This is a genomic window from Pseudoalteromonas sp. NZS71, assembly GCF_015864715.1.
In the GTDB taxonomy this organism is placed as follows: domain Bacteria; phylum Pseudomonadota; class Gammaproteobacteria; order Enterobacterales; family Alteromonadaceae; genus Pseudoalteromonas; species Pseudoalteromonas arctica.
This window is the reverse complement of the sequence record NZ_JADYWS010000008.1, coordinates 1-57671: the sequence shown is the minus strand read 5'-3', so window position 1 is coordinate 57671 and position 57671 is coordinate 1. Positions and strand designations below refer to the sequence as shown.

Sequence of the window (57671 nt, the reverse complement as noted above, 5' to 3'; positions counted from 1 at the left end):
ACGGGGAAGGGTGTTAAACGTGAGATTGCTGTTTGGTCTTGGCAAGATACAAGACCTGACCCTCTGTATTCATATTCATGTGATTAATTTAATCCGATTTAGGTCCCTGATGGTACGCCTAATGGCACCGGTTTTTCTCTTCGCTTTTTTAGGTCATTGAAGTAACTTTCTAAGCCTGTAAGGTCACTTTCCAGTTCATCAAAATCCGGGAAACTAACTCCAAACGCAATAGCAGTGTCATGAACATGCTTGCAGCATTTTGCATAAGCATCGCTAATGATTTTGTTGTCATTAGCATCAATGGTATCAATATATTTTAAATTCTGAGTTTTTACCCCATAACTAAAACGCTCAACGACACCTTTTAATAACCATTCTTCAACTAACCTTTCCCACGTTTTACGCATTTGATCATAAAAAGATTTGGCAGATAAAATATATTGCTGTTGATCTGGGTTATTAAATTGATTTTTAAGTTCAGGTAATTGGGTCTTCAGCTTTTTAATCCTCTTATTAGTATTAAATGCTTCCCAAGGTGGTTCAACCATAGGGTATCCAGCTAACTTTCCATGCCTTCGAATTGCACTAATACTAATAGGAAACTGATGTTGATTTGCCACATCTTCAAGCATTTTTAAGAATGGTAGATCGTGGGTTAATACAACTACTTGTCTATTCTTGCTCTCTTCAACAATACGATTTGCAAATTTTTCACGCCATAGATGATCAAGCGAATTTACGGGATCATCAAACACGATCGCAGACTTACGGTTATCTACTATTAGCTCAGCCATAAAGCCAGCTAGTGCAATACACTTTTGCTCGCCTTCACTGGCAATTTCAGGGATTTTTGCTTCGCTATTGGCTAATTTAATCTCTAGCATAGATTGACCAGCTTTACCGCTAGTTGCAGTTTGGACTTCAAGGTGTTTGAAATTGAGTTTTTTGAGTTCCTGAACAAAGGTTTCTTGTAGTTTGCCAACACTACCTTGTTTTGCTATCTCGTTTACCTTTCTAGTAATAGAAGAAATTTTGGCACTTAGGCCTAAATTTTCTAACAAGTGCAATTGCTTTAAACGTTTAATTTCGTTTTGTATTAAAGCTTTATTTGTCGTTATTTGGCTGCGGTTTTCTATATCAGATATTTTATTTATCAGTAAAGTTATTGTGGTTTGTTTAGCTGCGTCATCTTTTACTTCTTGTTCTTTTTTCTTAAAGTTTTCACTTTGTAGTTTCAACCAAGTTAAGCCATTAAGCACTAACTCTTTAAACTGGAAAATAGCAGGTTTACCAATTATACCATTGACCCTTTTTTGAATATCAGCATTAAGGTTTCTTAAGCTATCCGCAACTTCTTTTTTGGAGCCTTCAATCCAACTTAAAACTCCTTCATGCGCTGTTAAGTCAAAGTTTAACCTCCCTAAGCAGTTAACTGCTTGATCGAAATTTTTCTTAGCTGCATCTGCTTCACTTTGTGTTTTGTCTTTTAAGTAATCATTAAACTTCTGTAATTGTTTGGCGGTTGTCTCTGTTATCGGCTGTAAACAAGTAGGGCAGCTTTCTCCAGCCACAGGTGGAAATGATTGACCTTGCCCGTTATGCTTAATAAACTCTTCAACATGTTGCCACATTGATTTCCATACTTGCGAACCAATACCTTCAACTGGCAATCCACCTAAAGCTTGATGTCTAGCGACCTCTGCCGCTGTTTCGGTTGTCTTATAAGTATCAAATAGCTTAGAAATAGTTAAAACAGCTTCATTACTTGTGGACTTTAATAGCCTACCAAAGTGATTTATTAGAGGATCAAGTCGCTGATATTGCTCTTTAAATTTTTTACGTAGGTCTTCAGGCGAACTCCCCTGCAATTCTGCCAACTCTTTTCTCAATTGGGTTAGGCTATCTACTTCAACTTGTGATGCACAATTTTGCTCTAACTCTTCAACAGTAGTGTCTTTATTGATTTTTTGAAGAAATATTGCACTTCGAGAACCTGCCGGAAGTTGAGGGAAAGTAGTCTGTTCTCCTAGTGCTCGAACGCTAGTAATACTAGCCTTAGCTACGTGATTACAGACTAGAATTAGCTCGTCCAACACTTTTAGAGCCGCAGGCTTATATTCAACATTACCTTTTTTAGCTAGATAATGATTAGCCGATTTACTATCAAAAACTCGAATTGATTTCAGCTCAGGTGATGATGCCTGATTTTTAACCCAAACATCTGCTTTGGGCTGTTTATCGCTTATCTGAATGTTAATTTCTGAGCTTGGTATTCCTTTCGTATTTTCATAAACATTAGAAATTACTTCAGGAGCATCACCTCTAGTTAAACATGCATTTTTTAACACTTTGGCATAACTGGATTTGCCTGAGCCATTATTGCCATAAACAACAATCAAGTTAGTTTGTGCGTCAAATGCTAAATTTTGGTTTTGCACCAGTGATGCAACATTAGAAGTGTTGGAGATACCTAGCAAACGTACAGGCTCGCTTTCAACGTTATACCCAACATCTGATACAAGAGCTGTTTTAGTTGCAAAGAGAGCGTCTGGAGAGTTAATTAAATGCTCTGTTTTAGCTAACTCTAATAACACATTTCTGTGCTGTCCAGTCAAAGTTCCATTGTCTAAAATATCTTTAACTGCTGCTCGCCACCACAAAGGTTTACCTTTAGCGTTAACCCACTCAATTACATTTTTTATCGACATTCCTTATCCTTTATAAAATCAATAATCCTTAAAAAAGAATATCAATAAATACTGAAGACTAATAGTAATATAATTTTCAAAAGCAGGAGATTAAAGTAGTCACCCATTAGAAACTCTGGTCAAGGAGCTAGTTGTGTTTTCTTGATCTTTTTATTCAAAAACCAAGTGTTCTTATTATTTAAACTCAATTTAAATATGACTACGGACCTAGTAATGACGTTGATTGGTGTGAATATGCACCATGGCTTGAATAATACAATCGGCAGGGGCAGGTCTTTCTTTTTGCCTTTTGTGATTAAGGAAAAATGCAAAACCTTCCTCTAGTAACCCCATTTAATAAAGGGCAATGTTATTGCCCTTTTTTATGCGCTCAAACTAGTCGTTCTAAACTATAGCGCGACTAAGCTTTGCTCTAGCATTGCCTTTATTTGTTTTACTATTTTAGCTTCTGTTTCAGGTTCGAATTGTTGAATACGTGGGGTATGAATATGCCCTGTAGGTATACTTGAATTAAGCGCATCGCGCAGGCGAATACTTCGGTACGATATTTCGTTAGACAGGTAACCACCGCCGCCGCCATTTACCGCAATACTATTTTTTAGCTCGCCGTACGAACCCGCTTTATAGGTTTTTTCAAGCGTGGTGACTTCATGATTGTCGATAACTTTATAAGGGCCTTTAGCTTTTTGCATGTAATTTACTGGCAAGCTAAATTTTACAAACTCGTTGCCCGGGAGTGGTCGGCCATTAAGCTTTGGTATTACTGGGCTTGTTTGCGTTCCACCATACACAATATTGGCATTATCGGGGGCGGTTACACTGCGACGTTTGCCCGGGAAGTGCTCTAAATCAAATTCTGTTCTGCCCATACTTACGGTTACTACCATGTCTACATTATTAAGTGCGTAGTAGGAGGCAAGTAGCGACTCTATTATTCCTTGATCAAAATCTTCGTAGCGTACAGGCACCATAACGGTATTAATTTCTGCGCTGATGCCGTTGTAATTAATAACTTGGCCGTCGAGTAATAACGCTGCAACACCTGAGGGATTACTTTGGTTTATGTTTTTATCGAGTAAAAAAGGGTCAAAGCCTGTTAGTAATATTTTTTTAGTACTGCCTGATGAAAAAGCAAGGTCGGTACGGCCTCTGCTGCCGTCTTCAAGCATTGTTAGTAAAGTATTTAGTTGAGCCTGTGTAATTGAAAATTTAGATGATGTTGTACGTATTACTTTGCTTGAAAGCAGGCGTGCCCAGTAAAGCTCTCGGTCGTCGTAGTTATTAGTTTTTATTATGCGTTGTTTGGCGTTTTCCCACAGTTCAAAGCTAAAGCTTTGTACTAAGATTTTTGCACTTTTAAAGTCGTTTAATTCTTTAAATTGCTGTTCAAAATTTGATACTTGTGGGGTAAATGCATTTAAAACATTTGGCATTGCTGATTGTGCTTTGTTGATACGCTGTTCTTCAACAGTTAAAGGATTACTTAAAGCAGCGAATGAAGAGGCAATTAAGCTGGTCGCTAATAATACTTTGATCATAATACTCCTAAGATAAAGCTATTGTTTTATGTGTAATTTACTATCCTACTATTGCTAACTTAGGGCAACCAATTAACGTTGAATCGACTGATATTTGTTTTTGCCGTGCATTAGTATTGTTTAACGGCCAATTAGTATCATCGGCTAATAAAAATCCCTGAGTCAAAAATTGATCTTTATAGGTACTACTTTAAGCTCTAATAAAAGTAAAAAGCCGTTGCAGTAATGCAGCGGCTTTTCATTATAGTTTTATGTGCTTTGGCAATACGAGCATAAGGCTCTATACCCCTTTAAAAACCTCGCTTTAATCATCAGGCCCTTTTAAGGTAAACACTAAATGTTTACGCATATCTTTTAAAATAACGCCTTTTTTAAGCATTGCGCCGCTTAAGCGTTTTTGCCACTTTAATAAATCTGGCTCTGCGGCGGCTAAGGCCTGCTCGTTTTCAAACTGAAAGCACAGCAGTAGTGTACTTGGAAATAAGTGATATTCCACATCAAACCAGCATTGCAGCATGCCTGGGAGCTCAGCGCGGCCTTGTTCTTCTAATTTTTCAGCTGTATTAAGCACAAGTGCTTGCTGCTTTATTTGCACTGCAGAGAGTTTTTTCATTAATAAAATCCAAGTTAGCGGCTAAAAAATGCAGCCGGAATGCGGGCATTATACGCAAGCTTGTAGGCAGGCAACAACTTTGAAAGGGAGTTAATGTTTAATAGAGTGTATCAGCTTAGAATTTAGGAGTGCATGTCGGAAGGCGCCCTAGGGTTTTGCCAGGTTGCTTGCAACAACTAAGGAGTAGCTGTCGCAAGCGGTCTTTAGAGCCTCACCGTATTACGATTAATACTTATAAGAGGTATTAATAGGGGAGGTTTATTTGGATCGGCGTTTGTCTAGCACATAACGTACGGCCATTCTTGCAACACCCGCACCAATACCTGAGACTACTGCCCATGTAACGGCCTCTTTAAGATCTGTTTCTTCGCTTGGTCTATCTTTTGGGGCTGGTTCGTTGGTAACCTTTTCCCACGATTTTTGTAAAGTTTTCCTTGTTAACATACCTGCTGATGCAGCGGCCAGACCTATACCTATCGTCGTAATTAGCTGTTTATTACTCATATTACCCTCGATTATTTAGTTGTAGCGTGAGTTATTAATATGTAACTCTTTAAGTAAGAACAGTAGTACCAGCAATTTACATACCGATAGGTTGAGGAGCTTTTAAATTAGGGCGTTTTGTATTTGTGCAAATTAGTCGTTTAAAACCACGCTCACACCACGCTTACACACAAGATAAATAACCAATGTAGAGCGTGCACAACTCTACTTGAAATATTTTTTTAGATATTAACCCTGTAATTTAACTTACCTTCTAGCCGGCTTATCGCACTCATTGTTGTACAGATAGTAAACACTTTTATCCTATGCTTTAATATTAAAAACAAGGGAGGGCGTTATGAGTAAAAATAGATTTTTATTTAATAAATACGTTGCGGTAATGGCTGTGTCGGGCACTTTGGCTGCACCGCTACCAGTGCTGAGCAACGATAAGGGGCCGCTAGTTGAGCAGCTTTGTGCTAGTTGCCATAGTTTAACTAATCTTGAGCGCAGTGCGGGTTATAGCCAGCAGGACTGGCAAACATTAATAAGCTATATGGTTGATACGGGCGCAGATACTGCGCTTAATAAAGATATAAGCGCTTATTTAGCTGAGCATTATCCTGTTAATACCAAGCGCGAATCTAAGGTTGTTGCGGGCGATTTAAAGCTTAGCTTTAAATACTGGCAAGTGCCTACGCTTGGGCAGCGCGCTCGCGATCCGGTACAAGGTAAAAACGGACTTATTTGGTGGGTTGGCCAGTGGGGTAATATTTTAGGCAGGTTAGACCCTAAAACCGGCGATATGAAAGAGTACACACTGCCAAGTGGTACCTATGCGCACAGTGTGTCGCTTGATAAAAATCAAACTCCTTGGTTTTTAGGGAATAAAAATGGCACGGTTGGATATTTAGATTTAAAAACCGAAAAATTTAAAGTGTATAAAATGCCCGATAAAAACGCCCGCGACCCGCATACCGGTGTATTTGATGAAGCCGGTATATTTTGGTTTACCCTGCAACACAGTAATATGATTGGCAAGCTAGACCCTACAACTGGCGATATTAAACTCGCTACTTTACCCACTAAAGGCTCACGGCCATATGGTATTAAGCTTGATTCCAACGGCACGCCGTGGGTTTCGTGTAATGGTAGTAACTGTTTGGTTAAAGTTGATAAAAGCTCTATGGAGCTTAGCGAAATTAAACTCCCGGGTGCTAAAACGCATGCAAGGCGACTTGCCATTACGCCTGGCGATATGGTTTTTTATGTTAACTCTGGTATGGGTAAACTTGGCCGCTATAACCCAAAAACCAAGAAGATCACGCAGTGGGATAATCCCAGCGGTGAAAACAGCCACCCGTATGCAATTGAATATGCCGATAACGCCATTTGGTTTAACGAGTCAGCCAAACGCCCTGAAACCTTAGTAAGGTTCGACCTTAATACCGAAACCATGCAAAGCTGGCAAATTCCGAGTAAAGAGGGGGTTTACTCAGGTTTAATTAGGCATATGCGCATGGGGAATAATGGGCTGATTATTCACCAAACAGCGACTAACCAATTAGCTGAAATTACATGGTCTAAGTAATAATTTTAATTAATATATTTATATTAAAAATGGCATACCGCTTGTTAGTAAGTTTGTTTATGTAGATAGGAGTTTTTTACAAAATTTAGCAATTTTTACTCTAATAATAAGAGTGTTAGTACTGGTTTTTATTTTATATTATTGATTTTAAATGATAATTTATTTGGTTTGAGTTTTGCTTGGTCGTAAGTGTATTTTCTTAAATAAATAAAGGAGTTATTATGAGTACCGTTATTACTGGGTTATTCGAAAGTGCATCACAAGCAACACTCGCAATTTATAGATTAGAAGCTTTAGGTATTAATGAAGCTGATATTAGTATTGTAGCCAACGACTCATACGCAAAGGAAGATTTTGCTGTAGACGAAGGTACTAAAGCTTCTGAAGGTGGCCTTATTGGCGCGGCTTCGGGTGGTATTCTTGCTGCAATTATTGGCGGATTCACTGCCGTAGGGACTGTAGCAACAGGTGGTACTGGCTTATTAGTTGCCGGACCATTAGTCGCTGCATTTGCTGCTGGTGGCGCAGGCGCTGCAGTAGGTGGTACTTTAGGTGCCGCAATTGGTGCGTTTATCCCCGAGCACGAAATTAAGTATTATGAAGATGCCATTGAAAAAGGCTCTATATTAATTGGTATTAAGTACGATAGTGACAACAAAAACGCTATTGAAGAAATACTTAACAATGCAGGCGCAAGTAACGTATCTACAGCGTAATGCTAGCTAGCTAATGAATTAAAAAGGTGAAACTTTGTTTCACCTTTTTTTGTGCTCGCCTTTTAGTGCCAAGCAATAATACTTAATCAATTTGAGGGATTAAATCTTACGCTAACTGCGTTAAAAACTTCTGATATAGAACAACTAAATAACGTAATTTTTGTCATTAAATGGACCCATTTATAAGCGGGTTGGTTTTAAACATACTTTGATTATAAAAATAAATACCCCTTATAGATATAACGCGTGAAGAGTATCTTAGAAGACTTATTTAGATTGGCGCTTCTTTATTTCATAACGTACGGCCATTCAACCAACACCAACCCTCGAGACTACCGCCTAAGTAATAACAGCCTCTTTAAGATCCTCTTTTTCACTTGGGTTGTCTTTTTTGGTAGGGACGTTGGTAATCTTTTCTCAAGAGCTTTGTAAAGTTGCCATTTTCTTTGTAAATATGCCTCGGTTTTTACTTAATCTTTGAGTAAAAGTTAGCTCATTAATTAAATGGATGTTTAGTTAAAATGACCTCTAATCAATAGATTACGACTAGAAAAACATAAATTTACGTTTACACATAGGACTGGTATAGACATTGAAACTACTTATTTAATAGTCGCTTAATTTAGCGATATTGTTTTATTAATTTGATACTAAATCAGGAGATGATGATGAATTGTTTGCAGTTTGATTCAAAAGCTAAAAGAAGTTTAAACCGCGTTTTAAAACCTGCTTTTGCAATATTATTTGCCAGCGTGTTACTACAAAATAGTGCACTGGCTAATGTAAACGTTGAAATGCACCAAGTTACTAAGTCGGGCCAGGGGCAATTACTAGGCACTATTACACTAACAGAAAATGATCACGGCGTTGTTTTTTCACCAAACTTAAAAGGTTTAACGCCGGGGCAGCACGGCTTTCATGTTCATCAATTTGCTAGTTGTGAACCCAAGAAAAAAGGCGATAAGGTAGTGCCAGGTGGTGGTGCTGGTGGGCATTTCGATCCAAAAGCTAGCGAGCATCATGATGCTCCTTGGGCCAACGGCCATTTAGGCGATTTACCGGCGTTGTATGTAAATGAAAGTGGCCAAGCTAAATCGCCTGTTTTAGCGCCAAGGCTCACGCTTGAAAAACTTAAACAACATGCTGTGATGATCCACGAAGGAAGTGATAACTATGCAGATGAGCCAAAGCCATTAGGTGGCGGTGGTAGCCGTGTTGCTTGTGGCGTAATTAAGTAAATATAAGGAGAAAGTTATGCCATATAAAAACCGTGACGAACTACCTGAGTCGGTAAAAAGTAACTTACCTAAACATGCTCAAGACATATATCAAGAGGCGTTTAATAGTGCATGGGATACCTACAAGGACCCGAGCGATAGAAAAAACGACGACGACCGCGAAACCACTGCGCACAAAGTGGCTTGGTCTGCGGTTAAAAACAGTTATAGCAAAAATGACAATGGAAATTGGGTAAAGTCGAGTAATTAGTTTTGATCAAACTAACAACAAGGCTGAAGTATTAAAAAGCCGCTACAGCTTATTGTAGTGGCTTTTTTATAGAGCCCAGTGATTAATCGTTTTTCTATTTACCTTTTTAAACAATACTTTACGGCATGTTTGAGTAAAATTGAGAAGCAAAACCATAAGTACTGCTTTAAACACGAATGTGAGTTTAGTTTAAATTTACGTTATTATTTGTTTGTATTAGCCAAGCCCGAGAACACTTTGAATTATTTAGCTCATCTTTATTTAGCGCAGCCCACAGCCGATTCTCACTTTGGGAACTTATTGGGCGACTTTGGTGGTAAAAGGCATGTAGAGTACTTACCAAATACGGTTAAAAACGGGCTCGATAACCACTATTTAGTCGATAAATTTACCGACTCCCACCGCGCAGTTAAACACGCTAAACAGTACTTTTCACCTGAGCGTAAACGTTTTGCTGGTGTGGCTATTGATGTGGTGTTTGATCATTTTTTAATTGTGCATTGGCAGCGATTTAGCAAGCAACCTTTAAGTGATTTTAAGTACACCAGCTATCAGCTTTTGAATAATCGCATACCTGTTATGCCGCCGCGCATGCAGCATGTTGTAACAAGTATGACTAAAAACGATTGGTTTAAAGAGTACGAAACCGTTGAGGGAATAGGAGTAGCACTTGATAATATTGCTAACCGCATCCGTTTTACTAATAACTTTGCGGGGGCGGCTGATGATATAACGCGTAACTACGACGAATTAGAAGCCGTGTTTTTAGCGTTCTTCCCGGAGCTAATTAAGCATGTAAGTGAGTTTGACCTTGAAAGCACCCCAAAAAATGACATAAAGCGCATTATTTAAAGTTTTCATCAATTGTTAACCTTTTGTGATAATTTAAGGTGAAAAAAACGCTACTCTAATACAAATTAATTTTTGAGTGTTTTTAATGAATCGCAATTACTTGGTTATTGTGAGCTTTGCTGTTTTAGCGGCATTTCAATCTGGTGCTGTATTGGCTTTCGACTTTGACTTAAAGTCGGTACGAACCACTATTTCAAACCCTAACACTAGTCACGCGTTAATATACGACGACTTGGCTGGGAGTAATCAAAAAACACTGTTTTCGTTAGAGCCCATAAACAATCAACGTGTGGGTGTGTTTTTTGATATTAACGACATTGAAATTGGTTATTCAGCCGATATTTTCGAAGATGATGTTGAAACAAAAACACAAGATATACTGCTTTCGTATAGAAAATTTAAAAATTCTAAAATCACATTTAACTATCAAACGCTTGAAGGGCTGCAAAGCACGGCTAGCAATTTAAGCGGCAATCAAACGGATCAAATTTTCTCGCAAAATATACGTTCAACCAAGTTTGAGCTATCTGGCCAACACAACTTCTATACCTTCAATAATAAAGAGTCTTTGTTTGAGCATTTTTTTCTTAATAGGCCAAAGCTAAGCAGCAAATTTGATTTGTCGTTAAGTGTTGTTGGTGCTTGGTCTTTCAAGCATGTATCTCTTGAGAATAAAGATAATATTGTGTTTCAGGCTGATTTTTTAAATTCATCTGCACCACAGGTCACTAAGTTAATTTCTAATTCGTATGGGGCGAGTATTGGCTCGCTTTTATCATTTTCGTTACCGCATAATGTTCACGTATTTGCTGAATACAAAGTAGGTAAGGGAAATATTCGAAATACAGACCCTGGACTGGGGTTAAAAGATTCGGGCGGCGAAAAAGTTGAAGCATACGGCGGTGGAATTTCTTGGACTTCCGACAATAAAAAACTTATGGTTGTACTACGTGCGTGGGAGCAAACAGGCCGGCATATAGATACTTCTTTTGGTGATTTGTCAGTAATTAAGTTTTTTTAGTATTGAGCACCGAAATAGTGAATTTACCAGGAATATTATGAGTAAGAATAACGATGTACCTCAGGCTTATGTTAAGCAAGAGGAAGGTTATAGAATAAAAGCCTTAAGATTATACCCTTGGGTATGCGGGCGTTGTGCTCGTGAGTTTGAATACTCAAATTTACGTGAGTTAACGGTGCACCATGTTGATCATAACCACAGTAATAATCCTGAAGACGGTAGTAACTGGGAGTTATTGTGTATTTATTGCCACGATAATGAGCACAATAAATACCACGAGCATATTATGTATGGCGGGTCGACTACAGATCGCAAAGTGGAGGCTGCGACGCATTCTCCATTTGCCGATTTAAAAGCGATGCTTAATAAATCAAAGTAATATTAGTTAAATTAAGAGCTTAAACCTAAAATTTTATTAATTTAAATGGCTTTTGAGGATGAACGGTTATAAACCGAAGCAACCTCAAAAATTAACTTTAAATTGGTTTTATTAAAGCTCTTTAGCTGTTTTGTCTTTTATGTCAAACCAGTTTGAATCGGCTGAAGTAATAAAGCCAGGTACGTCTTTTAGCCATTGTTTTTGAACCGATTTATCAAGATTTAAATAAAGTTTGTTTTCAACAATTTTGAAAGCCTCTGGATCTACGTCAAACTTTTTCTCCATTGATACACCAAACGCACAAAAGCCACCAAATTGTGGTGCGTATTTTTCTGGGTTAGCTCTAAATAAGTCGCGGTGCTTAGCTGAGCTGAACTTATAAATGGCATTTTTATGCGTTGCAGTATATTCAGAACTGCCTGTTACCGCCTTGTTTTGGGTAAAGTAAGCAACGGTATCGTAACCACTAATTGCAATGTCGTTAACGTCGGCATTTGCGTCTATGTCTGCTGCAAAGCTTAGTGAACTTGCAAGGACTGATGCTGCAAAAAAAGCTGATTTAGTGAGTGTCGAAAATTTCATGTGTATCTCCAAAGGGTAATTTAATTAGTGTGTTTGTTTAAAACTCAACTGTACTTTATCGTTATTGTTTGGTTAATATGCGTCTATTAGTCTGTATTTTCATACCAATAATCCAAAGAGGCGTTTATGGACGTACTTTCGAGTGTACTGAGTCATTTTTCACTTAATGCCAATGTGTTTTTTAGTGGGAATATGTGCGGTACGAGTGACTTTAGTGACGATCAAGGTGTTGGGCATTTACATTTATTACGCTCAGGTACGTTAAAAGTGCGCAGTAATAGTGGCTTTGAAGTTGTTTTATCTACGCCTTCGGTTATATTTTTTCCTCACTCTACAGGGCACTGTTTATTTTCGGATAAGGGTGACGGTGCTGATTTAGTGTGTGCACAAATTAGCTATCAAAGTGGAGGGCATAGCCCTTTATTGCAGGCGCTGCCTTTTTGCTTAAATTACGAATTAACGGGTGATGGATTATTAGCGCAGAGCGCTTTTTGGATTTTTGATGAGGCATTTAAAGACGCCAGCGGTAAGCATTTAATGATAGATCGCTTATGCGATGTATTTTTAATTAGTGTTTTGCGCAAGGTATTAGAAGAGGGTGCCATTAAAACCGGGATGATGGCAGGGCTTACTCATCCTCAATTGGCTAAGGTATTAATAAAAATACACCAAACCCCAGAGCAAAGCTGGTCGCTTAGCGCTATGGCTGAGGAATGTGGTATGTCGCGCTCTAAATTTGCCGATACCTTTAAGCGAGTAATTGAGCAAACACCGGCTGACTATTTGGCTGATTGGCGTTTATCGGTTGCTAAAAAGCTTATTTTAAAAAATCAAAATATGGATTTAGTAGCTAATCAGGTTGGGTACGAAAATGGCTCTGCACTTGCCCGTGTATTTAGAAAAAAAACAGGGCAAGCGCCAAAAGAGTGGTTATTGAGTCAGCAGTAAGCTTTATTTTTTGTGTGCTAACTACTATTCGTTTTTAATTAAGTAATTTGAATTGAGCGACCAAAAGTTGTTTTCGAGCTTTTGTAGAGGTCGTTTTTTAGAGCCTGGCGATGCTTTATGTAATATCAAATTAATAAGATCAGAACTTACTGCAGGATCACTATGAAAGTAATCATGACCAATTAAGCTGCCAGATTTAGGTACTTTAATTAGGCTTACGTTACCTACAGAAGTGAATATGTCTTGCTCGTTTATGTTTACATCTTTGGTGTTTAGCCGACCAAAGCTCAAGCTGTTTGTTAGCCACTGTGAAATACCCAATGCGCTATCTTCTTGAGAGGTGTAAATGGTAATTTGTCCAAATGCAGGCCCAAATTGCTCTGCCATTAGTCTTTGTTTAATAATACCAAAATCGAGATCAGGGGCTGCTAAAATTAAGTTTTCGATACGCAGGTCTTCGCGGGGATTTCCGCCACTGGCTCTGTTCTCAATTATAAGCTCTCTAAGTGTTGTGGTTACTACATCGGTGCCACGGCTATGCGCAATAATATGAATGTTTTCTATTTCAGGATTTTTGAAAAGCAGTCGCAAAGTTTCTTTTAAATGAAAAATAGTAAATTGACCAGACTCTTTATCTTCAAAATAGCCGGTTAATCCTGTGGCAGCAGCAGGCCAAGAGTAAACAATAGGTACGCCTTGTCGGTTTAAAAAATGCCAAATACCGGCAAGGGTAAATACTGATTCGTTAAAGGTATTATTAAAGCCATGCACAAACAAAATAACGTCTTTATTATTACTGTTTTTTAAACGCTGATTAATGTTTTTGTTTAACTGGGTTTCGTGAAAAATCTTTCGTTCTAAAATACCTTCGTCAATTTGGAGTTTGTTTTTTACGCGTCTAAATTTATAAGGCGATAAAGGAAAGCGACCTAATTCATCGGCTTTTTCCATTACGTAAGTCAAATTTGCGGAGCGATTTTTAAGACTACTTTGCTTTAATAACTCACTCCACTGCAAAGATTTATCGCCAAAATTTACTTTTGCTACACCGTACGCAATTGATGGCGAGCGACTTGCGTTATACATAACCCCCTCTTTTTCAGAAACTGCTCGGTCTGTAACATAGAGTAATTCCATACTTGTAGTATGTAGGTTTTTAGGTACTTGGGCTTCTGAATAAGGCGTACTTACATATAAATTGGGTGTAGGCATTAAAGCTGGGTTTGAAGTACAAGCAGATAGCAAAATAATGAGCAAAGGGGCGAAAATATAGGATTTACCGTGAGGGTGAAAAAGCATGCTTATTCCTTATTTTCGGTTTGTAAATTATTTTAAAGAGGTTAAGTATAAAATTAGCATATAAAAAGTAACATATTTATTACCTTTTACACATCACATACTAATTTTATAATTTATTGTTGCGTTAACGAGGATTCAAAATAAAAATACCCGAGCTTATAAGTAGAGAAAGCTGCGGGCATTGTTTTTTGGGAGGCTTATAAAGCTAAATCTTAATCGCCTCAGTAGGCGTTGTTGATAATCCACTAAAATACTTCATTACTAATTGGCCTTGGCTGTTTTTTTCTATTACTAAGTAATTGTTTGAATTAGGGTAGTAAAAGCTATTTTTAGACATGGTAATAAGTTTTGTTTTATCGCCACCAGTGCGCTTTGAATACAAAACGTCATTTTCAAAAATTAGGCTGCGTAAGGTGTTTTCATCAATACGGTAATCACCCAATACGGGCGCTAATTGCTGCTCTGTTACCTCTGCTTTTTTAAACTCGGGTAGTGCAATACCTAGTGCTCTGGCTGTGAATTTTTCGTTGATAAAAATAGGGTTTATGTGGTTTGAATTAGCCAGTACTGCAACATATAGCTTTTGCTCTGGAATATAGCGTGCATGTGCTAAAAAGCCATTTATTCCGCCAGTGTGTTTAATTACGGTGTATTCATTCAAGGGCTTAATAATTAATCCGTAACCATAGGATGAAAAGCTGCCGTCGTTGAGTTTAAAAGGGCTGACCATCTTCTCATAACCTGCTTTACTAATAAGCTTGCCAGACGATAACGCACTAAACCAAATGTTTAAGTCGGTTGGAGTAGATATAAGCGCACCTGCGGCATATGGCCAATCCATATTAATGTAGCTGGTGTTGATAAATCCTTGCTCTGTTTGCTCATAGCCAGATGCGCGATGGGTAACAAGTTCTTGCCCTTCATAACTACTCTGGTTCATTTTTAGCTTTTTAAATATGTGTTGTTCAATAAAGTCTTTGTAAGACTGGCCACTTGCTACTTCAATTATTTTACCAAGCAGTGAATAACCGGTATTTGAATAAGCCATCGCTTCGCCGGGTTTAAACACCATTGGGTGTTTGGCAAATCGCGCTAGTGCATCGTCAACGCTGGTGGGGACTTGTATTTCTTTATCAAAGAGATCGTCGTCATCTGTGTAGTTGGCGATGCCTGAGGTGTGGGTTAATAAGTTTTCGATTGTGACGAGGTTGCCCTCTGTTGGAAAGCTTGCAACATACTTATGAATATCATCGGTAACCGCTAGCTTACCTTGCTCTTGCAACATCATAATTGCAGCTGCAGTAAATTGTTTTGAAATAGAACCTAAACGCAAAACGCTTTGCTCATTAAGTGCAATGTTATGCTCAAGGTTGGCAAGCCCGCGCGTTCCTTTAAAAAGTACTTTGCCATTTTTACTTATAATTACCGATACCCCAGGCTCGTTTTCAGTAAGGTTATCGTTAAGAATTTCCTGATATTGCGAGGCTGTCGGATTTGCTTTTACAAGGCAGGGTGTTAATAGCGAGAGGGCTAACAAACAGCTAGCGTAAAATGGCTTAATCATATTCATCCTTTTTAGTTTTTATACCAAACCTGTAGATAGGCTTAGCGATCCCTGTGCTTCATTTAAGCGGTTATTTACTTTAATTTATAAGTATTATTTTTAGTTTATAGCCAGTTAATATTGCACAGCTAAAAAGTAAACTCAACGCTTCGCTTTAGTTACCCATATACATTCAAACTTTTTGTTAAATCAATAAACGCGCATAACCTTGGTGGCATATGCCGCTTAGTTAAATAGTTTAAGTAATTAGGCACTCCTCCCATTTTATATATATTAAGTAGCTACGATGATTTCAGCCGCTTGGATAAAAACAAGGTTGTTACATCAGCTACTTTAATTAGTGACAGTTTATCTGCATGGCTCCATGAAATTTTTGAGCCAACACTTTCACAACAAATAACACCTAGTGGCTTGTTATCAATAAAGTAGATGTAATCAAGCAAGGAGTAAATGTTTGATGGTTCAAAATAAACTTTGGTGAAGTTTTTAGTGATTTCGTGGTTTCTCGCATCTGATGCGTCTAATACTTTATGATCTAAAATATAGTCAAAGTATGCAGGAAAGTCTTCAGCTTTTAAAACTGCATTACTTACTATTTCATTTTTTTCATCAAGGCAAATTAAGCTATTAATGGCAGTATAGTCGTGATTAAACAACCAGAGACTGACTCTGTCGGCATTTGGAATTAACTTTTTTAGCTCATTGCATATCTGTTTTAGCTTACGTTCACTCGTAATGTTTGGGTTACTAACTTTAACGGCTAAATTTTTGAGATTTGAGTTTTTTGGATTATAGACATTGAGCAAGCTATTTAAATGCTCTTTATTAAATGGCTTCGTTAAATAGCCATCCATACCAATATCTAAATAGTGTTCAATATCTTGTTTCATGGTGTTGGCTGTCATGGCAATAATTGGCGTTGTTTTACCTGTTTGTTGCGCTCTAATTATTTTAGTGGCTTGCACTCCATCCATCACTGGCATTTGAATGTCCATAAAAATCAAATCAACATGGTTGGCAAAAAAGTAATCAACGCATTCTTTGCCATTTTCGGTAAATATTACTTTCGCATTATGGGCTTGTAGCATTTTACTTACGACAACTTGATTTACTTTATTGTCTTCGGCAACCAAAATAGTACACCCTTGTAAATCGGTTATTTCTTTATTTGGTTTTAATAATTCATCGAGTTCTGATGTTTCAAAGCTTTGTTGGTAAGTAAATACAGAACCTTTATCTTCTTTACTCGTGAAGTTGATTTTGCCATTCATTAAATCACTTAGCTTGGTGCAAATGGAGAGGCCAAGGCCCGTGCCCCCGTACTTTCTAGATGTAGATGAATCAGCCTGATGAAACTCTTTAAATAAATTTTGCTGTGCAGCTTTACTAATACCAATACCTGTATCGATTATTTCAAATACAATATTTTGCGTGTTTAAGGAGTTCTCTTTTACAGTGATTTTAAACTCTACCTGGCCTTGTTGTGTAAATTTAATCGCATTTGAGCATAAGTTATTTAAAATTTGTGAAATTCTGACAGGATCGCCTTTTAAGGTTGTAGCGATATTTTTATCTATAGATGGAATAAATTTTATTCCTTTATCTGTGGCTTGTTTCATTAGTGGATTAATTACATTGTTAATGACTTCGCTCAGGTTAAAGTTAATATTCTCAATATTTAATTTACCCGCTTCAATTTTTGAAAAGTCTAAAATGTCATTTACAATATTTGAGAGTATATTCGCGGAGCTTAAAATACTTTTTAAGGCGTTATCTTTTTCTATATTTGAAGTCTCTGCCAGTCCAAACTCAGCTAAATTTAAAATGCCGTGCAGCGGAGTTCTTAGCTCGTGCGACATATTTGCTAAAAATCGACCTTTTAGAGTGTTAGCTGTATCAGCTTCTTTTTTTAGTTCTTCAAGATTTTTATTATGTATTTGTTGTTGTTTTAATGCAGTGGCCAGCTTTCTGTTGTTTAACCTGAGCTCAAGTTGTGCGATAACTTCTTTGCCAAGTATTTTCAGTGCGTTAATTTGTGTTTGAGTTAGCTTTTTTGGCTGGTCGCTGATAACACATAATGTACCAATTGTGCTGCCACTAGGTGTAACTAGCGGTGTGCCCGCATAAAACCGAATGTTTGGATCGCTGGTTACTAGAGGGTTATCATAAAAACGTTCATCAAGTAGAGCGTTTTGTATTTCAAATACTTGGTCTTGCAGTATTGTATGAGAGCAAAATGCGATATCTCTTTCGGTGGAGTCTACATCGATACCATACTTTGATTTAAACCACTGCCTTTGTGGATCAACTAAGCTTATAAGTGATATGGGGGCTTCACAAATATCAGAAGCAAGTTGAGTTAAATCATCAAATACTTTTTCGGCTTCAGTATCTAATATTTCATACTCATACAGGGCTTTTAATCTAGATTCTTCGTCTACTGGTATTTGTGCTTTTATCATAGTATTGCTCAATATTTATATAGATTCACTATAAGAGTAATTTAGTGATAATGACAACTTTAACATGTAAATCAGGCTAATAAATAGATTCTGTATTTTGTTACTCTCTTATTATTTTTTTGAAGTGTTTTTTATAAAACCAGCGAAAGTAAAAAGGATCTTTCCATACTGAACACTCTCAGTAATTAACATCGGAATTAATAGGGATTAAACCAGTCTATAGTTTTACATCATCTGTAAATTTTGAAACTCAGCAGCTCTGCTGGTGGGCAAATTCTGCAACCTTGTGAATCATAAATTTCTAAAAGCATGTGATGGCTCGAAAAGGCTGATATTTTCCTTGGCATAAGTGATATTCACTAATGAAGCATCACGAAATGCTTACAATTAAATCACGTTTTAACTGTATATTTTACTTAGTTAAAACTTAATTTGAACACCCGCTCAAGTTGTGCTTTAATCATGTCTCAATTATTGAGGAACTTTACATGATTAAATTTTATTTTCACCATACTCCTAACCCAATGAAGGTTGCACTCTTTTTAGAAGAAACAGGCTTACCGTTTGAACTTGTTCCTCTTGATACTTTAAAAGGTGAGCAACATACACCTGAATTTAAAGCAATTAATCCAAACGCTAAGGCGCCAGCAATTGTTGATGGTGAAACTCGTGTGTTCGATTCGAATGCTATTTTAATGTACCTTTCTGAAAAATATGGAAAGCTAGAAGGCAAGGGCGATGACCGCGCTGAAATGCTGTCATGGTTAATGTTTATCGCATCTGGTTTAGGTCCGTATTCAGGGCAAAGTGTACACTTTAGACACATGGCGCCAGAAGGGCTTGATTACGCGGTTAATCGCTATTTACGTGAAGCGCAGCGCCATTACGAAGTACTTGATACTCACCTTGAAGGTCGTGACTTTATTGTGGGTGATACGTATACCATTGCTGATGTATCTGCATGGGGCTGGATTGATAAAGCACCGGTTGTATTAGGTGAAGAGGGCTTAGCACCGTATCCAAATCTTAAGCGTTGGTTTGAAAGCATTGATAGCCGCCCAGCGGTTGCACGTGCACGCGTAATTGGTACTGATGTAGCCTTTAAAAAAGAGTTTGATGAAGACGCTAAAAAAGCGTTTTTCCCTTCAAATTACCCTAAAGTATAAAAAGTACTTAATTCTAAACAGCAGATCAGCTAGCTGATCTGCTGTTTAGTATTTCATGGCTGTGTTAGCACCTCTTTATTTTCATCTGCCACGAATAAATTAACTTCCTCTGTGTGCTGGCTTACGCTATTTCTTTTTAGGGCGATGTATAGGTCTGAGTGAATATATATACCTTCTTTTCCCGACTTCATTCCTGCAATTTCAAACCACGAAAGTAGTTGGCGTTTTCTACCTGCAAGTTCAAGCCTTATATCGCGCTTTTTAAATATAACATCTAGATCGGCAAGCATTGCCATTACGCTTAAATCTAAGTGAGTAAAGCAGGGCACAGCGTCAATTATTACACAGTGGGTGTCGTCTTTTTGCCTTGCGTATTGCTCAAGTAATCTGCGTTTAAAGTAGCTGGCATTAAAGTAAGTTAAAGGTGAATTAAAGCGATAGATAAACACGCCTTGCACTGCTTTTGCTTTATCTGTGGCGTCTAAACTTCTTACTACACCGTTAACATCTACGCCGAGTATATTGTCAGTTGGGCGCATAACAGTGCGAATAAATTGAAATAACCCCAGTAATACAGCAAGTGTGATCCCTGGTATAACGCCAATAAATAACACCGCAAGTAAGGTGGCTGAGGCGAGATAAAATGCCTGTTTATCTTTTCGTTTTAATTGCCAAACCGCTTTTAAATCGAGTAAATGAACAGAGGCAATAATGAGTACAACACCTAGCGCTGCGCTTGGAATAAATTCAAGTGGCGCAGTTAAAAATACGGCTATGACCGCAATAATGGCCGCTGCTATTATTGATACTAACTGCGTTTTACCACCCGTTGCATCGTTAACAGCGGTGCGTGAGTCGGCGCCACTGACTGCAAAACCTTGCGAAAGAGCTGACGCTATATTGGCAATACCTAGCGCTCTAAATTCTTTATCGGCGTCTATGTCGTAGCCATTTTTAGCGGCAAAGCTGCGCGCAGTTAGCATCATACTAACAAAACTCACGATGGCTAAGTTAAGTGCGGGTACCACTAGCTCACGAATAATCCCTAAATCAAAAACAGGGGTATTAAAAACGGGAAGCCCGCCAGTTACGGTACCAATAGTTTTTATATCAAGTTGTTTTAAATCAAAAATCCATACCAAAAGCGCACCAAAAGCTATGGCGAACATAGACGCAGGCCACGTGGGTCTTATGCGCTTCATGGCAAAGTAAACCGCTAGTGTGAACAAGGCCATTAGTAAGGTGGGAACATGTGTTTGCGCTAAGTATGTGGGTACACCACCTAGGCGTTCAAGTAAGTAGCGCTCATCAAAGGTAAAACCGAATACTTTAGAAAATTGACCAACAATAATAGTGATGGCTACGCCGTTTAATAAGCCCATTAAAATAGGTTTAGATAAAAAGTCGGCTAATACACCTAACTTAAATTTACTGGCTATAAAGCACCAAAAGCCGGTCATAGCGGTCATGGTGACAACAAGTTGCCAATGCTTAAAGCTGTCACCTGCAGCAAGAGGTGTTACTACTGCTGCAATAACGGCGCAGGTTGCGGCATCAGGGCCGACTATTAATTGTTTAGAAGTGCCAAAAAGAGCATATAGCATCATTGGCAGTATGCAAGAATATAACCCTACGGCGGCGTTAACACCGGTTAGTTGTGCGTAAGCAATAGCAACAGGTAAAGCTACGGCAGCTACCGATAGCGCCGCTCTTACATCATCAGCAAACCATTGTCGCTCGTAGTGCAGCAATGTATCTAAACCCGGCATAAAATTATATAAACGCGACAGCACTTCAGTATCCTTGCTAATAGTTACAACGTTTTGATAGTAAATTTAATATTCAAATAAGTATAGCTAGGAGGGCGGTTATTTTAATAAATTGCAGGTGATAATTAATCAAGGTATTAAATTTATAATTTGGTAGAAAATTGAATTATAAAAGTTAATTCACCTGAGGTGTCTTTTAGTCAGCCTATGTGCATAGTATTAATGTACTGATATTGAACACCTCAGGAAATCACTAAATCTAGTTTTTAAATTTTTTAAGATTATTTAGCACCACATGCTGGATATAACTCAAGTACTTCTGTTACTACTTGTCCAAATAAAGCTTGTTCTTGCTGTGTTAAGTCTATAGCAGGAATAAATGGCATTGTGTCTGTTAATTCCGAGGTAATGATTTGATAAAAGGTCATCGCTGTAAGGACATTGCCAGCATAGGATGCGTGATTACCGTCGGCACTATGAAGGTTTATACTAGGCATTATTTCTAATACTCGATTCCATACAAAGCCAACAGGCGCTATGCAGCTAGGTTGTTTTTTACTGATTGATAAATGGAGGTCGTAAACCTGCTTTGCTTCTGCGGGATCTCCTTTTTGAGGATGCTCTGGAAATAAAATTGGTGTAATTTTATGCTCTTTTGCGTTCGAGATTAATCGCTCCGTTGCACTTGTAGGGTAGTCAGTCGAACCTGATTGTGAGTACTTTTGTCCTTGAAAAATAGCATGACTCCAGTTATCACTTTTTAATTTATCGACATTCGTATCTACTGCGACTATTTCATCTAAAAATCGGCCACTGACAGTCATCGTTTTAACTGAAGTATTAGGTAGTTGAGCTGTAATAATCGTGTTTAACAACCCCCCTAACTGTGAACTATGGCTATTACCATAGATAATTATTTTGTATTCATTTAAGGGGCTGTTATTAATGATTGCTGTTGTTTTTATTATTTCAGTATTTACAGCCACTTTTGTTTTACTTCCCCCAGATCCGCATGCTGTTAATAATAGTAATGATAATGTGATTGATATTGTTGTTATATATTTTAGAGACATTGTTAATCCTTTTTCGTACCAATTATGAGTACGGTTTTAGAATACTAGACACTTTATAACCAGGCTGCAAGGTTGCTTGGTTTTTGGTGGGATTTTTATGGTGCTTAGTTTGTGCGCTAAAGGTGAAGTGCAGGAGGTTGATATTGTTTACGCGGTATCTAAATTTTAGTTTGGAGTACTATTCAGTGATAATTTTATTGCTTTAAATAAATATTCAGTTATAAAAATTGTGCTGTGTTTTAACACAAGTGTCACTTTTTTATAGACGTAAAAAAGCCTGCATAAAAGCAGGCTTTAGTTTCTAGGGCGTGTTTGCCTTTGTGGATTGAAATTTGTTCAATCTAGGGGCGATTAAATCGCGGCGCGAGGTTTGTAACCTAGTGGGCTCGATAACTGCTCCTGCGTTATTCTAATGGCTTACATCCCTGTAAGAATAAGTAAAAACCGAGCAACAAAGAGTTAATCGTCCCTAGAAAGAACCCAAAGGGCAGCGCATGTTTGGTCTTTATGCTGCGTTATCGCCTATTTATGGGGAATAACCACACTACATAGGCTCTGCCTTGCCTAAAAAACAAACATACTGCTGCAAATTCAACCACCAAAGAACAACACGCCCTAGGGAAAATTAAAATTTAGCGCGAATACCAAAGCTGTAACGGCGATCCGCTTCAGTGTACTTCCAAGCACCACCTAGTTCAGATAGGTAGATTGAAGGCTCACCCGTTAAGTTGGTCGCATTACCTACTAGCGTAATGTTTTCGTTAATATCCCAGCTTGCAGAGAAATCTAACTGGCCTCTGTCGTCACGGTAGTTATTACCGTAAACAGTGCCTTCTGCTGAAATACTGCCGTCTGAGTTAATATTTTCTACGCGTTTTTCGTTTTCTGTATCTAAGAAACTGTCACGGTAGTTATAAGCGATACGAGTAGAGAACCCTTCGTATTCCCAAAATACTTGTAAGTTGTACGTATTTTTAGAAATATCTAATAATGGGTTGCCGTTTGGTTGTTCGCTGTCTGCATACGTGTAGTTTGCATTAACACCTAAGCCAGAAAATGCACCCGGTAAGCTTGTGAAGAACTGTTGGTAACCAACTTCAAAACCTTGTACTGAGCCGTTTTCACCGTTTACATTTTTAACTGTATCAATACCCGTTAGTCCTGCGTCACGCAAGCCTGCAACATGGTTAAAGCCATCTATATCTACAGGGTAGTCAGTCGCATCTGAGTAAACTAGGTTGTCTTGAGATACACCTGCAACGTCAAGCTGACATACTTGGTTCCACTGAGTTACGTTTTGACCTGTTGAAGTGCTTGATGCTGCTACACAGCTACTTTCGTTACTTAAGAAAGACTCAACATCTTTATAAAATACTGCGAAAGATAGTACGTTACCTTCATCAAAGTAATGCTCTACAGATAAGTCGTATTGCGTTGCACGGTATGGTTCTAAATCAATAGAGCCTTGCGTTGCACCTGTAATGTCATTATTAACGTCAAATGCAGGGCTTAGCTCACTAAAGTCAGCGCGGCGCATAACTTTTGCAGCAGCAAAGCGGAATAATGTTTCGTCTGAGTAGTTATACGTAACGTTTAAGCTTGGTAAAAAGTCGCTGTAGTCATTGTCGCCAGTTACTTTTTCGCCATTAAGAAATACGCTTGATTCTAAATCTGTAGTCACATAACGACCACCCACAATCGCAGTGATGTTATCAAAGTCTAAGTACGCTGATATGTACACAGCAGCTGTATCTTCAACTACGTTACGGTATGCGCTTTCTTGGAACTCTTGGTTATCTGAAAGACTCCCCGTTGACGCTAGGTTAGTACCTGCAAGTAACTGCTGAAGTTGAGCGTAAGTATTTGCAGGGTTAGATAAACCGTTGTAGCTTAAAAACGTTAGTAGGTCATTTTGTCCTGAATGACCTAATTGGTCAAAAGAGTTGTCGTGGCTAACTGTTGTGAAGCTATTTGAAAAAGCAGCGTTGTAGTCATCAACCCATAAAGTAGCTAATGAACCATCTGAGTCGTTAAATGCATTTTTGTAAATGTCTTTAATTTCTACTTTGTATTGCTCATATTCGTAATCGCGGTTAGTAACACGTACACCTGCTTTTACTTTAGATACCCAGCTTAAGCTGCTGAGAGGTTCAAACATTTCAACGTCAAAACGAATAGCTGTTTCGTCATTGTCTGTTCTTCTATCTTCACTTTTGAACGTACGTAGTGCTAAGTTTTGTGGGTCAGTAAATGCATTTGGATCTGAATGAATGATGCTTGGTAATTTATTACCGTCTTGAGAAAATGCACCATCATATAAATGATTTGTTAGCTGAGTTCCGCCACTTGCTTCAAATGTTGATTTTTCGATTGGGCGAAGTGTAAATTCAGAATCAGGTCTTACGCTTTCTGATGATGCTACTGCAATTTCACCAGAGATTTTTATACTGTCAGTAAGGTTCCACTCTGCACCAAGTGCATTTGAAAACGAGTCAGTTTCACGAAAGTCACTGTATGTTTTAGGGATACCAAATTCGTTTGTTAGCGTGTAATTATTTACGCCGTTAGCATCTTGAGTTGTATTTGCATCTGTTGATAACGAACCCGCAACACCTAATATAGAGTTACCACTTTGCTCACCAGAGCGTTTAGTGCCACTTAAATCTAGATACACCATGCCATTACCAGATTGCGGTGCCCATTGAAGTGATAAATTTACAGCAGTACGTTTACGTTGTTCTACATATTGTTCAACACTGTGCTCGTCTCGTACGATAGCGTTGCCACTTGGTGTATTACCTTCTTGGCCATTAATATCAATGTCTTGAGGTTTAACACGGCTAGACGTTTCATCTTGACGAATTTCACGATCTTGATACGAAAACATAGCAATGGCACCAAAGGTACCCATTTCGTCAAAGTCCCAGTTGTTACCAAGTGAACCGCTAAAAATAGGTGCTACTTTTTCTGTTTTATCTGCGTATTCACCATCTAATGAAACTGCGCCAGTTAGTTTATCTAACTCTAATGGGCGAACTGTTTTTAAGCTAACTGTTCCGCCTAATGCACCTTCAATCATATCGGCAGTAGGAGACTTAACTACTTCTACTGTTTTTAAGAAGCTTGATGGGTAATCTTGTAAGCTAATACCGTCACGAGAGTCGCCAATAGTAGAGCGACCGTTTAATTCAACACGGTTTTGAGGTAAGCCACGAATCGAAACACTGTCACCCACACCAAAATCGGTATTAATAGATACACCAGTAATACGTTGCAGTGCTTCTGCAATATTATTATCAGGTAACTTACCAATGTCTTCAGCAACAATCGCATCTACAATACGTCCGTCAGTACGCTTAAGCATAGCGGCGGCTTTCATACTACCTAGCATGCCTTTTACTTCAATAACTTCAATATCTGCAGCTGCCGTTTCTGAAGCTGCCGGAGCCTCTTGCGCTGCAATAGTAGAAGAAGCCATTAATAAAAGGGCTGCTGCACTGATTGTTGTAGAGCTACTTCTTTTATGTTTATTAATTAATGTTGAAGTAATTTGATTGAGTTTCATGTATCTCTCCCGTTTGGGTACGACTTACGTCATTGTGTGTGTTGTTACTTGGTTTGGTTAACCAATTTAACTGCTATTTCCCTGTAGTGTGTCATACAGGTGGTGTGGTTGAAATTAGTCCAATTCAGCTTTTATTACAACCTTTGCTTACCAAAAATTCACAAAGTGTATTACAAAGTGCTCTTTTGTTTTGCTTATATTTAATAAATTTAATGGCTTATGATGTATTTTTATTTTTTATATTTTGAATGAATTTTATTGAAGTATGTTTACCAAAGGCGTTTTTTTATATTATTTGTACTATTAAATACGTTTTTTAGTACTGTTTTTAAATTTTATGCCGCACTTTTATACGTATTTAGTTTGTTTTTTAAGTGATGTTAAAATAATAAGATGTTCATAAAAGGTTGGGTATGGCTTATAAATTTGCGAAATAGTGAGGAGTATAAAATCATTCAATTTTATTTTGGTTATCTGTTTTGGTAATACCAATTTTCTATTGTTTTTATATGGGTTTTGTATTAGAGCTTACTGATACATATTTATATATGATTATAAATAGAGTGATTTTTACGCAAAAAAAAGCCCAGCATATTAATGCTGGGCTTTCTTAGATTAAATATATTAGCTTTTTAACTCGCCTGTAGATGATTCTAAATGGGCTCTAATAAACCACTGAAATTGCTCTAGGTCAGCTAGTTGGCTGGTGATCATATCTTCAGACACCGGATCTAATTCAGAAAGGGTCTCAATTGCTTTGCGGTGATCGCCATTAACGCCGTTGTATACTTTATCAAGTGCGGCTAAATGCTCGGTTACTAACCCTTTACCTACTGAGTATTCGTTCCATGTACGACGATCTACGATTGATTTAGGCGTACCAACGGGCACTCCACCAAGAGTCGCAATTCGCTCTGCAATTGTATCTGTCATTTCGCGCACAATGTCTACTTGTGGGTCTATCATTTCGTGTACGCCAATAAAGTTAGGTCCCACTACGTTCCAGTGAATATGCTTTAAAGTAAGCTGTAAATCTATCAATGCAACCATGCGGTTATCTAGCGTAGCTATTGTTTTTTGAGCTGATTCGTCACTCATACCTGGCGCGGTAAATTTAGTCGTTTTGTTTGATTCGTTATTGTTACTCATAATTTCTCCTACATTAAGTAATGTGTTGCTCATATAATATGTTGCGTTATGAGCATGACTTAAACTTAATGAAGCAACTGTTATGCCGTAAGTTGATCTTTTTTAAAAGTGATTTAAAAACATGAGGTTATGTTTTTATTTAAGATTTTAGAGGCTGGAGGGGTGATTGAATTTTTGAAAAGCCTGCATACATTTGTAAAATCTGCAGACTTTAATTTAATAACGCTTAAGTGTATTTAAACTTTGGCTATATATTCGTGCGCTTTTAAAACATCGAGCGGCACTATTTCTAATGATTTTTTATTTGTAGCTTCAAGTACCACTGGTGGCGCAACGTTTGCTGAAATAGCATGAAGCCATCTTACTGCACACAAGCACCATTTATCACCGGCTTTTAAACCTTCAAAATCGTAAAGAGGAATTGGGCTTATTAAGTCGTTACCTTGTGATTTTGAAAATTGTAAAAACTCGTCAGTCATAATTGCACACACACTGTGATTGCCAAGATCTGATTCTGGTACATAACAAAATCCTTCACGTGTGTAGCCACCATTACCGCAACATAGTTTTAAACGTGTGCCAAGTACATTAAATTGATTCGCCATGAAATACCTTAGTTTGTGGTGTTTAATAAATTTACTCTATCAGGAGTAACTCGCTTGAGATAGCTATAAAACTTAAAAGATGGAAGGGGGTCTACACAAACTTAAGCCCGCAGCAAAATTGCGGGCTTAGTATTATTTATTTAATACGCAGTGCCATACAATCGCTATGGCCGTTTATGATCATGCTTTTATCAACACGTACGCCACCACCAGAGTATTTTCCGGCGGCTGTAAAACTACATATTTGTACAAAGTAGTCATCTACTTTAGGCAGTGCAAATAGTTGTTGGTATATTTGGTCTTGCTCGGCAAAGTGCCCCATTGTTTTTTCTATAACTTGCTGCTGTTCATCAACAAGTTGAATATTAGCACCACAACGTCCTACTATTGGTTTAACTACATAACCGGTTTGTAATAACTCGTCGTTAAGCTCAAACGCGGTATTAAGTAAATATTTATGATTAGGGAATAAACTCCACAGTATTGGTAAAATAGCCTTGTTACTTGGGATCAATGTCCACAGCGGTTCAAATACCATCACGTTTTTACGCAGCAGTACATCGACTAAGCGTGGCGTTTCACCAATTTTGAATTGTGGTTCAAAGTTATCACCTAATGATTGGTCGGCTTCACATTCTTCACGAATTTGATCAAGTGCGGTTTCCCACGACCACGTTTTCCACACGTAACTCAGTTGTGCGCCATCTGCATCTACTATGTTGCCTGATTCATTCCAGCGAAGTGTGCTTAAGCCAATTACTAACTTACACTCAAAGCCCGCGGCTTCAATGGCTTCTTTCATAAATAATGCGTGATAATGCTCTTCTGGTTCATCATCTTGCAGAATATGAACAAGACCTTTTACTTCACTTTTACGCCATGCTTTTACGAGATCTTTAAATAAATTTTGGCCTGCATCTACACCTGTTTTAACACCAAAGTGTTTTGCCCATTTACCTTGAACTTTGCCGCTCTCCATATAACACGATGCCGAATCGCAATTGTATTCGTAAACTTTTAAACCTGCTGCTGTTAAAGCAAAGTCAAACCGACTGGTAATTAATTGGTTTAAGCGGTTATCCCACGATTGGCGAATTTTATTAATCACAACATCGGGTAAATTAAACTTTTTTAATAACTCAGGGTGCTGCAGTACATAGTCGGTTGCATGCATAAATAAGCCATGCAGCTCATTTGTTGCATGCTCAATGCTTTGCTGCGCCGTTTGAGATATCGCAAAGTAATTATGTTGATCCTCAGCTACTGATGTAAGTTTATGGCCTTGCATCATTTCTACGTAGGCAGCTTCATCGTCATTCGCAATATTTAACCATGACTTGTTTGCTTGGCCTGTATCTACTGCTTTATGGGCTTCTATAATAAATAAATCAGTGTTTAGCTCAGACGTTGGCTCAGCATATTCTGTTTCATCAGTTTGTGTCATCCAGCCTAAAATAGTGGCGTCGCTGTAAGAGCACTCAATCCAATAGTCGCCATCTTTAGTTACTTTTGCTTTTAGCTCACGACACCAGCTTTGATCTTTTGGCCATATTTGATGCCCTACATTTTGCTCAGCAAGACGTATTTTATCTTTATGCACTTCAACAACGACAGCAACATGGCCTGTTTCTTCAAACTCGCCGCCTTCTTCCCATATAAGTAAGCTACCTACTTGAGGATGATGTTTTGCACCATTTTTAAACGCGTTTAGTGGCAATCTGTTTTGGCTATTTACATCGCGCACTGAACGCAGCTCAAAAATATCGTAAGCCATAGCAATATCATCAAAAATATAGCTATGGTTGAGATACATCCATCGACGTGCAAATTCAACGCATTGCCATTTATAGCCCATGTAAATGCCATCAAGGTAACTACGATAGGCGCTACGATTAGGATAAATGCTTTCGTCAGCCGTATCATAATCAGATGAATACACAGCAACATTACCAGGTGCATAACCTAATAAGGTACCAAAATCACTAGCAGGAGCAGAAGATTTCATAAACAAAGATGTTCAAAATAAAGGTGTGATAATTTGCTGACTATATGAGCGAAACTGCGTTATAGCAAGATATAAAATATGTTTTTACGAAGGGGGATAAGTAAAAAATCACTCATTCATTAAAGAGTGAACATACGGGAGAGTACTTTTACTAATAGTGTTAGGTTTGGTGCTTTTTTGACTTGTAACTGGTTGAAATTTATTAATATTTTTGAAGTGATTATTATTGTTTAAATCTCAACTAAAAAATGGAGAAGCTATAGGTAACTTCTCCACTTTTATTATTCATATTTAGTGATTTTTATAATGTTTAAAGCAGGTTAACGCGCTGCTAAATCATTTCAGCATCTATATGGCGTATTAGGTTTGATACCCAATTAACATATTGGCGGTGAATTTTTTTGCCGTTGTAGTTTAAGTTAATAGAGTCTTTATAGTTGATTGAGTATGCCGTTTTGTCATACGCAATATCGACAGTTAATTGGTGTGTGCGAATATCCAGTACACCTTTTATTTTACCTTCACTCATAGGCGTACACTTCCAACCAAGCTGAATACATGCCTTTAGAATACCTTTTTCTACGTCAGCTTCACTGTTGGTAATTGTTGATGTTTGCGGAATAGGGTTTTGTTCAAAGTCTCTTACTGCAACAGATGTTGAACAACCAGCAAGTACAGTAAGTGCTGCCGCTGTAAGTAAAATTGAGTACTTTTTCATAATAATCCTTTGTTTTAATTTCATCCAATTGTGTTGTCTCGCCAATATATGCGCGCTTAGGTGAGATTATCGGTAAATTTATAGATGAGTGCCAGCAATAATTAGAAAATTAAAAGAGTTAACTGAGATTTATCTCGGGTATTAGCTTTATTTATGAACTAGTTAAAGTTTAATTATTTAAGCTATAAACCAAGGGTTAAAGCAAAATTATGTGTTGAAAGATTTACGTGAGCGATGACATGTTTTGAGGGAACGCTCTTTCTTTATGTTTTAAATTACTCCTATAGCCGTACTTTAGTTAATTTTTTGTTAAACTATTGCGATTAGTATGGATTGAAGTCAGTTAAAAGTTTTTAAAACAGGAAAAACAATGGAAGACATAATAAACAACATTGATATTAATCAATATTTACCCGCTGCAATTACGTGGGCAACCAACATATTACTAGCGATTGCAATCTTACTTGCGGGCTTATGGCTGGCAGGCAAAGTACGCAATTTAATTATTGGCTTATGCCACAAATACACTCACCTTGATGACACGCTTTTTCGCTTTTTAGGCAGCATGGCTCGATACATCATATTAGCGTTCGTTATTATTGCTGTGTTAAATCGCTTTGGTGTACAAACAGCTTCTATTATTGCTTTACTCGGTGCCGCGGGACTTGCTATAGGCTTGGCGTTACAAGGTGCAATGTCGAACCTTGCAGCAGGCGTTATGTTGCTAATATTTAGACCTTATAAAGTGAATGACTTTATTGAGGCAGCAGGGCGTTTTGGTAAAGTAACAGAAGTAGATATGTTTACTACTATTTTACAAACGTTCGATAACCAACAGGTTATTATTCCAAATAGTCAAATTTGGGGCGCGCAAATTATAAACCATTCACATCATCCAATTCGTGGTGTGGATATGCATTTTGGTGTTGCTTACGGTGAAGATACAACGGCTGTACGTAAAGTTATTGATGCCGTACTTGAAGCGCATCCACATATATTAAAAGATCCCGCTCCTTTTGTTGAAGTAGAAACGCTTAACAACAGCTCAGTAGACTTTTTAGTAAGACCTTTTTGTAAGGGCGAGCATTACTTCGATATTCTTTACACTGTGCCAGAGTTAATTAAAAAAGCACTAGATGAAAACAACATCGAAATACCTTTCCCGCATCGTAAAGTTATTTTAGTTAACGAAAGCAAAGATTAACTAAATTTAAACCGATTTAAACTCAAGGGCACTTTTAAAGTACCCTTTTTTTGATCTTGAAAAACTTACAGGGCTCTGTAAGTTTTTCTATTTTTAATAACGCTTAAAACTCCTCTTTTAATCTGTACCCCGCGCTTTCATTGCTCTTATTGTTTGGTCTTTATTTTGCATTTAGCTCTGTTGCTTTTGCTGTTAAGCAAACTTTAAAAACTACCCCAATCACTTAAATTGTAATGAAGGATTAGACATGGCTGAATCATTTAAATACGCAGGTAAAAAAGGAAATGGCGGCGAGCTGCGCCAAAGTGCATCAGACGGCTACCCAACAATGACCACAGCGCAAGGTTGCCCTGTGAGCGACGATCAGAATTCGTTAAAAGTAGGCGAACGCGGTCCAGGTTTGATGGAAGATCAGGTGCTGCGCGAAAAGCTTTTCCATTTTGACCACGAGCGTATTCCTGAGCGAGTAGTGCATGCTCGTGGTTACGGGGCACATGGGTACTTTGAAACTTACGACACGCTTGAAGATTTAACCTGTGCAGATATTTTTCAGCGAAAAGGTGAAAAAACCCCAGTATTTACTCGTTTCTCTACAGTTGCAGGTAATAAAGGGTCTCCAGATTTAGCACGTGATGTACGTGGTTTTGCGGTAAAATTTTATACCCAAGAAGGAAACTGGGATTTAGTGGGAAACAATATACCGGTATTCTTTATTCAAGATGCGATGAAGTTTCCTGACTTAGTTCATTCAGCTAAAGCCGAGCCAGACCGTGGTTTCCCCCAAGCGCAAACAGCACATGATAACTTTTGGGACTTTGTGAGCTTGTCGCCTGAGTCAATGCACATGGTTATGTGGGCAATGTCTGATAGAGCTATTCCGCGCTCTTTACGCTTTATGGAAGGTTTTGGTGTTCATACATTTAAATTTATTAATGCCAAAGGTGATGAGAAATTTGTTAAATTTCATTGGAAACCAAAAGGCGGCATGCAATCTGTAGTATGGAACGAAGCACTTAAGCTAAACGGCGCGGACCCTGATTTTCATCGCAGAGACATGTGGGAATCTATTGGCAACGGCGACTACCCAGAGTGGGAGTTAGGGGTACAAGTATTTGATCAGCAATTTGCTGATGAGTTTGAATTTGATGTATTCGATGCCACTAAACTTATACCAGAGGAACAAGTACCAGTACAAATTGTTGGCCGCATGGTGCTTGACCGTGTTGTCGACAACTTTTTTGCAGAAACAGAGCAAGTTGCATTTTGTACACAAAACATTGTACCAGGACTCGATTTCACCCCAGATCCATTACTACAAGGGCGTAATTTTTCATACCTTGATACTCAAACAAAACGCCTTGGTGGACCTAACTTTACGCAAATTCCGGTAAATGCGCCTAAGTGCCCAATGAGGCATTTTCAGCAAGATGGGCACATGGCGATGCAAAATCCTAAAGGACGTGTTAACTACGAACCTAACTCATGGAGCGCAGGCGAAAATAATCCTCGTGAATGCCCTGTGCACGGGTTTAAAAGTTCATCAGAGCAAATGAGTGGGGATAAGCTACGTTATCGTTCAGACACATTCAGCGATCATTACAGTCAAGCTCGTCAGTTTTACTTAAGCCAAACAGAGGTAGAGCAAGCGCATATACAATCTGCGTACGTGTTTGAGCTTTCTAAAGTCGAGCATGTACCAATACGAGAGCGTTTGGTATCGCATTTATTAAATATTGACGAAACCCTCGCAAATAAAGTTGCCGAAGGACTTGGCTTGCAAGAAATGCCAGATCCAGCTGAAGCTGCTATGCCAACACGTAAAGACTTACCTGTATCTGATGCATTAAGTATTTTAAAAAATCCCCCGAATACATTTAAAGGCCGCAAATTAGGTATTTTAGTGAGTGATGGCTTTAATGCAGAAATTTTTGAATCGGTTACCAATACACTTAAAAGTGAAGGTGCAAACTTTGAAATTATTGCCCCACAAGTCGGCGGTGCTAAATGCAGTAAAGGTAAGCACTTTAAAGCTGATCAAGTTATTAATGGTGGTCCATCGGTTTTATACGATGCGGTACTTGTACTCACCACTGAAGAGGGAGCTGAAAAACTAGCAGCTATTGCAGAAGCTAAAGACTTTGTAAGTGATGCGTATGCACATATGAAATACATAGGTTTTACAAGTGAGGCTAAGCCATTATTTAAAGCAGCAGGGCTTGATGACAAAGCAGATGATGGTTGGATTGATTTAGCTACCGTATCGGGCGAGGCATTTATAGAGTCATTACGTAATTTACGTTTTTGGCAGCGCTAAGTATTTATTAGAGCTATTATTTAATTTGTATATTGTTTTAAGGTCAGTCAATCTGACCTTTATTTAAAAACTTTAGTGCTTATTACAGACAGCATTTAAATCAGTTTTAATAACATGGATTCAACAGCGAGGTGATCACTATGTCAGTTTCGGCAATACCAAAAGGGTTTCATTCAGTTACACCTTATTTAATTATGAATGACGCACAAAAAGCGATAGATTTTTATTGTGATGCATTTAGTGCTGAACACGTAATGCAAATGCCTTTACCTGATGGTGGAATAGCCCATGCAGAAATAATAATTGGTGATTCGCATATTATGCTTTCAGATATTGGTTCTGAAGAACATTTAAAAAGCCCAAAAGAACTCGGTGGTACAGCGCTAAGCCTTATGCTTTATGTTGAAGATGTTGATACCGTATTTAAAAAAGCAATTGAGCTTGGTGCAACAGAAATAAGACCCGTACATGACCAATTTTATGGTGATAGGACCGGCACGCTACAGGATCCATTTGGTCATATATGGATCATTGGTACACACAAAGAAGATGTTAGTGACGAAGAGTTAAATAACCGAATAGGAGATATAACAAATCAAGAGCAAGACGCATAACTAGCGTGCTTATTAGATTTTGTCCCTTCCTAAGATATGTTGATGGCTTTAATGGGAGGCCTGTGGCTTTTGCTTCAGCTCATCTAGGTTTTGCCTTGTTATCGAAACCGTTTTCTTACCTCAAAATAGCTCACTTAATTAAGCGAATTGGTATAAATTACTAGTTAAATTTTAGGCATAAAAAAACCTCAGCCAATAATTAGCTGAGGTTCAAAAAGTGGTACCAGCGGCCGGACTCGAACCGGCACTCCTTTCGGAAGGGGATTTTGAATCCCCCATGTCTACCAATTTCATCACGCTGGCATAATTTTTCTTTAATCTTTTAAGCATAAAAAGATAAAGAAAAACCACTTAAAATAAAAAGGATACTTATATACCTCTTATTCTGTATCCGCATTATACAAACAAAAGAGGGGGCGGCAAGCCTTTTCTTTTATTTGCATAAACAACTGGTTGATAATTAATCGTTTATAGCAAGGATACTCCACAGGTAAATTTTTTAAGTCTTTTTGGGCTGATATATAAAGCGAATATTTTGGGTTATGAGTGCTATTAAATTTGTTATGCGATTGAATAAATAAGCAATTGAACTATTGATAATATTTAATCGTATTACAATAATTATTCCTGCTTTATCCCGATGTTGCGCTTAATTCAGGTATTATTTGTACAACAAGGTTTTTAAGACATTACATATGACTCAATTAAGTGCCAAACAGAACATTCAATCGATTGTGAAAGCAATTAAGGCAGAGGAAGCATCACTTCGTCAAAAGCACCCATTACTTGCACATCAAAATACCTTAGGGTTAATTATTTTATTGCTATCGCTTAGCGCATTAATTGGTGTTGGTGTTTTATATTATTTAGGCATCATACCTGCTTGGGTATGTATAGTACTTGCGGCTATTGCAGCGTCTATTTCCCATGAGTTAGAGCACGACCTCATACATAAACAATACTTTAGTAATCAGCCGTTCATGCATAATTTTATGATGCTAACAGTATGGTTAATGCGGCCAAATACTATTAGCCCATGGTACCGACGTAAAATGCATTTACACCATCACAAAACCTCAGGCACACAACAAGACCTAGAAGAACGCTTGGTGGGTAACGGTATTAAAAATCCATTTTTACGTGCGCTAGTTATTGTAGATGGGTTATTAGGGTTAGTTATTTCTACTAAACGTTTTAGAAAAGAAATTAATGGCTTTAGTTTTTCGAGTGTTTTTAATGCGGGGTTTCCGATAGCGACTGCGTATTTTGCTGTTTTATACAGCGTTATTGTATTTCATATCGTTGATTTATTTATACCACTTTCGCTAAATTCACCTAGCTGGATACTAAGCATAATGAACGTGTTCGAATTTTTAATGGTTGTGCTCATTGTGCCTAATATTATTCGCTCAAGCTCGCTTAATTTTGTTACCTCAAGCATGCATTACTATGGCGGCGTTAATAACATGCTTGAGCAAACTCATGTACTAACGAGCCGTTTATTTATGCCGTTTCACTTGTTTTGTTTTAACTTTGGTAAAACGCATACTATCCACCATTTTGTGCCAAATCAGCCGTTTTATTTACGTCAAATGCTAAGTGAAAAAATACTTAAAGTAATGGCGCAACACAACGTGCGCTTTAACGATTTTGACAGCATAAAAAATGCTAACGCATTTAAATAATTACCCCCAACATAAGGGGAGGTTCTACATTGCTATTCTTATTTTATAGTTTGAATAGCAATTATGTACCAAGCCTATTACTCGTTAACTTCTTCTATCCACCACCGCGCTTATTAAAACTCACTTTACGTGCGTTGGTTGACTATTCAATGCCATTTTTAAATCAATAAAAACAAAAATAGTAGGCTTAATTAGCGCTAAATCTTCAAACTAAAAATAGATAAAACCAGTGAAAAGTGAAGTGGCCCCCTATAGTTGGGCATCTAGCTTAAATGGGATTGATTATTGTAGAGCCTTCAGTAATAGTGGTTATAGAGCGAACTAATTATGTTCTCAATAATACATAAGGGCTCGTGCTCATCAATATTATAAAACCAATAAATATAATAAGGACAAACAGGATGAAAAAATCACTAATCTCAATAGCGCTGGGCTTTGCTGCCCTTAGTGCGCTCAATGCCAATGCAAACATTGATCAGCAAGTTAAAAAGATAGAGCAACAGGTTATTGATTGGCGACGTGATTTTCATCAAAACCCTGAGCTTGGAAATCGCGAAACCCGCACAGCAGGTATTGTCGCTAAGCACTTAAAGTCGCTGGGTATGGAAGTACAAACAGGGATTGCTTATACAGGTGTTGTGGGGCTATTAAAAGGTGCAAAGCCTGGCCCGACAGTAATGCTACGCGCAGATATGGACGCGCTGCCAGTTACTGAAAAAGCCGATGTTGATTTTAAATCAACTAAAACCACTAATTACCGTGGTGTAGATGTAGGCATAATGCATGCTTGTGGGCACGACACGCACGTGGCCATGCTTATGGGCGCTGCACAAGTGCTTGCAAACATGAAAGATGAGCTACACGGTAATATTATGTTTGTATTTCAGCCTGCAGAAGAAGGCGCACCAGAGGGGGAAGAGGGTGGCGCTGAGCTAATGCTTAAAGAAGGCATATTTAAACAATACAAACCAGAAGCTGCTTTTGGGTTACATATAACATCTAGTTTGCACAGCGGTAAAATTGGTTATAGAAGTGGCCCTGCAATGGCCAGTGCAGACCGATTTGAAATAACTGTACATGGCAAGCAGGCACACGGCTCTGCACCGTGGACAGGGGTTGACCCAATTGCCGCAGCTGCGCAAATAGTAACAGGCGTTAATCATATTGTTAGTCGCCAAATTAACATTACCAAAGAGCCTGCTATTGTCTCGTTTGGTAAGATAGCGGGTGGGGTACGTAATAATATTATTCCTGAAGAAGTTGAAATGGTAGGCACAATTCGTAATTTTGATATGGATAACCGAGCACAAATATTTGAAAAAATAAAAACCACAGCCACGCACATTGCTAAATCGTCAGGTGCAACTGCAGAGGTACACATTCACGAAGGTTATCCGGTAACTATTAATAACCCAAAGTTAACTGCGCAAATGTTACCTAGTCTTAAAAAAGCAGCGGGTAATGATAACGTAGTTGAAATGGGAAAAATAACCGGCGCAGAAGACTTTTCGTTTTACGCATTAGAAGTGCCGAGTGTATTTGTGTTTTTAGGCGGTACACCCAGTGAGCAAGATTTAAATACAGTGGCTAGCAATCACTCACCTTATTTTTATGCCGACGAATCATCGTTTAAAGTAGGCACTAAGGCGCTTAGCCTGTTAGCTGTTGATTATTTGAACGCACATTAATACCAACTCGCAATAATACATAATCAATTTGAGGGATTAAACCGCACGTTAACTTCGTTAAAAATTTCTCATATAGAACAACTAAATAACGAAATTTTTGCCTTGTTATCGGCACGGTTTTCTTACCTCAAAATAGACAACTTAATTAAGCGAATTGGTATAAAAATAATTTAGACGTACCACGTTACGCTATTAGCTTAACATGGTATTGCTGTTTTATTTAAAACATCGCATCATGTTTGTAGCACTTGCTCAACTTTGAAAAAATCACTCTAAAGAATTAAACATCTAGCCGAATATACAAATGAACCGGCGAGCAGTTTTTTTATATTTTAAAAATAATGAATCGATATTGCCGGTCTTATATCTCGATTCAATCTTCATAAGCATTAAGGATTTAAATAATGGAAATTACTGGAAGCTGTTACTGTGGTGAAATTAAATACCAGGCAAAGTCTCAAAATAACAATGCACTTGTTTGTCATTGTAGCGATTGCCAACGTATGTCGAGCGGCCCATTTAGAGCCGTTATAATTGCAGAGCCAAACTCGGTAGTATTTACCCAAGGTGAGCCAAAAGAGTTTGTTAAAACAGCTCAAAGTGGTAACAAGCGTGCGCAAGGTTTTTGTGGCACATGTGGTACAACACTATATGCAACTAACGAAGCTAAAGCTGACCGTGTATATGGCTTGCGTATTGGTGCGGTTGATCAGCGTGATCAGTTTACGCCAACAGCACAAATTTGGTCTAAATCGACGCTTAATTGGCTTAACGAATTACATCAAGTGCCTTCATTTGAAACCACACCACAAAAATAAGGTAAGCCAGGTAATGAGCTCACTGATAAAAACCGCTTTTTTAGCAAGCACATTAATTACCGGCAGTGCATTCGCAGCTTCGAGTAATGTAGACTTTTTAAATGCAGGCAAAGCTAATCCTAACTTGCCATTTTCGCAAATAGTAAAAGCAGATAATACGCTTTATATGTCGGGGCAAATAGGGATTAACCCTGCAACAGGTAAGTTGGCTACAGGCGGTTTTGAAGGCGAGGCTAAACAAACACTTGAAAATATTAAACGCACTTTAGAGCAACATAACTACAGTATGGGCAATATTGTAAAGTGCACCGTTATGCTTACCAATATTAACGACTTTAAAGCATTTAATGCTATTTATACTCAGTATTTTAGTGTGCCGTATCCTGCACGTAGTGCTTTTGCTGTAAAGGCGTTAGCGCTTGATTCTTTAGTAGAAGTTGAGTGTATAGGTGCTGTTTAGTTGATACTCAGCAGTATTACTTCTAAAAAGTAATACTGCTTTTGAAATTTTATATACAAAAAGGCTGTCTATTTGAGTAGTTACATAACAGAGGAAATATTATGTGTAGTTCACCTAAAAGCAGCCGAGCATTTAAAAAAACAGCCATTAGTTTTAATGATGAGCTTACTCAAGAACAGCGTTTACGTTTTGCTGCAAAGGCTAATTTAGCGCAAGAGCGCCGTGAACAGCGTGAAGCAACTAATAAACGCTATGAGCAAAAACACACGAGCAACAAAACTTCGTCTGGTTTATTTTCGTGGTTACAGCAGCTAGTTAGCTGATTTAGCTAAAGTGGTGTTTTTACCACTGCCTAAACCACATAATGCACACAGTACTCCGGCAATAGCACACAGCCATAATGGCGCACTCCAACTGCCTGTTGCAGTGTGTAATGCACCAGCTAGCATAGGACCAATAGCCGCGAGCAAATAACCTACGCTTTGCGACATACCTGAAAGCGACGCTGCTTGTTGCGAATCATCGGTTCGTAAACTAATAAACGACAGCCCTAATATAAAACACGCCCCAGAGCAAAAGCCCAGCATTAGGGTCCAAACAAAAGCAAAGTTAGGCATGTAAAGTAGCCCCAATGCACTGAGTGCACTCAGCATGGCTAAAATAAAGCTAAGCGCGCTTTGATCTTTTAATTTGGCAAGTAACGGAATTAATATTAAACCCGGTAATGCAGTCGCTATTTGAAAAGCCCCATGATAAGCACCTGCTTGCGTGGCACTTTGGCCAGTTTCGATTAATATACTGGGTAACCACGTAATAATTATATAATTTAAGAATGAGTTTAAACCCAGCAGTAGGGTAATTTGCCATGCTAGTAAATAACGCCATACACTTTTTGAAGTGTCAGCGTGTTGAGCAATACTCGCGGGTTTTGTGTGCTTACTTAATTGCGACATCCATACAATAATACTCGCCAGAGTAATAAGAGCTGATGAGCCCAGCGCAAGTTGCCATCCTAATCCGTTTAGTTGGCTAAGGGGGAATACCAAAGTTGAAAACCCGCCCGATACAACGCCCATAGTAAGCACGTAGGCTGAGGTCATTAATGCAACCTTTGCAGGAAAGTCGCGCTTAATTAAACTTGGTAATAATACGTTTGCAATGGCAATGCCCACACCAATAATAGCGGTGCCTACAAAAAGCATGGCTGAGGTATTTATTACCCGCGCTGCAACCCCTGCAAGTATAAATAACAAAGCTACAAACAAGGTGCGCTCTAACCCTTGCTTTTTAGCAAGAGTTGCGGCCATTGGCGATACAATAGCAAAGGCAATGAGTGGCAATGTTGTTAAAAAACCAGCTTGCGATGCGCTAAGCCCAAAGTGATTAATAATTTGTTCAAGCACAGGTGCAATACCTGTAAATGTGGCGCGTAAATTTGCGGCAATAAGTAATATGCCAAGCACAAGTAATATGCCAGCAAAGCGTGATTTAGGTGTGTTATTTAACAAAAGGGCAGACCATTAAAGCTAATACTTAATGGGCGCTAGTATAAAGGCTTAGCAAAAACTATAATTTAGAGATAATGACATTAAATAACTAAAAACAGACAAAACTATGTTTGATGCAATTGGTTGGGACGACATTAAAAATTTTGAAACTATGGCGCAGCCCATAATAGCCAAAATAGAGCATGCCCATGCAAGTCACGAAATACCACTACATACCCATCCTAAAGGGCAATTAATTTTAGCGCTGCATGGTTATGTAACATGTGAAGTGTCGGCCAAAATGTGGATGGTGCCTACGCACAGTGCAATTTGGATTCCTGCACAAAAAGTGCATAGTAATAGGGCGTCTGATAACGCGCAGCTTTGTCATTTATTTATTGATAGTAGTAAAAACGGTATGCCGCTAAATACCTGTACGTTAGCTATTACGCCGTTAGTTAAAGAGCTAATGTGCGAGTTGGCTGCGCATAATCAGCACTATACTTTAAATAGTAAAACAGCGCGTTTAGCGCAGGTGTTATTTGATCAACTTATTGAAATGCCCGTACAACCACTCGATTTTGTATTATCTAAAAACGAGGTAATTCAAACCATGAGCGATCAGCTTATAAATATGCCAAATAACCGAAAAACACTACCACAATGGGCTAAGCAGTTTGCATTAACTGAGCGCACATTAGCGAGGTTAATAAAAAAAGAAACCGGTATGACATTTGGAAAATGGCGTACGCAATTGCATATAATTACAGCCTTAAAAGCGCTTTCTGATAAGCAAAGTGTGCAGCAGGTATCGGAGTTATTAGGGTATGAGTCGGTGAGTGCATTTATTACTATGTTTAAAAAGGTAATGAAAAAGTCGCCCATGAAATACATGAGCGACTTAAATCAATTAAATTAGCTTAGCCTTTAAATCAGTTTAGCTCTTAAATAAACATTACCACGTGTAAGTTGCCGAAAGCATCGCGTTACGTGGTTTGCCAGGAAAGTACCTGTCGCCGGTGAAACTGGTGTAATCGGCGCGCTCTGCATAAGCCTCATCAGTTAAGTTAATAATACGAGCAAGCACTTCAAGGTTATTGGTAATTTGCCACTGAGCGCGCAGGCTTAAAACATCATGCCCTTGGTATTTATTTAAGTTTTCTGGGTCGGTGTAGTAGTTACCAACGCGATGCCACTGCAAAGCAAATTGCGTATTGCTGAGTGCCTGCCATGTTAAATCGAGATTAGCAATATTACGCGGCGCGGTATCTATGTCGTTGCCGTTTATATTTAAACCGTTAAGTATTTGGTTGTTAGTGTAAGTATGCTTTGCGTGAGTGCCAGCAAAGTTAAGCGCAAGCGACTTAGTGAGCTGGTAGTCAAGCTCAAGCTCAATACCACGATGGCGAGAGCTGCCATTATTTACCGTAAAAAAGTCGCTATCGCGGTAAATCGTATTGTGTTTACTCATAGCGTAAACAGACACACCATAACGTAGTTTTTCGTAAATTCCTTTAATACCCAGCTCTGCGTTATTCGCTATTTCGGCGCTTAAATTTGCAGTGGTTTGCTCGCGTTGTAATTGGTATAGCTCAGCCGCTTGTGGCGCTCTGTAACCACGAGAAAAGTTCGCATAAAGCGTGTTATTTGTATTGTACTGATAACTAACCCCAAGCTTTGGCGATAGATTACTAAAGCTATTTTTAGCGCTTGCTGGGCGGCTGTATCGGCAACCACCAAAGCTGCATTCTGTACCATCGTCTTTTGTTCTACCTGCTAGCATATTATTGGTGTAGTCGTACTGCATATGCTCGTAGCGCACACCTGCAGTAAGTAACCACTTATTGAATTGCCAATCAAGTGATGCAAAAGGGGCATAAAGCGTGGCGTTTACATCGTAATCGTAATGCTTACCTTGGGGTACTGTAGCAACTAAAAATGCAGAACCTTGAGTGGGCTCGTTTTGGCTTTGAGTAAAATCGGCTTGCGTGTATTCGCCATCAAGCCCTAGGTTTATTTTTATATTACGTTGTAAATTATGTTGATAAAGCGATTGCACACCAAAGCCGGTTTGGCTGTTTGTTTCAAGCGGTGTGCCGGGTAAAAAGTGCTTAAAAAAGTCCATGCTTTGGTCGCGAAAATATAACGTAGTAGAGAGCACATCATCGTTATTTAATTGCCATGTTGCATTGCTCCATGCTCTAAATGCGCGTGCTTTTCTAAATGCGTCAGGGTCAAAGTTTTTTTGCGCGAGGTCTTCGTTTTTATAGCTTTCAAAGCCTGTAATAAATCCCGCCGTTTGCTGATCAAGATTTGTATAAGTAAGGCCTGAGGTAAGTAATAAATTATTATTTGAATAGCGATGGCGAATATTTACTTTTTGTTGCTCTACGCTTTCGTCGTCGCGGTAACCTCTATCGTCGGTAACACTTGCGTTAATGCCGATACCGCTGTTGCCGTAATCTTGCCCTGCGCGTAATTTGTAGCGAGTATAACCGTACGAGCCATAATCTAAACCAACTAAGCCACCGCCTTGTGTGGTGTCGGGCGTTATTACATTAATAACACCATGCACAGCGTTTGAGCCATAAAGTGCAGAGCCAGGGCCTTTTAGTACTTCAATGCGCTGCGCCATTTCGCTGTGCGCCTCAAATAGCTCGTTTATGTTACAAAACCCAGCGGCTCTCAGTGATATGCCATCCTCCAAAGTCAATATGCCACCACAAGCGCCAGCGCCCGAAAGTACGGGGGAGCGAAGTGCGGGTAAATACTCTTGGCCATTTCCGCGTTGAATATTAGCTCCTGCTACACGTTGCAGGGCTTCTTCAATATGGGTAGGCGCTATGCTATTTAGCTGCGCTTCGCTGAGTGTACTTATTGATAAAGGGAGTGGGGTAGATAGCGCTTCAATACGTGATGCCGTAGTTGTTATGGTTTCTATTGCATCGTTGTTTTGATTATTGGCAAACGCAGTGTGGCTAAAGGGTAATATCAGCGGCAAAAAATAAGGTTTCATACATTCCTTGAAAGTAATCTATATTGCATTGCCTCTATAATATGCGGTTTTAATATGCATTTAAACTTGTTGCGTTAAAGCGTACGTAACCTGTAAACCCGATACGTAATTGATAAAACAAAACAAGCCACAGCAGGAAACACTAAAGCTAGCACTAAGTAATGCTTAAATAAAACGTAGCCGGTTATACCGCCTAGTAAAAAGCCTGCAATAATGAGTAAAAACATAACGCCTTTACGGGTATCAAATTGCTCACCTTTAAGCGCTTTACCTAGCATTAAACCAAGGTCAGTAAAAATACCGGTTAAATGTGTCGTACGTATAACAGCACCACTGTAATTAGTTGCTAGCGCATTTTGTAACCCACACGCAGCAGACGTTAATACAATGCCGTAAACGAATGTGTTTTTGAGTAAATAAGCACTCGCAAGTAGCAGCAATCCTTCCATAAAAAGCAAAGTGTCGTAATGACGACCAAGTTTTAATGAGCCACCAGAGAGCAAAAAGCCCGACAGTGCCGAACCCAACATAAAGCTAATAATTATTGAAAGTAGCAATAAGGCAGTGCTGGGGTTAGTTATTACTTTAATACCAAGTAAAGTAACAGAGCCAGATACATGCGAAATAGCCTGGTGCTCAAATCCTAATAAGCCTACAGCGTTTACTACGCCCGCTATAAATGCGAGCGTAAACGCGCCATATTCAACCCACTTTGGTAGTTTTGTAAACATTGGTTATCTCTTAACGTGTGCAGTGTTAATTATTGAGTTTGTGCTTTAAAACGTTTTATTTGCTCATCAACTAATTTTGTATCAATTACGCCACGCTTAAAAGCAATGTAAGTAGGAAGCGTAAACTCATTGAACTGCCTAGCGTATATATTTTTATATTCTTTTGAGTACCACAAACCCGCTTGATAGTTAGTTATTGCGTATTCAACACGTTTTTTTTCTAGTAGCTCAAAAGTGTCTTTAGTTGAAAGTGAACGAAGTAGATTATTCTCATCAAGGTTATACTTTTTAGCAATAACCTCAGGCAAAGCAACGCCGCGCAGCATCGCTATTGGGGTATTTGATAAATGGTTTGTGAGTAGCTTATCTTTGTTTAAAGCAAATAAACCATACTTAGTAGTATGCAAGGGCACGCTTGTAAAATCTAAATACTCTGCTCGCTCTTTTGTATTGGCCAAAGAGAAATAGCAGTCGTAGTAGCCCAGCGCCATTTCTTTTTTTACGCGCGCCCATGGCAGATGAATTACGTCAATCTTAAGATTTAAATTACGCTCAATAAAGGTTAAGTATTCAATATCTAAACCTGTGAACGTATCGCTTTTCTCATCAAATATAGTAAAAGGCGGGTAGTGAGTTGTTACGCAGCGCAAAGTCTTACTTGGCGCTGCAAGTAATAACGAAGGTAAAGTTAAAGCTAAAAACAGAAATATTGCGCGCATAAATAAAAATTCGATATCTTTTAAAATATATATATTGAACGCCAATTATACAGTTACTGAGCTTAATTGCATTGATCTAAGTATTTTTACCTAGCGTATAAGTTAAATTTTGTGAGATATACCATGTTTAACGCAGAGCAGCAGTCACGCATTATCGAAATGGCGTGGGAAGATAGAACCCCTTTTGAGGCAATAGAGCAGTTATACGGATTAAAATACCCGCAGCTGGTGGTATTTATGCGCGAACATATTTCAAAAGGCAGTTTTAAAGTGTGGCGTAAACGCCATGCTGGTCGTAAAACAAAACACTTAAAATTACGCGATCCCGCTATTATGCGAAGCCACTGTAAAACACAATATAAACAACGTTAAATAAGTGTAAGCTGTTTCATATGATGTTCAGCCGTGTTTGTTAACCTTTAGCTATTAATTACGCTAGAGATTATTTATGAGAGCACTAACATACACAACACTAATAGCATTGGCTTTATGTTCAATAAGCGCAGATGCAAAACCGCATAAAGATAAGCATGGTCATAAACACGGCCATAATAAGCATCATTCACATAAACACAACGACAATGACTACCTTTCTAAAAAAGAGGCTAAGCAGTTAATTCGCGCAGGTTGGACGCCACCAGGGCTAAGTAAAAGCTACCACCGAGGCGACTATTTAGATCGTGATTTATATAAACGAGGTAGAGTGATTGAACGCTCTAGAGATAATGGTACAGTGAGTATAGAAATAGACCGTACAGTTATCCATATGGTGCACGACACCCGAGAAATACTTTCAATTTTAAGTCGCTAAATTAACTTTATAAGGATATTAAAATGCTTATTGCGCTGGCTATAATTATTGGCTTTTTTTTACTGGTTACCTTGTTGCCTATGTCGTACAGCCAGCATTACTTAGTGCGTAGCTGCGACTTTGTGCGCTTACAAGTATTTTATATTGCCAGTTTTGTAGCCGTTACATCGTTGTTTTTATTATGGCAAAGTAGCGCAATAGGCTATGTATTTATAGCCTTAACCTCATTACTTATAATGATTTTACAAGGTAAATGGATTTACCCGTATACGTGGCTTGCTAAAAAAGAAGTGCAAAGCGCACCAAAGCATATAGACCACAGCGTACGAATTATGTCGGCAAATGTACTTATGTCGAATCATAAAAGTGAGCAGCTAATTAGCCTTGTAGATGAGCACCAACCCGACCTGCTCATTACGCTTGAAAGCGATAGCTGGTGGGAAAATAAATTATCAGTCATTAAAAAAAATTACCCGTATTACATAGAATGCCCTAAAGACAATCGTTATGGCATGCACTTATACAGCAAGTTTAAAATACTCGATGCACAAATATGTGAGCTAATAGAAGAAGATATTCCTTCAATTCATATTCTGTTTGAAAATGATGAAGGCCTGCAAATGCAAGGGCACTTTATTCACCCAGCACCACCAAGCCCGACAGAGGAAGACTCATCACGTCCTCGCGACTCTGAGCTAATAATGGTGGCTAAAGCACTTAAAAACCCTACACGGCCTACTATAGTTGCCGGAGATTTAAACGACGTAGCATGGTCGCGCAGCACTCGTTTGTTTATGCAAATAAGTGGCTTTTTAGACCCTCGAAAAGGCCGTGGTTTTTATAACACCTTTCATGCAAGTTACTTTTTTATGCGTTGGCCGCTCGATCACTTATTTCACAGCGAAGGCTTTAAAGTAAAGCGTATTAAGCGCTTAGCTAAGTATGGGTCTGATCACTTTGCGTTACTCACTGAGCTTTCATACGAAAACGCTAATCAGGAGTCACTAGAAAATAAACCCGAAGATCTAAAGCATGAAGAAATCCAAGAGCTTGCTATGAATAAGGCAGACAAGCGAAAAGTGCCGAGGTTTGAGGAAAAGTTATAGCTATTAGGCAGTGTAGGTCGGATAAGTGGCGAAGCCACGCCATCCGACAAAAATAATGAATTGGCTAGCAACAACACGACTACTACGTTTATGTTGTCGAGTGGCTAGAAAGTGCCAACTACAGCCATTCGAGTGTTTAGCCTTCAATATTTAAGAGTATAAAAACGGACGTACAGTAACGTCCCATTCATAGTTGCCTTGTTATGCCTTACACTCAAGTAATTCACTTATTTCCTGAGCAATTTCATCAATTGTATGGGTTGCAGTACTACGTGCAACTTTATCAGCTAAAGAAGGGCTGAAATCAACCACTTCTTGTTTGGTAATATTGTGCCATATAGGTAGGAGAACTTGTTCTCCAGATACGGTTCTTGTGACAATTCCATCAAGTTCGTAGTTAGTCCATCCTTTTTTGATAAAGGATGGTGACAAAACCACTAAACCAACACGGCTATTAGCTAGCCCTTTATCTATTTTTTGTCTCAAACTGTCACCAATTCTAAGTGTCATTTCATCGAACCACACATTTAAACCTAAGGCAATCAATGCATTTGCTAACGGTCGAACTAGGTCATCTTTATCTTCTGATGCATGTGAAATGAATACATCATGAGTTTCACCACCAGACTCTGTCGGAGGAGGGATGTTATCCCTAACTAAACTCGGCACTTCTGATAATGGGCGCTCTTGTATTTCAGGTAACATGCCAGGAAGAATTCTTACGGAAGCTTTGGTAGAGCCTTGTAGACCTTGCATATCAACAGCAGCATACCATCGGCCAGAGCTAGTTGCCTGTAACCTAATTGGTGAACGTTTAGCTAGCCCACCGATATAGCGGTGTCTTCTTCCATTTTTATAATTATTAAACTCTGAACTTGTCATCAACCTAACGTTAGCGCCACGAGTAAGCGTAACTTCGACGATGTCACCTCTTTTAATGTTTCCTAAGTCAAACTGTAAAAAATTCATTAATATCCTTATTCAATTATAGTAATGAAAAACTTTGCTGGTAGATGCAAAGAGGCATAACACCCGCATGTTAGGCATGGGCTTCCACCTCTTTATCGAGGCCGTGATATTTCTTATATCTAAAGTCCCTTGAATCTCTAAAACATGGAGGCAACCCCTCAGGAAAACGCTCCTCACCGAGAAACCCTAAGACATCCGATAAATAGTTGGTTACTCTTATCCAAGCATTGCGGAATGACTCAATTATCTCTTCATCAAAGCCTTCAATATGCCACTCTCTAATTAGAGCTAAAGCTTGTATTTCATCTGGCGCCAAAGCCTGCATTAAAATTGGATCTTTCTTCGAATTTTCAATAAATCTGTTGATCGCCATATCGCTATCTTCAAATGGATCTATATAGAAACCAAATTGCATCTTGATCGTATAACCCCTGATAGATGCGACGAAAGCCTTACTTTCTGGCTTTAACATTGACTTGTGAACGATATGGCGACGATGCTGGATTATTTTTGAAAACAGAGGGTCGTTTAACTCCAATTCCCTTTTAATTGGTTTATGCCAATTAGGAAAATGCTCATGATTTTGTAGCGCCATTGTAATCATGTCGGGTATTTCCCGTAAAGAACGAATAAACGCATTCATGGAATACCTAAGAGCATCGGAATCATGATAGTGACCTTCGATTTGATGAAGATACCAGTGGCTTTCTTGCCATCTATCAAGTGCGGCTTCGATTTTTTCGTGTACACAAGTCATGTTTATGCCTAACAATTTAATATCTACCCAAAAGGGCGTTTTTTTACCGAGACACAGCTCGTTTATATACTTGTACCAGTTCTAGCACACAATATAAGTGATTGCTATATATTGAATATTTGTTAGAGCTAAAGAGCTTAGTTGTGACATGATACACCCATAGGGTTGTTTTCCTGACTATGCGAGCAAATCAGTTTAAAAGTCCGTTATTGAGAAAAACATTTCTAACCATAGCATTTTTGTATGTCTCAAATTCTCTCATTGTTGCCTGTCAGGTTAAGTCTAGTGAAATAGATTGCATTGCATAGTTAAAGTTTTTATATTGTTCGGCAATATTTTATTTGGTGCTAATAAAGCACTGCGTGCAAAGGAAAGCATGTGAATTATAAAAAAATGTACTACCCAGTTAAGGCGCTTGCTGTTTTATCTTTAGTTGCTGTTGCTATTAAGTACTGGATGCCAACTGAAATTGGCTTTGCGTTTATGCTGTTGCCTTATTTGCTTCTATATTTTTTAGCTAACGCTAAAAACTATAAAAATAAACGGCTCATTTTTATTAGAATTATAGCTGCATTATGTACTATTACTTTAGCGCCAGTACTTGTCTTTGGTATTGAACCTGACCCTCAAGCTGGGATTGGTATTATGTTTTTGCTGATAATGCAGCTAGCTGCAATTAGTGCCTCTGAATTTATTATATTATTCTTTTATGTTGATAATGATTAAAAAGTAAACTGCTCATTTACAGTTATTACTGTGTAGTTACTTTGCGGTTTGAACTTAGTAGAGACTAAGCTCTTCTTTAATCTAATTTTAAAGTTAAAAAAAACCTAAAAGCGGTTACCCACTTTTAGGTTTTTTAATGTATTAGGGCTAAATTAGCTATTAATCATAATACATTTGATATTCACAAATTCGCGCATACCAAAGCCGCCGTGCTCTCGGCCGTAGCCACTTTCCTTAACACCACCAAACGGTAGGTTAGGTTGTGCTAAACCGTAGCCGTTAATATTGATCATACCGGTGTCAAAGTACTTTTTAGCTAGTTCAATGGCTTTTTTCTCATCTTTAGAGAAAATACCGCCGCCTAAACCGTAGCGAGAGTCGTTGGCGATGCGCATAGCATCGTCGTTATCTTTCGCTTTAATAAGCGAAGCGACAGGGCCAAATAATTCGTCGTCGTAGGCCGGCATGCCAGGTGATAGGTTATCAAGTAGCGTTGGTGGGTAGTAGTAACCTGTTTGCGATGGTATTTCGCCACCCGTTACTATGTTTGCACCTGCTTTAACTGATTCCATTACTTGGTCGTGAATGCCATCACGTAAATCTTCACGAGCCATTGGGCCTAAGTCTGTGTCATCTGCCATTGGGTCGCCCATTTTCATGGCTTCGAACTGCTCTTTAATTTGTGCTTTAAAGTCATCGTAAAGTGACTCAACAACAACATAACGTTTAGCTGAAACACACGTTTCGCCGTTATTGATCATGCGACCTGTTACACAGGTTTTAACTGCAAGCTCTAAATCAGCGTCATCGAGTACTAAGTATGCATCGTTGCTACCCAGTTCTAACACTGTTTTTTTAGCGTGTTTACCCGCTTCTGCAGCTACTTTTTTACCTGTGGCATCACTACCCGTAAAGGTTACGCCGCTAATTGCTTTGTGCGCAATGAGTGAGCTGGCGGTTTTACCGTCGATGAGTAAGTTGCTGAAACAGTACTGTGGGAAACCAGCTTGTTTAAATAGCTCTTCAATTTTTTCAGCCATGCCAAATACGTTACCAGCATGTTTTAATACGGTTGTGTTACCCGCCATTATGTTGGCAGCACTGTAGCGAATTACCTGATAAAGCGGGAAGTTCCACGGTTGAATACCTAACAGTACACCTGTTGGTTGATAGCTGATAATTGCACGGCCGCCGTCCATATCACGTTCTTCGTCAGCAAGTACTTGTGGGCCTTGTTCAGCTGTGTAACGACAAATTCCTGCACATAGTTCAACTTCTTGAAAGCCTTGCTCGTATACTTTACCCATTTCTTCGGTCATGAGTTTTGCGATAGATTCTTTTTGCTCTTCGAAAAGTGAGGCTAACTTATTAAGATATCTCGCACGTTCAGTGAACGACGTTAAGCGCCATTTTAAATATGTTTCGTGAGATTTTTCGATTACCTGTTCTGCTTCCTTTTGAGAAAGTAGTGTATAGGTTTCAATGGTTTGCTCAGTTGCGGGATTAATCGTTTTAACTGTGTTACTCATTTCTATCTCCTTACAAATTTAGTTATTTAAAAGGTGCAAGGCTAGAGCCAGTTTTTAAAAAAGTTGCTTTTGTTTTTATCCATCTGATTTTATTAGTTAAATTTATATTTTTGCTGAAGGGGTATTTTTTAAATATAAAAATTGAGGTGCTCGAGGTAGTAAAATATTCTGGGCGTTGCAAAATTTACAACACCCTCTGGGGCAAACACAGAGCTTTATATTAGCTCCTTTGCAATGCGCTTTAATAAATAAGTTTCTCGTAAAATAGAAAGCCCTTGTTTTTCACTGTTAGCAATGGTGCGCTCGTTATGTGCAATTGCGTCGTTAATATCAACCCATTTAGCTGTCATGCCATTTTGCTGCTCGTAATGCTCTAACTGCGCTTTGCCAAACTCGTCGGCAATACTGCATACAAAGCAATACGATTTAATATGAATAATATCAAAATCGTCTTTATACCAAGGGCGATACTCTTCATAGAGTCCATAAGCTTTAACTACACTTATTTGTTGTGCACCGGTTTCCTCGCTTAGTTCGCGAATTAAGCCTTGTTCAATACTTTCGCCTTCATCTACTCCACCACCAGGTAAACTGTAATCTTCATAGCGGCTTGTATACATTAAAAGTATTTTATTATTTTTAATAACAATGGCGCGAGCTGTTAAACGCGTAAACTGACTACCGTGGTCAATATTAATACCTGAATGAATTAAGGTTTTTAATTGCTGCATTTCGTCTCCTTTTTTAAGCTTTTAATGATAACAGTTGCTACCATTCTATAAATAGAAACGATTTTAATTATTTTTCGTAATTTGTGATCGTTTTTTTAAGCATACGTAAATATTAGGTTGGTAAAATAAATAGCATTGGATTAATTAGCTATTTAAGTAATTAGATTCTAGGCGTGCCTTTAAATTAATATTTAGGATGCGTAGAATAAGAAAAAAAGCATAGGGATTTATCATGTTAGACATACTTTTAGTAGACGATGACGTTGAATTTAGTGACGTTGTTTGCCACATAGTCGAATTCCTCGGCCACAATATAAGCACCGCCACCAGTTTAAAAGAAGCACATCAATGGTTTGAAAATAATACCTTTGACCATGTGCTACTTGATTTTATGTTACCTGATGGTAGCGGTTTGCATTTACTTGATCATTTAAAAACGATTGGGCAATCTCCAAAAATTACACTTATATCGGGTCATCCTTCAGTTAAAGGCATTTTAGCTGAAATGTGTGAGCCAAATGTAGGGCATTTATTAAAGCCATTACAGCGTGAAGATTTAGAACTCGTTTTGAATGGCCCTAAAAAAGCAGTTAAAAAAGCAAAATCGAGCGGTATTGTACGCCACTTTGGTGGGTTAATTGGTGAATCTGAGCCAATGCAAAAGCTTTACAACATGATTGAACGCGTTGCTAAAACAAATGCTAACGTGATGCTTATGGGGGAAAGTGGTGCAGGTAAAGAAGTAGTGGCTCAAGCTATTCATAACGCAAGCCAATGCGAAGGCCCATTAGTTGCGAGCAACTGTGGTGGGCTTTCAAAAGAGTTAATTGGCAGTGAATTATTTGGCCACGAAAAAGGCGCATTTACAGGCGCAATTGCACGCAAAGAAGGTGTGTTTGAGCAATCTAATAACGGTACTTTATTTTTAGATGAAGTAACCGAGATGCCAATTGATATGCAGCCAAATTTACTGCGAGTGCTTGAAACTAAAAAGGTAACACGCGTAGGTGGTAACAGAGAAATACCAACCAATTGTCGTGTTATTTCAGCTACGAACCGTTCGCTTACTGATTTAGCACAAAATAATATTATTCGTGAAGATATTTACTTTAGGTTGGCTGTTTTTCCTATTGATATACCGCCACTTCGCGATAGAAAAGAAGATATTCCTTTATTAGCTAAAGCATTTTTAGATCAGCTTAATGATGAAAACGGTACCGCATTTAGTTGGACACCCGCGCAGCTTAAAGAGCTACAAAGTTATGAGTGGCCGGGTAATGTGCGCGAAATTCGCCACGCTATACACCGTGCATTTATTATGAGCGATCCGCAAACTAGCGATATTATTCTACCAGATAACTTAGAGTCGCCTTTTTCGCGCGTTAATAATCAAACTGCCGAAAAGCCAGTATCAGCAGGACAAACCATTGAAGAAGTCGAAAAAGAACTTATTCATGCAACGCTTGACAAGGTGCAAGGTAATAAAACGCTTGCTGCACAAATGCTAGGTATTAGTACTAAAACACTTTATAACCGCCTTAATGCATATGGCGGTATTGGCGAATATAAATAGATTTGAGGAAGGGCATGACATCCGATAACCAAACAGAGCAACTAAATAAATTAGTACACGATGCAAGAGCGCCGCTTAATCGTATATCGATGAATGCAGAGCTTATTAAGTTGGTACTTGAAAACGATATGCCAAAAGAAAAAGCGCTAGATGCACTTGATAAAATTATTAACAATTGCCAACAGTGTAGTGAAAGTTTACAAAAAATAACTGACTCTCAATAAATAGTAAGTGTTGTACAAACTCTAATTCGGGAAGCTAAATGAGCAAGCAAAAACAGCAAGGTAAAGCGAATGTTACTTGGGCAGCTTTTATAGTTGTTGTGTTAAGTATTATTGTAGGTAACGCAGTTTTAGCATTGAATACGATTCAAGGTATAACGCAAACCCAAAAGAGTTTAGACAACACTAATATGCTGACAACGGCAATTGAGCAACTGCATTTATCAATAGTGCAGGCTGAGTCGGGTCAGCGCGGTTATTTATTAACAGAAGAGACTGACTATTTAACGCCTTATTATGATGCTATTGGACAAATTGAAGCTCAAACAGATCATGTTAAGTCACTACACTCTGAGATTGACGGCCAAGCTGAGCGTATTGCTCAGTTGTTAGTACTAGTTGATAGCAAAATTAAAGAGCTGAAGCAAACTGTAAACCTAGCATTGGATGACAAAGAGCGACGTGCAATCTATGTGTTAAATACACATAAAGGTCGGGAGCTTTATAAGCAAATTAGAGAGTATGTTAATGAAATTCAAGACCGCGAATTACTCTTTAAAGTGAGCCATTTTTCAAAGTTAGCGCAAATTAAAAATGAAGCTAAAATCACGTTTGCTATTACAGCAATCACAAGCTTATTACTTATTATTGGTATGTTTGTAATGACACGTCTTAATTTAAGAAATGCAGCTAAGTATCGTTTTGAGCTTGAAAAACAAAACGAGACTTTAGCAACTAAAGTGTCTGAGCGTACGCAAGAATTAACATTGTATTCTGACGAACTGAGCCGAAGTAACCGAGAGCTTGAAGAATTTGCTTTTGTAGCGAGCCATGATTTACAAGAACCGCTTAGAAAAATTCAAGCCTTTAGTGACCGCCTCGAAACCATGTTTAAAGATGAGCTGGGTGAAAAAGGGATTGATTACATTGGCCGCATGAAAAATGCAGCGCAACGCATGTCTAACTTAATTAATGACCTATTAGAGTTCTCGCGTATTACAACACGCGGCAAAGACTTTGATGATACAAATTTAAACGAAGTAGTAACCGATATATTAAGTGATTTAGAAATTGCGATAGGTGAGTCTAATACACAAGTTGATGTAGAAGACTTACCGGTTATTCAGGCTGATAAAAGCCAAATGCAGCAGCTGTTTTTAAACTTGTTGTCGAATGCAGTTAAATTTAGACGCCCAGATGTAAGTCCACATATAAAAATTAGTTATCAAGATGAAGATATTTTTAGTGAGGATCATAATACCAATTTGAGCTTTCAAGTTATTACCATAGAAGATAACGGTATTGGTTTTTCACAAGACTATGCCGATAAAATATTTGTACCGTTTCAGCGCTTACATGGTCGCTCACAATATAAAGGCACGGGTATTGGCCTTTCTGTATGTAGGCGTATTGTGGAGCGCCACGGTGGTACAATTACAGCCCAAAGTAAAGACGGTGAAGGTGCAACCTTCATTATAAAACTACCTGTGGAAGCTGCGCTTTTCACATTGCAAGGAGAGGCTTAAATGCCCTATTCAAAAGTAAAACCTATTACTATTTTAATGGCAGATGATGATGAAGATGATCGTTTGTTAACACAAGATGCCCTTGCCGAAAGCCGTGTACTTAACGAGCTTCATTTTGTTGAAGACGGCGTTGAGTTACTTGAATATTTAGAACGTAAAGGTAAGTTTGAAGACAAAACAGTGTCGCCACGACCAGGATTAATATTACTTGATTTAAACATGCCAAGAATGGATGGCCGTGAAGCGCTTGAAGCTATAAAAGGGAACCTTAATTTAAAGGGAATCCCGGTTGTTATATTAACTACGTCTAAGCAAGAAGAAGACATGGTTAAAGGCTATAACTTAGGTGCTGCATCTTATATTACAAAACCAGTAACGTTTGATGGTTTAGTTGATTTGATGAAAACGCTAGGAAAATACTGGGTAGAGTTTGTAGAGCTACCGACAACATTTAACGATTAATGGAGATTGTATGTTAGATAAAGTGACTCAGTTGCTGCTTGTAGAAGATGATGAAGATGATTACATACTCACCTGCGACTATCTGGACCAATTGGATTCACACACGTTTAACATTCAATGGATAAGTTCCCCAGAGCAGGCAGTTGCAACGCTTAGCAAAAATGAGCACGACATTTGCCTGCTTGATTACCGCTTGGGTGCATCTAATGGTTTAGATGTATTAAAAGAAGCCATTGCTAATGGCTTTAGCGGCCCAATTATTATGCTTACCGGGCAGTCAAACGACGAGTTAGACTCGGCGGCGCTTGATGCCGGTGCAGTAGATTATTTAATAAAAACAGAAATGAGTTCGAGCCGCTTTGCGCGCGCTATTCGCTATGCACTTGCTCGTAAAGATGTTGAAGGTGAGAGAGTAGAGCGTTTAAAGGCCGAAGCTGAAAATCGCTCAAAAGACCGCTTTTTAGCTCATTTAAGCCACGAATTACGTACTCCTCTATCGTCTATTTTAGGTTACACCGAACTATTAATGCAGAGCGACTTTAGTCAGCAAGCAGAAAATGAATTGGGTGTTATTTATCGAAACGGTAAACATTTATTGAGCCTGTTAAACGATGTGCTCGACTTATCTAAAATAGCAGCCGATAAACTGGAACTTACCCTAAGCGAAGTTAACCTTGATAGCATGCTTGCCGATGTATACACGCTAATGCGCGTATCGGTGCTAGATAAGGGCCTTACGCTGCGCTTTGAATCTCATCAGCCACTACCTTTGGTTGCACGACTTGATGCAACAAGAGTTCGCCAAATTTTAATAAATCTAATAAACAATGCGGTTAAATTTACCGATAAAGGCGAAATTGTTGTTAATGCGTGGACGCAGTGGGTTGATGATCGTGAAATGCTATTTTTTAGCATTAAAGACTCAGGCATGGGCATTGCCCCTGAAAAACAAGAACTAATATTCAAGCCATTTGAACAAATAGCCGATGTAGAATCACGCTCTGTAGGTGGCGCAGGCTTAGGCTTGGCAATATGTGCTGAATTGTTAGCACGTATGCACGGTGATATTAGTTTGCACTCTGAAATTGGTAAAGGCTCTACGTTTACTATTTCGGTTTACCCAGGTGATATTAGCGAAGTAGAACGACAGGTACTTAATTTTAGCAGTGCGCCGCAACTACAAAGTAAATCGGCTCCATGTAAAGTGCATGGGCGAGTATTAGTAGTTGATGATTTACGTGATTTACGCATGCTAGTCGGTCATATGATCAGTACCTGTGGTGCGCGCGTCGATTATGCCGAACATGGCCAACAAGCGCTTGAAAAAGTGCGTATTGCAGATGCGTATAAAGCGCCTTACGACATTATTTTTATTGATATTCATATGCCTGTAATGGGCGGCAAGGAAGCTACCATAGAGCTTAGAAAAATGGGTTACAAAGGCCCAATAATCGCGCTCACTGCCGCTACTATGAAAGGCATACATGAGGAGCTTGCTGCACTTGGCTTTAACGATGTAATACCAAAACCTGTTGATAGCGCGGCTTTATATCAATGTTTGCAAGATTATTTGGTAGCGCCAGAGCATGCACCGCAAGCTAAAGATATAAATTGTAGTAAGGGCTTAACCGAGAAAAAGCAGCGCTTTTTACTTGTTGAAGACGATCACGATGCAGCGCAAATTACGCAGCTACTTTTAGAAAGTCTAGGCGTTGAAACCGTCATTGCGTCTAGCTGCGCACAATGTTTGCAAATACTTAATCACGACCAGCAATTTAATAAGGTATTGCTAGATATGCATTTACCCGATGGGCGTGGCATTGATTTAGGCCAGCAAATTAATGAGCGATATCCAGAGCTACGCTTGGTGATTGTAAGTGGCGCAGAGCCAGATCCAAGAGAAATAAAAGATTTAAATATTGACCGAGTTTTACTTAAACCTATTAATTTGAGCTTACTTGAAACGCTTATTAGCTAGGGCCAGTTTATCTTTCGAGGTTAAATTTGCAGCAGTATGTTTGGTATTTAGGCAAGGCAGAGCCTGTGTAGTGTGGTTATTCCCCATAAATAGGCGATAACGTAGCACAAATGCCAAACATGCGCTGCCCGAAGGGTTCTGCCCAGGGGCTATTTACTCTTTGTTGCCTACATGGATGTCATAGGTAGGTACTTAAGAAAAACATTAAGTACAGCCTTAAAAATTTGGCTCTACCCCATACTGAAATACTCC

General features: G+C 38.6%; 50 protein-coding genes and 1 tRNA gene. 27 read left to right on the top strand and 24 right to left on the bottom strand.

Annotated features, from left to right (window positions below; translation table 11 throughout):
* Window positions 1-98 precede the first annotated feature (98 nt).
* From I6E85_RS06965 to I6E85_RS06950, 4 genes are all read right to left on the bottom strand, one after another.
* Entirely contained in the window at window positions 99-2708 is a 2610-nt protein-coding gene (locus I6E85_RS06965; RefSeq protein WP_197236749.1) for an AAA family ATPase, read from the bottom strand.
* Between the two features lie 389 nt (window positions 2709-3097).
* The gene (locus tag I6E85_RS06960; protein WP_197236748.1) at window positions 3098-4246 is read right to left on the bottom strand and encodes a hypothetical protein; all 1149 of its coding nucleotides are present in this window, start codon (window positions 4244-4246) and stop codon (window positions 3098-3100) included.
* A 304-nt stretch (window positions 4247-4550) separates the two neighbouring features.
* Window positions 4551-4859 (bottom strand): hypothetical protein, encoded by a 309-nt coding sequence (locus I6E85_RS06955; RefSeq protein ID WP_007579961.1) that lies wholly within the window; start codon window positions 4857-4859, stop codon window positions 4551-4553.
* 258 nt (window positions 4860-5117) lie between these two features.
* On the bottom strand, window positions 5118-5363 hold the full coding sequence (locus I6E85_RS06950) for a DUF4235 domain-containing protein (RefSeq protein ID WP_002958040.1): 246 nt from the start codon (window positions 5361-5363) through the stop codon (window positions 5118-5120).
* A 337-nt stretch (window positions 5364-5700) separates the two neighbouring features.
* Between I6E85_RS06950 and I6E85_RS06945 the strand changes: the two genes are divergently transcribed.
* The 7 genes from I6E85_RS06945 (at window position 5701) to I6E85_RS06915 (ending at window position 11389) form a co-directional block, all read left to right on the top strand.
* A complete protein-coding gene (locus tag I6E85_RS06945) occupies window positions 5701-6933 on the top strand; it encodes a cytochrome C (protein ID WP_197236747.1) in 1233 nt (410 codons plus the stop codon).
* A gap of 221 nt (window positions 6934-7154) precedes the next feature.
* Window positions 7155-7649, top strand: a complete 495-nt coding sequence (locus I6E85_RS06940) for a hypothetical protein (protein WP_024590238.1) — start codon at window positions 7155-7157, stop codon at window positions 7647-7649.
* A gap of 668 nt (window positions 7650-8317) precedes the next feature.
* On the top strand, window positions 8318-8887 hold the full coding sequence (sodC, locus tag I6E85_RS06935; RefSeq protein WP_197236746.1) for a superoxide dismutase family protein: 570 nt from the start codon (window positions 8318-8320) through the stop codon (window positions 8885-8887).
* A 16-nt stretch (window positions 8888-8903) separates the two neighbouring features.
* Window positions 8904-9137: a ChaB family protein gene (locus I6E85_RS06930; RefSeq protein WP_024590240.1), complete on the top strand. Its 234-nt coding sequence runs from the start codon at window positions 8904-8906 to the stop codon at window positions 9135-9137.
* A gap of 237 nt (window positions 9138-9374) precedes the next feature.
* Complete coding sequence (locus tag I6E85_RS06925) at window positions 9375-9989, top strand: ACP phosphodiesterase (RefSeq protein WP_024590241.1); 615 nt, start codon at window positions 9375-9377, stop codon at window positions 9987-9989.
* Window positions 9990-10074: 85 nt separating this feature from the next.
* Entirely contained in the window at window positions 10075-11010 is a 936-nt protein-coding gene (locus I6E85_RS06920; RefSeq protein ID WP_197236745.1) for a hypothetical protein, read from the top strand.
* A 37-nt stretch (window positions 11011-11047) separates the two neighbouring features.
* Entirely contained in the window at window positions 11048-11389 is a 342-nt protein-coding gene (locus tag I6E85_RS06915; protein ID WP_007581433.1) for a YajD family HNH nuclease, read from the top strand.
* 111 nt (window positions 11390-11500) lie between these two features.
* Here the strand turns inward: I6E85_RS06915 and I6E85_RS06910 are convergent, their stop codons facing one another.
* The gene (locus tag I6E85_RS06910) at window positions 11501-11971 is read right to left on the bottom strand and encodes a YHS domain-containing (seleno)protein (protein ID WP_008165251.1); all 471 of its coding nucleotides are present in this window, start codon (window positions 11969-11971) and stop codon (window positions 11501-11503) included.
* Between the two features lie 126 nt (window positions 11972-12097).
* Between I6E85_RS06910 and I6E85_RS06905 the strand changes: the two genes are divergently transcribed.
* Window positions 12098-12919, top strand: a complete 822-nt coding sequence (locus I6E85_RS06905) for an AraC family transcriptional regulator (protein WP_197236744.1) — start codon at window positions 12098-12100, stop codon at window positions 12917-12919.
* Window positions 12920-12943: 24 nt separating this feature from the next.
* On the opposite strand, the gene I6E85_RS06900 is transcribed toward I6E85_RS06905, so the two are convergent.
* From I6E85_RS06900 to I6E85_RS06890, 3 genes are all read right to left on the bottom strand, one after another.
* Window positions 12944-14218 (bottom strand): alpha/beta hydrolase, encoded by a 1275-nt coding sequence (locus I6E85_RS06900; protein ID WP_197236743.1) that lies wholly within the window; start codon window positions 14216-14218, stop codon window positions 12944-12946.
* Window positions 14219-14423: 205 nt separating this feature from the next.
* Window positions 14424-15782, bottom strand: a complete 1359-nt coding sequence (locus tag I6E85_RS06895; protein WP_197236742.1) for a serine hydrolase — start codon at window positions 15780-15782, stop codon at window positions 14424-14426.
* A gap of 281 nt (window positions 15783-16063) precedes the next feature.
* Window positions 16064-18244, bottom strand: coding sequence for a response regulator (locus I6E85_RS06890; RefSeq protein WP_197236741.1), 2181 nt, complete (start codon window positions 18242-18244; stop codon window positions 16064-16066).
* A 488-nt stretch (window positions 18245-18732) separates the two neighbouring features.
* Here I6E85_RS06890 and I6E85_RS06885 point away from each other — a divergent pair, with 488 nt between their 5' ends.
* The gene (locus tag I6E85_RS06885) at window positions 18733-19410 is read left to right on the top strand and encodes a glutathione S-transferase family protein (RefSeq protein WP_007581448.1); all 678 of its coding nucleotides are present in this window, start codon (window positions 18733-18735) and stop codon (window positions 19408-19410) included.
* Window positions 19411-19463: 53 nt separating this feature from the next.
* Here the strand turns inward: I6E85_RS06885 and I6E85_RS06880 are convergent, their stop codons facing one another.
* The 7 genes from I6E85_RS06880 to I6E85_RS06850 all read right to left on the bottom strand — a co-directional run bounded on the left by I6E85_RS06880 (window position 19464) and on the right by I6E85_RS06850 (window position 30294).
* Window positions 19464-21203, bottom strand: a complete 1740-nt coding sequence (locus I6E85_RS06880; RefSeq protein ID WP_010553094.1) for a SulP family inorganic anion transporter — start codon at window positions 21201-21203, stop codon at window positions 19464-19466.
* Between the two features lie 257 nt (window positions 21204-21460).
* Window positions 21461-22252, bottom strand: a complete 792-nt coding sequence (locus I6E85_RS06875; RefSeq protein WP_033026419.1) for a hypothetical protein — start codon at window positions 22250-22252, stop codon at window positions 21461-21463.
* A 625-nt stretch (window positions 22253-22877) separates the two neighbouring features.
* Entirely contained in the window at window positions 22878-25817 is a 2940-nt protein-coding gene (locus I6E85_RS06870) for a TonB-dependent receptor (protein ID WP_197236740.1), read from the bottom strand.
* 624 nt (window positions 25818-26441) lie between these two features.
* Window positions 26442-26966: a DNA starvation/stationary phase protection protein Dps gene (gene dps / locus I6E85_RS06865; protein WP_010553097.1), complete on the bottom strand. Its 525-nt coding sequence runs from the start codon at window positions 26964-26966 to the stop codon at window positions 26442-26444.
* A gap of 236 nt (window positions 26967-27202) precedes the next feature.
* Window positions 27203-27571 carry a DUF2237 family protein gene (locus I6E85_RS06860; RefSeq protein ID WP_197236739.1) on the bottom strand — a complete coding sequence of 123 codons (369 nt, stop codon included), beginning with the start codon at window positions 27569-27571 and terminating at the stop codon, window positions 27203-27205.
* 136 nt (window positions 27572-27707) lie between these two features.
* On the bottom strand, window positions 27708-29576 hold the full coding sequence (gene gss, locus I6E85_RS06855; RefSeq protein ID WP_024608947.1) for a bifunctional glutathionylspermidine amidase/synthase: 1869 nt from the start codon (window positions 29574-29576) through the stop codon (window positions 27708-27710).
* Between the two features lie 331 nt (window positions 29577-29907).
* Complete coding sequence (locus I6E85_RS06850; protein WP_007581468.1) at window positions 29908-30294, bottom strand: hypothetical protein; 387 nt, start codon at window positions 30292-30294, stop codon at window positions 29908-29910.
* A gap of 370 nt (window positions 30295-30664) precedes the next feature.
* On the opposite strand from I6E85_RS06850, the gene I6E85_RS06845 reads away from it, so the two are divergent.
* The 3 genes from I6E85_RS06845 (at window position 30665) to I6E85_RS06835 (ending at window position 34426) form a co-directional block, all read left to right on the top strand.
* The gene (locus I6E85_RS06845) at window positions 30665-31498 is read left to right on the top strand and encodes a mechanosensitive ion channel family protein (RefSeq protein ID WP_076923657.1); all 834 of its coding nucleotides are present in this window, start codon (window positions 30665-30667) and stop codon (window positions 31496-31498) included.
* Between the two features lie 247 nt (window positions 31499-31745).
* Entirely contained in the window at window positions 31746-33812 is a 2067-nt protein-coding gene (locus I6E85_RS06840; RefSeq protein ID WP_101163909.1) for a catalase, read from the top strand.
* Window positions 33813-33952: 140 nt separating this feature from the next.
* Entirely contained in the window at window positions 33953-34426 is a 474-nt protein-coding gene (locus I6E85_RS06835; RefSeq protein WP_101163910.1) for a VOC family protein, read from the top strand.
* Window positions 34427-34644: 218 nt separating this feature from the next.
* On the opposite strand, the gene I6E85_RS06830 is transcribed toward I6E85_RS06835, so the two are convergent.
* Window positions 34645-34729: transfer RNA gene (locus I6E85_RS06830), tRNA-Leu, on the bottom strand.
* Window positions 34730-35121: 392 nt separating this feature from the next.
* Between I6E85_RS06830 and I6E85_RS06825 the strand changes: the two genes are divergently transcribed.
* The 5 genes from I6E85_RS06825 to I6E85_RS06805 all read left to right on the top strand — a co-directional run bounded on the left by I6E85_RS06825 (window position 35122) and on the right by I6E85_RS06805 (window position 39400).
* Complete coding sequence (locus tag I6E85_RS06825; RefSeq protein WP_101217487.1) at window positions 35122-36111, top strand: fatty acid desaturase; 990 nt, start codon at window positions 35122-35124, stop codon at window positions 36109-36111.
* 401 nt (window positions 36112-36512) lie between these two features.
* A complete protein-coding gene (locus tag I6E85_RS06820; protein ID WP_101217486.1) occupies window positions 36513-37799 on the top strand; it encodes an amidohydrolase in 1287 nt (428 codons plus the stop codon).
* 404 nt (window positions 37800-38203) lie between these two features.
* Window positions 38204-38617, top strand: coding sequence for a GFA family protein (locus I6E85_RS06815; protein WP_010553118.1), 414 nt, complete (start codon window positions 38204-38206; stop codon window positions 38615-38617).
* Window positions 38618-38630: 13 nt separating this feature from the next.
* Window positions 38631-39077 carry a Rid family detoxifying hydrolase gene (locus tag I6E85_RS06810; RefSeq protein ID WP_197236738.1) on the top strand — a complete coding sequence of 149 codons (447 nt, stop codon included), beginning with the start codon at window positions 38631-38633 and terminating at the stop codon, window positions 39075-39077.
* Between the two features lie 101 nt (window positions 39078-39178).
* Window positions 39179-39400, top strand: a complete 222-nt coding sequence (locus I6E85_RS06805; protein WP_024590261.1) for a hypothetical protein — start codon at window positions 39179-39181, stop codon at window positions 39398-39400.
* Here the strand turns inward: I6E85_RS06805 and I6E85_RS06800 are convergent.
* On the bottom strand, window positions 39389-40585 hold the full coding sequence (locus I6E85_RS06800) for an MFS transporter (protein ID WP_197236737.1): 1197 nt from the start codon (window positions 40583-40585) through the stop codon (window positions 39389-39391). The two genes, I6E85_RS06805 and I6E85_RS06800, sit on opposite strands and share 12 nt — an antisense overlap.
* Window positions 40586-40691: 106 nt before the next feature.
* Here I6E85_RS06800 and I6E85_RS06795 point away from each other — a divergent pair, with 106 nt between their 5' ends.
* A complete protein-coding gene (locus I6E85_RS06795) occupies window positions 40692-41483 on the top strand; it encodes a helix-turn-helix domain-containing protein (protein WP_024590263.1) in 792 nt (263 codons plus the stop codon).
* Window positions 41484-41519: 36 nt separating this feature from the next.
* On the opposite strand, the gene I6E85_RS06790 is transcribed toward I6E85_RS06795, so the two are convergent.
* From I6E85_RS06790 to I6E85_RS06780, 3 genes are all read right to left on the bottom strand, one after another.
* On the bottom strand, window positions 41520-43580 hold the full coding sequence (locus I6E85_RS06790; protein WP_197236736.1) for a TonB-dependent receptor: 2061 nt from the start codon (window positions 43578-43580) through the stop codon (window positions 41520-41522).
* Between the two features lie 74 nt (window positions 43581-43654).
* Window positions 43655-44311, bottom strand: coding sequence for a YoaK family protein (locus I6E85_RS06785; protein ID WP_197236735.1), 657 nt, complete (start codon window positions 44309-44311; stop codon window positions 43655-43657).
* A gap of 29 nt (window positions 44312-44340) precedes the next feature.
* A complete protein-coding gene (locus I6E85_RS06780; protein WP_197236734.1) occupies window positions 44341-45030 on the bottom strand; it encodes an ABC transporter substrate-binding protein in 690 nt (229 codons plus the stop codon).
* Between the two features lie 123 nt (window positions 45031-45153).
* Between I6E85_RS06780 and I6E85_RS06775 the strand changes: the two genes are divergently transcribed.
* From I6E85_RS06775 to I6E85_RS06765, 3 genes are all read left to right on the top strand, one after another.
* Entirely contained in the window at window positions 45154-45402 is a 249-nt protein-coding gene (locus tag I6E85_RS06775) for a TIGR03643 family protein (RefSeq protein ID WP_024595124.1), read from the top strand.
* Window positions 45403-45478: 76 nt separating this feature from the next.
* Window positions 45479-45841, top strand: coding sequence for a hypothetical protein (locus I6E85_RS06770; protein ID WP_002958080.1), 363 nt, complete (start codon window positions 45479-45481; stop codon window positions 45839-45841).
* Between the two features lie 23 nt (window positions 45842-45864).
* Window positions 45865-46947 (top strand): endonuclease/exonuclease/phosphatase family protein, encoded by a 1083-nt coding sequence (locus I6E85_RS06765; protein WP_197236733.1) that lies wholly within the window; start codon window positions 45865-45867, stop codon window positions 46945-46947.
* Window positions 46948-47148: 201 nt separating this feature from the next.
* Here I6E85_RS06765 and I6E85_RS06760 read toward each other — a convergent pair whose 3' ends face one another.
* Both I6E85_RS06760 and I6E85_RS06755 read right to left on the bottom strand, forming a co-directional pair.
* Complete coding sequence (locus I6E85_RS06760) at window positions 47149-47916, bottom strand: DUF1883 domain-containing protein (protein WP_197236732.1); 768 nt, start codon at window positions 47914-47916, stop codon at window positions 47149-47151.
* A 70-nt stretch (window positions 47917-47986) separates the two neighbouring features.
* Window positions 47987-48673, bottom strand: a complete 687-nt coding sequence (locus I6E85_RS06755) for a hypothetical protein (protein ID WP_197236731.1) — start codon at window positions 48671-48673, stop codon at window positions 47987-47989.
* A gap of 378 nt (window positions 48674-49051) precedes the next feature.
* Between I6E85_RS06755 and I6E85_RS06750 the strand changes: the two genes are divergently transcribed.
* A complete protein-coding gene (locus I6E85_RS06750) occupies window positions 49052-49399 on the top strand; it encodes a hypothetical protein (protein ID WP_039485094.1) in 348 nt (115 codons plus the stop codon).
* A 152-nt stretch (window positions 49400-49551) separates the two neighbouring features.
* Here the strand turns inward: I6E85_RS06750 and I6E85_RS06745 are convergent, their stop codons facing one another.
* Window positions 49552-50928, bottom strand: a complete 1377-nt coding sequence (locus tag I6E85_RS06745; protein ID WP_197236730.1) for an NAD-dependent succinate-semialdehyde dehydrogenase — start codon at window positions 50926-50928, stop codon at window positions 49552-49554.
* Window positions 50929-51143: 215 nt separating this feature from the next.
* The gene (locus I6E85_RS06740) at window positions 51144-51659 is read right to left on the bottom strand and encodes an NUDIX hydrolase (protein WP_197236729.1); all 516 of its coding nucleotides are present in this window, start codon (window positions 51657-51659) and stop codon (window positions 51144-51146) included.
* 232 nt (window positions 51660-51891) lie between these two features.
* Between I6E85_RS06740 and I6E85_RS06735 the strand changes: the two genes are divergently transcribed.
* From I6E85_RS06735 to I6E85_RS06715, 5 genes are read left to right on the top strand one after another with little or no spacing between them, the layout of a single operon-like run.
* A complete protein-coding gene (locus tag I6E85_RS06735) occupies window positions 51892-53232 on the top strand; it encodes a sigma-54 dependent transcriptional regulator (RefSeq protein WP_024590271.1) in 1341 nt (446 codons plus the stop codon).
* 14 nt (window positions 53233-53246) lie between these two features.
* Window positions 53247-53456: a histidine kinase dimerization/phospho-acceptor domain-containing protein gene (locus tag I6E85_RS06730; protein WP_007581523.1), complete on the top strand. Its 210-nt coding sequence runs from the start codon at window positions 53247-53249 to the stop codon at window positions 53454-53456.
* 38 nt (window positions 53457-53494) lie between these two features.
* Window positions 53495-54979, top strand: coding sequence for an ATP-binding protein (locus I6E85_RS06725; protein ID WP_024590272.1), 1485 nt, complete (start codon window positions 53495-53497; stop codon window positions 54977-54979).
* Window positions 54980-55441 (top strand): response regulator, encoded by a 462-nt coding sequence (locus I6E85_RS06720; RefSeq protein ID WP_024590273.1) that lies wholly within the window; start codon window positions 54980-54982, stop codon window positions 55439-55441.
* Between the two features lie 10 nt (window positions 55442-55451).
* Complete coding sequence (locus I6E85_RS06715) at window positions 55452-57419, top strand: hybrid sensor histidine kinase/response regulator (protein ID WP_101163923.1); 1968 nt, start codon at window positions 55452-55454, stop codon at window positions 57417-57419.
* Window positions 57420-57671: the final 252 nt, after the last annotated feature.

Excerpts from the sequence above, each read along its gene's own strand:
- I6E85_RS06965 (WP_197236749.1), bottom strand. The coding sequence starts at position 2,708 with ATGTCGATAAAAAATGTAATTGAGTGGGTTAACGCTAAAGGTAAACCT.
- I6E85_RS06960 (WP_197236748.1), bottom strand. The coding sequence starts at position 4,246 with ATGATCAAAGTATTATTAGCGACCAGCTTAATTGCCTCTTCATTCGCT.
- I6E85_RS06955 (WP_007579961.1), bottom strand. The coding sequence starts at position 4,859 with ATGAAAAAACTCTCTGCAGTGCAAATAAAGCAGCAAGCACTTGTGCTT.
- I6E85_RS06950 (WP_002958040.1), bottom strand. The coding sequence starts at position 5,363 with ATGAGTAATAAACAGCTAATTACGACGATAGGTATAGGTCTGGCCGCT.
- I6E85_RS06945 (WP_197236747.1), top strand. The coding sequence starts at position 5,701 with ATGAGTAAAAATAGATTTTTATTTAATAAATACGTTGCGGTAATGGCT.
- I6E85_RS06940 (WP_024590238.1), top strand. The coding sequence starts at position 7,155 with ATGAGTACCGTTATTACTGGGTTATTCGAAAGTGCATCACAAGCAACA.
- sodC (WP_197236746.1), top strand. The coding sequence starts at position 8,318 with ATGAATTGTTTGCAGTTTGATTCAAAAGCTAAAAGAAGTTTAAACCGC.
- I6E85_RS06930 (WP_024590240.1), top strand. The coding sequence starts at position 8,904 with ATGCCATATAAAAACCGTGACGAACTACCTGAGTCGGTAAAAAGTAAC.
- I6E85_RS06920 (WP_197236745.1), top strand. The coding sequence starts at position 10,075 with ATGAATCGCAATTACTTGGTTATTGTGAGCTTTGCTGTTTTAGCGGCA.
- I6E85_RS06915 (WP_007581433.1), top strand. The coding sequence starts at position 11,048 with ATGAGTAAGAATAACGATGTACCTCAGGCTTATGTTAAGCAAGAGGAA.
- I6E85_RS06910 (WP_008165251.1), bottom strand. The coding sequence starts at position 11,971 with ATGAAATTTTCGACACTCACTAAATCAGCTTTTTTTGCAGCATCAGTC.
- I6E85_RS06905 (WP_197236744.1), top strand. The coding sequence starts at position 12,098 with ATGGACGTACTTTCGAGTGTACTGAGTCATTTTTCACTTAATGCCAAT.
- I6E85_RS06900 (WP_197236743.1), bottom strand. The coding sequence starts at position 14,218 with ATGCTTTTTCACCCTCACGGTAAATCCTATATTTTCGCCCCTTTGCTC.
- I6E85_RS06895 (WP_197236742.1), bottom strand. The coding sequence starts at position 15,782 with ATGATTAAGCCATTTTACGCTAGCTGTTTGTTAGCCCTCTCGCTATTA.
- I6E85_RS06890 (WP_197236741.1), bottom strand. The coding sequence starts at position 18,244 with ATGATAAAAGCACAAATACCAGTAGACGAAGAATCTAGATTAAAAGCC.
- I6E85_RS06885 (WP_007581448.1), top strand. The coding sequence starts at position 18,733 with ATGATTAAATTTTATTTTCACCATACTCCTAACCCAATGAAGGTTGCA.
- I6E85_RS06875 (WP_033026419.1), bottom strand. The coding sequence starts at position 22,252 with ATGTCTCTAAAATATATAACAACAATATCAATCACATTATCATTACTA.
- I6E85_RS06870 (WP_197236740.1), bottom strand. The coding sequence starts at position 25,817 with ATGAAACTCAATCAAATTACTTCAACATTAATTAATAAACATAAAAGA.
- dps (WP_010553097.1), bottom strand. The coding sequence starts at position 26,966 with ATGAGTAACAATAACGAATCAAACAAAACGACTAAATTTACCGCGCCA.
- I6E85_RS06860 (WP_197236739.1), bottom strand. The coding sequence starts at position 27,571 with ATGGCGAATCAATTTAATGTACTTGGCACACGTTTAAAACTATGTTGC.
- gss (WP_024608947.1), bottom strand. The coding sequence starts at position 29,576 with ATGAAATCTTCTGCTCCTGCTAGTGATTTTGGTACCTTATTAGGTTAT.
- I6E85_RS06850 (WP_007581468.1), bottom strand. The coding sequence starts at position 30,294 with ATGAAAAAGTACTCAATTTTACTTACAGCGGCAGCACTTACTGTACTT.
- I6E85_RS06845 (WP_076923657.1), top strand. The coding sequence starts at position 30,665 with ATGGAAGACATAATAAACAACATTGATATTAATCAATATTTACCCGCT.
- I6E85_RS06840 (WP_101163909.1), top strand. The coding sequence starts at position 31,746 with ATGGCTGAATCATTTAAATACGCAGGTAAAAAAGGAAATGGCGGCGAG.
- I6E85_RS06835 (WP_101163910.1), top strand. The coding sequence starts at position 33,953 with ATGTCAGTTTCGGCAATACCAAAAGGGTTTCATTCAGTTACACCTTAT.
- I6E85_RS06825 (WP_101217487.1), top strand. The coding sequence starts at position 35,122 with ATGACTCAATTAAGTGCCAAACAGAACATTCAATCGATTGTGAAAGCA.
- I6E85_RS06820 (WP_101217486.1), top strand. The coding sequence starts at position 36,513 with ATGAAAAAATCACTAATCTCAATAGCGCTGGGCTTTGCTGCCCTTAGT.
- I6E85_RS06815 (WP_010553118.1), top strand. The coding sequence starts at position 38,204 with ATGGAAATTACTGGAAGCTGTTACTGTGGTGAAATTAAATACCAGGCA.
- I6E85_RS06810 (WP_197236738.1), top strand. The coding sequence starts at position 38,631 with ATGAGCTCACTGATAAAAACCGCTTTTTTAGCAAGCACATTAATTACC.
- I6E85_RS06805 (WP_024590261.1), top strand. The coding sequence starts at position 39,179 with ATGTGTAGTTCACCTAAAAGCAGCCGAGCATTTAAAAAAACAGCCATT.
- I6E85_RS06795 (WP_024590263.1), top strand. The coding sequence starts at position 40,692 with ATGTTTGATGCAATTGGTTGGGACGACATTAAAAATTTTGAAACTATG.
- I6E85_RS06790 (WP_197236736.1), bottom strand. The coding sequence starts at position 43,580 with ATGAAACCTTATTTTTTGCCGCTGATATTACCCTTTAGCCACACTGCG.
- I6E85_RS06785 (WP_197236735.1), bottom strand. The coding sequence starts at position 44,311 with ATGTTTACAAAACTACCAAAGTGGGTTGAATATGGCGCGTTTACGCTC.
- I6E85_RS06780 (WP_197236734.1), bottom strand. The coding sequence starts at position 45,030 with ATGCGCGCAATATTTCTGTTTTTAGCTTTAACTTTACCTTCGTTATTA.
- I6E85_RS06775 (WP_024595124.1), top strand. The coding sequence starts at position 45,154 with ATGTTTAACGCAGAGCAGCAGTCACGCATTATCGAAATGGCGTGGGAA.
- I6E85_RS06770 (WP_002958080.1), top strand. The coding sequence starts at position 45,479 with ATGAGAGCACTAACATACACAACACTAATAGCATTGGCTTTATGTTCA.
- I6E85_RS06765 (WP_197236733.1), top strand. The coding sequence starts at position 45,865 with ATGCTTATTGCGCTGGCTATAATTATTGGCTTTTTTTTACTGGTTACC.
- I6E85_RS06760 (WP_197236732.1), bottom strand. The coding sequence starts at position 47,916 with ATGAATTTTTTACAGTTTGACTTAGGAAACATTAAAAGAGGTGACATC.
- I6E85_RS06755 (WP_197236731.1), bottom strand. The coding sequence starts at position 48,673 with ATGACTTGTGTACACGAAAAAATCGAAGCCGCACTTGATAGATGGCAA.
- I6E85_RS06745 (WP_197236730.1), bottom strand. The coding sequence starts at position 50,928 with ATGAGTAACACAGTTAAAACGATTAATCCCGCAACTGAGCAAACCATT.
- I6E85_RS06740 (WP_197236729.1), bottom strand. The coding sequence starts at position 51,659 with ATGCAGCAATTAAAAACCTTAATTCATTCAGGTATTAATATTGACCAC.
- I6E85_RS06735 (WP_024590271.1), top strand. The coding sequence starts at position 51,892 with ATGTTAGACATACTTTTAGTAGACGATGACGTTGAATTTAGTGACGTT.
- I6E85_RS06730 (WP_007581523.1), top strand. The coding sequence starts at position 53,247 with ATGACATCCGATAACCAAACAGAGCAACTAAATAAATTAGTACACGAT.
- I6E85_RS06725 (WP_024590272.1), top strand. The coding sequence starts at position 53,495 with ATGAGCAAGCAAAAACAGCAAGGTAAAGCGAATGTTACTTGGGCAGCT.
- I6E85_RS06720 (WP_024590273.1), top strand. The coding sequence starts at position 54,980 with ATGCCCTATTCAAAAGTAAAACCTATTACTATTTTAATGGCAGATGAT.
- I6E85_RS06715 (WP_101163923.1), top strand. The coding sequence starts at position 55,452 with ATGTTAGATAAAGTGACTCAGTTGCTGCTTGTAGAAGATGATGAAGAT.